The sequence below is a fragment of the Bacillus sp. RAR_M1_44 genome, from assembly GCF_020165935.1.
In the GTDB taxonomy this organism is placed as follows: Bacteria; Bacillota; Bacilli; order Bacillales; family Bacillaceae; genus Bacillus; species Bacillus altitudinis.
Genome location: NZ_JAIUKX010000001.1, coordinates 228,689 through 285,184 on the forward strand (window position 1 = coordinate 228,689; position 56,496 = coordinate 285,184).

At 41.3% G+C, this 56,496-nt stretch carries 66 protein-coding genes and 2 riboswitches (1 of these 68 running past the window's edge); of the genes, 13 read left to right on the top strand and 53 right to left on the bottom strand.

The features are described 5' to 3' along the window. Positions 1 to 83: 83 nt before the first annotated feature. Positions 84 to 216, bottom strand: a riboswitch (FMN riboswitch). Between the two features lie 287 nt (positions 217 to 503). Next, on the top strand, positions 504 to 2,078 hold the full coding sequence (gene serA / locus LCD34_RS01185) for a phosphoglycerate dehydrogenase (RefSeq protein ID WP_008344488.1): 1,575 nt from the start codon (positions 504 to 506) through the stop codon (positions 2,076 to 2,078). Positions 2,079 to 2,111: 33 nt separating this feature from the next. On the opposite strand, the gene LCD34_RS01190 is transcribed toward serA, so the two are convergent. From LCD34_RS01190 to LCD34_RS01260, 15 genes are all read right to left on the bottom strand, one after another. Beyond that, positions 2,112 to 2,759, bottom strand: coding sequence for a M23 family metallopeptidase (locus LCD34_RS01190; protein ID WP_224558428.1), 648 nt, complete (start codon positions 2,757 to 2,759; stop codon positions 2,112 to 2,114). 100 nt (positions 2,760 to 2,859) lie between these two features. Then, on the bottom strand, positions 2,860 to 3,966 hold the full coding sequence (locus tag LCD34_RS01195) for a hypothetical protein (protein ID WP_017359775.1): 1,107 nt from the start codon (positions 3,964 to 3,966) through the stop codon (positions 2,860 to 2,862). Continuing rightward, positions 3,926 to 4,486 (bottom strand): RNA polymerase sigma factor SigX, encoded by a 561-nt coding sequence (gene sigX, locus LCD34_RS01200; RefSeq protein WP_007501006.1) that lies wholly within the window; start codon positions 4,484 to 4,486, stop codon positions 3,926 to 3,928. The genes LCD34_RS01195 and sigX overlap by 41 nt, the downstream gene beginning before the upstream one ends. A gap of 202 nt (positions 4,487 to 4,688) precedes the next feature. After that, positions 4,689 to 6,470, bottom strand: coding sequence for an ATP-binding protein (locus tag LCD34_RS01205; RefSeq protein WP_017359776.1), 1,782 nt, complete (start codon positions 6,468 to 6,470; stop codon positions 4,689 to 4,691). Further along, positions 6,467 to 7,189 carry a response regulator transcription factor gene (locus LCD34_RS01210; RefSeq protein WP_003215596.1) on the bottom strand — a complete coding sequence of 241 codons (723 nt, stop codon included), beginning with the start codon at positions 7,187 to 7,189 and terminating at the stop codon, positions 6,467 to 6,469. The genes LCD34_RS01205 and LCD34_RS01210 overlap by 4 nt, the downstream gene beginning before the upstream one ends. Before the next feature lie 86 nt (positions 7,190 to 7,275). Continuing rightward, entirely contained in the window at positions 7,276 to 8,454 is a 1,179-nt protein-coding gene (gene ccsB / locus LCD34_RS01215; protein WP_017359778.1) for a c-type cytochrome biogenesis protein CcsB, read from the bottom strand. Then, the gene (locus tag LCD34_RS01220; RefSeq protein ID WP_224558429.1) at positions 8,438 to 10,117 is read right to left on the bottom strand and encodes a cytochrome c biogenesis protein ResB; all 1,680 of its coding nucleotides are present in this window, start codon (positions 10,115 to 10,117) and stop codon (positions 8,438 to 8,440) included. The genes ccsB and LCD34_RS01220 overlap by 17 nt, the downstream gene beginning before the upstream one ends. A gap of 1 nt (position 10,118) precedes the next feature. Then, positions 10,119 to 10,649, bottom strand: coding sequence for a thiol-disulfide oxidoreductase ResA (gene resA / locus LCD34_RS01225; RefSeq protein ID WP_008344474.1), 531 nt, complete (start codon positions 10,647 to 10,649; stop codon positions 10,119 to 10,121). A gap of 90 nt (positions 10,650 to 10,739) precedes the next feature. Next, complete coding sequence (gene rluB, locus LCD34_RS01230; RefSeq protein WP_008344472.1) at positions 10,740 to 11,474, bottom strand: 23S rRNA pseudouridine(2605) synthase RluB; 735 nt, start codon at positions 11,472 to 11,474, stop codon at positions 10,740 to 10,742. Positions 11,475 to 11,608: 134 nt separating this feature from the next. Then, positions 11,609 to 12,145, bottom strand: a complete 537-nt coding sequence (locus tag LCD34_RS01235; RefSeq protein ID WP_017359781.1) for a spore maturation protein — start codon at positions 12,143 to 12,145, stop codon at positions 11,609 to 11,611. A 4-nt stretch (positions 12,146 to 12,149) separates the two neighbouring features. After that, on the bottom strand, positions 12,150 to 12,737 hold the full coding sequence (locus LCD34_RS01240) for a nucleoside recognition domain-containing protein (RefSeq protein WP_007501015.1): 588 nt from the start codon (positions 12,735 to 12,737) through the stop codon (positions 12,150 to 12,152). After that, positions 12,725 to 13,876, bottom strand: a complete 1,152-nt coding sequence (locus LCD34_RS01245; protein ID WP_017367523.1) for a D-alanyl-D-alanine carboxypeptidase family protein — start codon at positions 13,874 to 13,876, stop codon at positions 12,725 to 12,727. Before LCD34_RS01245 ends, LCD34_RS01240 begins: the two co-directional genes overlap by 13 nt. A 113-nt stretch (positions 13,877 to 13,989) precedes the next feature. Continuing rightward, complete coding sequence (locus LCD34_RS01250; protein ID WP_019743086.1) at positions 13,990 to 14,469, bottom strand: YpuI family protein; 480 nt, start codon at positions 14,467 to 14,469, stop codon at positions 13,990 to 13,992. Between the two features lie 113 nt (positions 14,470 to 14,582). Beyond that, on the bottom strand, positions 14,583 to 15,176 hold the full coding sequence (gene scpB, locus LCD34_RS01255) for an SMC-Scp complex subunit ScpB (RefSeq protein WP_008344462.1): 594 nt from the start codon (positions 15,174 to 15,176) through the stop codon (positions 14,583 to 14,585). Next, complete coding sequence (locus LCD34_RS01260) at positions 15,166 to 15,924, bottom strand: segregation/condensation protein A (RefSeq protein WP_007501021.1); 759 nt, start codon at positions 15,922 to 15,924, stop codon at positions 15,166 to 15,168. Before LCD34_RS01260 ends, scpB begins: the two co-directional genes overlap by 11 nt. A 210-nt stretch (positions 15,925 to 16,134) precedes the next feature. Between LCD34_RS01260 and LCD34_RS01265 the strand changes: the two genes are divergently transcribed. Further along, positions 16,135 to 16,227 (top strand): YjcZ family sporulation protein, encoded by a 93-nt coding sequence (locus LCD34_RS01265; protein ID WP_008359694.1) that lies wholly within the window; start codon positions 16,135 to 16,137, stop codon positions 16,225 to 16,227. A gap of 88 nt (positions 16,228 to 16,315) precedes the next feature. After that, complete coding sequence (locus LCD34_RS01270; RefSeq protein WP_017359784.1) at positions 16,316 to 16,840, top strand: DUF309 domain-containing protein; 525 nt, start codon at positions 16,316 to 16,318, stop codon at positions 16,838 to 16,840. 228 nt (positions 16,841 to 17,068) lie between these two features. On the opposite strand, the gene LCD34_RS01275 is transcribed toward LCD34_RS01270, so the two are convergent. The 7 genes from LCD34_RS01275 to LCD34_RS01305 all read right to left on the bottom strand — a co-directional run bounded on the left by LCD34_RS01275 (position 17,069) and on the right by LCD34_RS01305 (position 21,414). Then, on the bottom strand, positions 17,069 to 17,422 hold the full coding sequence (locus LCD34_RS01275) for a GNAT family N-acetyltransferase (protein WP_008344455.1): 354 nt from the start codon (positions 17,420 to 17,422) through the stop codon (positions 17,069 to 17,071). Positions 17,423 to 17,535: 113 nt separating this feature from the next. After that, positions 17,536 to 18,000, bottom strand: coding sequence for a 6,7-dimethyl-8-ribityllumazine synthase (gene ribE, locus LCD34_RS01280; RefSeq protein ID WP_007501031.1), 465 nt, complete (start codon positions 17,998 to 18,000; stop codon positions 17,536 to 17,538). Between the two features lie 26 nt (positions 18,001 to 18,026). After that, positions 18,027 to 18,650, bottom strand: a complete 624-nt coding sequence (gene ribB, locus LCD34_RS01285) for a 3,4-dihydroxy-2-butanone-4-phosphate synthase (RefSeq protein WP_318010712.1) — start codon at positions 18,648 to 18,650, stop codon at positions 18,027 to 18,029. Positions 18,651 to 18,661: 11 nt separating this feature from the next. Beyond that, positions 18,662 to 19,312: a riboflavin synthase gene (gene ribE / locus LCD34_RS01290; protein ID WP_026050106.1), complete on the bottom strand. Its 651-nt coding sequence runs from the start codon at positions 19,310 to 19,312 to the stop codon at positions 18,662 to 18,664. A gap of 248 nt (positions 19,313 to 19,560) precedes the next feature. Next, a riboswitch (FMN riboswitch) is annotated at positions 19,561 to 19,702 on the bottom strand. Positions 19,703 to 19,816: 114 nt separating this feature from the next. Further along, entirely contained in the window at positions 19,817 to 20,161 is a 345-nt protein-coding gene (locus LCD34_RS01295; RefSeq protein WP_008344451.1) for a hypothetical protein, read from the bottom strand. Positions 20,162 to 20,395: 234 nt separating this feature from the next. Continuing rightward, complete coding sequence (locus LCD34_RS01300; RefSeq protein WP_017359788.1) at positions 20,396 to 20,632, bottom strand: DUF2164 domain-containing protein; 237 nt, start codon at positions 20,630 to 20,632, stop codon at positions 20,396 to 20,398. A 200-nt stretch (positions 20,633 to 20,832) separates the two neighbouring features. Next, positions 20,833 to 21,414 carry a TetR/AcrR family transcriptional regulator gene (locus LCD34_RS01305; RefSeq protein WP_017359789.1) on the bottom strand — a complete coding sequence of 194 codons (582 nt, stop codon included), beginning with the start codon at positions 21,412 to 21,414 and terminating at the stop codon, positions 20,833 to 20,835. Between the two features lie 239 nt (positions 21,415 to 21,653). On the opposite strand from LCD34_RS01305, the gene LCD34_RS01310 reads away from it, so the two are divergent. Continuing rightward, positions 21,654 to 22,916, top strand: coding sequence for an MFS transporter (locus LCD34_RS01310; RefSeq protein ID WP_224558430.1), 1,263 nt, complete (start codon positions 21,654 to 21,656; stop codon positions 22,914 to 22,916). 30 nt (positions 22,917 to 22,946) lie between these two features. On the opposite strand, the gene LCD34_RS01315 is transcribed toward LCD34_RS01310, so the two are convergent. Beyond that, positions 22,947 to 23,384 carry a peptidylprolyl isomerase gene (locus LCD34_RS01315; RefSeq protein WP_007501040.1) on the bottom strand — a complete coding sequence of 146 codons (438 nt, stop codon included), beginning with the start codon at positions 23,382 to 23,384 and terminating at the stop codon, positions 22,947 to 22,949. A 321-nt stretch (positions 23,385 to 23,705) separates the two neighbouring features. Between LCD34_RS01315 and LCD34_RS01320 the strand changes: the two genes are divergently transcribed. Beyond that, positions 23,706 to 24,590 carry a DUF1002 domain-containing protein gene (locus LCD34_RS01320; protein ID WP_008344446.1) on the top strand — a complete coding sequence of 295 codons (885 nt, stop codon included), beginning with the start codon at positions 23,706 to 23,708 and terminating at the stop codon, positions 24,588 to 24,590. 40 nt (positions 24,591 to 24,630) lie between these two features. Here LCD34_RS01320 and lysA read toward each other — a convergent pair whose 3' ends face one another. The 23 genes from lysA to LCD34_RS01435 all read right to left on the bottom strand — a co-directional run bounded on the left by lysA (position 24,631) and on the right by LCD34_RS01435 (position 42,792). After that, positions 24,631 to 25,956, bottom strand: a complete 1,326-nt coding sequence (lysA, locus tag LCD34_RS01325; protein ID WP_224559315.1) for a diaminopimelate decarboxylase — start codon at positions 25,954 to 25,956, stop codon at positions 24,631 to 24,633. Positions 25,957 to 26,071: 115 nt separating this feature from the next. Further along, positions 26,072 to 27,544, bottom strand: a complete 1,473-nt coding sequence (locus tag LCD34_RS01330) for a spore germination protein (RefSeq protein ID WP_007501043.1) — start codon at positions 27,542 to 27,544, stop codon at positions 26,072 to 26,074. Next, entirely contained in the window at positions 27,498 to 28,106 is a 609-nt protein-coding gene (locus LCD34_RS01335) for a stage V sporulation protein AE (RefSeq protein ID WP_017367529.1), read from the bottom strand. The genes LCD34_RS01330 and LCD34_RS01335 overlap by 47 nt, the downstream gene beginning before the upstream one ends. Before the next feature lie 6 nt (positions 28,107 to 28,112). Next, entirely contained in the window at positions 28,113 to 28,463 is a 351-nt protein-coding gene (gene spoVAE / locus LCD34_RS01340; protein WP_007501045.1) for a stage V sporulation protein AE, read from the bottom strand. Then, positions 28,463 to 29,479 (bottom strand): stage V sporulation protein AD, encoded by a 1,017-nt coding sequence (gene spoVAD, locus LCD34_RS01345; protein WP_008344437.1) that lies wholly within the window; start codon positions 29,477 to 29,479, stop codon positions 28,463 to 28,465. Before spoVAD ends, spoVAE begins: the two co-directional genes overlap by 1 nt. Before the next feature lie 12 nt (positions 29,480 to 29,491). Continuing rightward, positions 29,492 to 29,944 (bottom strand): stage V sporulation protein AC, encoded by a 453-nt coding sequence (gene spoVAC, locus LCD34_RS01350; RefSeq protein WP_008344436.1) that lies wholly within the window; start codon positions 29,942 to 29,944, stop codon positions 29,492 to 29,494. 20 nt (positions 29,945 to 29,964) lie between these two features. Continuing rightward, positions 29,965 to 30,381, bottom strand: coding sequence for a stage V sporulation protein AB (locus LCD34_RS01355; RefSeq protein WP_007501049.1), 417 nt, complete (start codon positions 30,379 to 30,381; stop codon positions 29,965 to 29,967). Then, the gene (locus LCD34_RS01360; RefSeq protein WP_008344433.1) at positions 30,371 to 30,991 is read right to left on the bottom strand and encodes a stage V sporulation protein AA; all 621 of its coding nucleotides are present in this window, start codon (positions 30,989 to 30,991) and stop codon (positions 30,371 to 30,373) included. Before LCD34_RS01360 ends, LCD34_RS01355 begins: the two co-directional genes overlap by 11 nt. Before the next feature lie 114 nt (positions 30,992 to 31,105). Further along, positions 31,106 to 31,873, bottom strand: coding sequence for an RNA polymerase sporulation sigma factor SigF (gene sigF, locus LCD34_RS01365; protein ID WP_007501051.1), 768 nt, complete (start codon positions 31,871 to 31,873; stop codon positions 31,106 to 31,108). A gap of 12 nt (positions 31,874 to 31,885) precedes the next feature. Beyond that, a complete protein-coding gene (gene spoIIAB, locus LCD34_RS01370; protein WP_007501052.1) occupies positions 31,886 to 32,326 on the bottom strand; it encodes an anti-sigma F factor in 441 nt (146 codons plus the stop codon). Then, positions 32,323 to 32,676, bottom strand: coding sequence for an anti-sigma F factor antagonist (gene spoIIAA / locus LCD34_RS01375; protein ID WP_008344431.1), 354 nt, complete (start codon positions 32,674 to 32,676; stop codon positions 32,323 to 32,325). Before spoIIAA ends, spoIIAB begins: the two co-directional genes overlap by 4 nt. A 157-nt stretch (positions 32,677 to 32,833) precedes the next feature. Then, on the bottom strand, positions 32,834 to 33,988 hold the full coding sequence (locus LCD34_RS01380; RefSeq protein WP_224559317.1) for a D-alanyl-D-alanine carboxypeptidase family protein: 1,155 nt from the start codon (positions 33,986 to 33,988) through the stop codon (positions 32,834 to 32,836). Positions 33,989 to 34,148: 160 nt separating this feature from the next. Next, the gene (locus LCD34_RS01385) at positions 34,149 to 34,961 is read right to left on the bottom strand and encodes a purine-nucleoside phosphorylase (protein WP_008344425.1); all 813 of its coding nucleotides are present in this window, start codon (positions 34,959 to 34,961) and stop codon (positions 34,149 to 34,151) included. Between the two features lie 11 nt (positions 34,962 to 34,972). After that, positions 34,973 to 36,157, bottom strand: a complete 1,185-nt coding sequence (gene deoB / locus LCD34_RS01390) for a phosphopentomutase (RefSeq protein WP_224558431.1) — start codon at positions 36,155 to 36,157, stop codon at positions 34,973 to 34,975. A gap of 153 nt (positions 36,158 to 36,310) precedes the next feature. Beyond that, a complete protein-coding gene (gene xerD / locus LCD34_RS01395; protein WP_007501057.1) occupies positions 36,311 to 37,201 on the bottom strand; it encodes a site-specific tyrosine recombinase XerD in 891 nt (296 codons plus the stop codon). A 6-nt stretch (positions 37,202 to 37,207) separates the two neighbouring features. Next, positions 37,208 to 37,435: a YqzK family protein gene (locus LCD34_RS01400; RefSeq protein ID WP_008344420.1), complete on the bottom strand. Its 228-nt coding sequence runs from the start codon at positions 37,433 to 37,435 to the stop codon at positions 37,208 to 37,210. 117 nt (positions 37,436 to 37,552) lie between these two features. Further along, positions 37,553 to 38,005, bottom strand: a complete 453-nt coding sequence (gene fur, locus LCD34_RS01405; protein WP_003215577.1) for a ferric iron uptake transcriptional regulator — start codon at positions 38,003 to 38,005, stop codon at positions 37,553 to 37,555. 121 nt (positions 38,006 to 38,126) lie between these two features. Continuing rightward, entirely contained in the window at positions 38,127 to 38,771 is a 645-nt protein-coding gene (gene spoIIM / locus LCD34_RS01410; protein ID WP_048003384.1) for a stage II sporulation protein M, read from the bottom strand. A 115-nt stretch (positions 38,772 to 38,886) separates the two neighbouring features. Then, entirely contained in the window at positions 38,887 to 40,017 is a 1,131-nt protein-coding gene (locus LCD34_RS01415; RefSeq protein WP_318010714.1) for a S8 family peptidase, read from the bottom strand. Positions 40,018 to 40,128: 111 nt separating this feature from the next. Then, on the bottom strand, positions 40,129 to 40,350 hold the full coding sequence (locus LCD34_RS01420; RefSeq protein ID WP_024718937.1) for a hypothetical protein: 222 nt from the start codon (positions 40,348 to 40,350) through the stop codon (positions 40,129 to 40,131). Positions 40,351 to 40,617: 267 nt separating this feature from the next. Then, positions 40,618 to 41,070, bottom strand: coding sequence for a GNAT family N-acetyltransferase (locus tag LCD34_RS01425; protein WP_099496586.1), 453 nt, complete (start codon positions 41,068 to 41,070; stop codon positions 40,618 to 40,620). After that, the gene (locus LCD34_RS01430; protein ID WP_224558432.1) at positions 41,057 to 42,238 is read right to left on the bottom strand and encodes a TIGR00375 family protein; all 1,182 of its coding nucleotides are present in this window, start codon (positions 42,236 to 42,238) and stop codon (positions 41,057 to 41,059) included. The genes LCD34_RS01425 and LCD34_RS01430 overlap by 14 nt, the downstream gene beginning before the upstream one ends. After that, complete coding sequence (locus tag LCD34_RS01435; protein WP_024718940.1) at positions 42,235 to 42,792, bottom strand: NUDIX hydrolase; 558 nt, start codon at positions 42,790 to 42,792, stop codon at positions 42,235 to 42,237. The genes LCD34_RS01430 and LCD34_RS01435 overlap by 4 nt, the downstream gene beginning before the upstream one ends. Before the next feature lie 168 nt (positions 42,793 to 42,960). Here LCD34_RS01435 and LCD34_RS01440 point away from each other — a divergent pair, with 168 nt between their 5' ends. Beyond that, entirely contained in the window at positions 42,961 to 43,887 is a 927-nt protein-coding gene (locus LCD34_RS01440) for an aldo/keto reductase (RefSeq protein WP_035702855.1), read from the top strand. A 178-nt stretch (positions 43,888 to 44,065) separates the two neighbouring features. Here LCD34_RS01440 and LCD34_RS01445 read toward each other — a convergent pair whose 3' ends face one another. Further along, positions 44,066 to 44,290 (bottom strand): YqkE family protein, encoded by a 225-nt coding sequence (locus LCD34_RS01445; RefSeq protein WP_008343840.1) that lies wholly within the window; start codon positions 44,288 to 44,290, stop codon positions 44,066 to 44,068. A 119-nt stretch (positions 44,291 to 44,409) separates the two neighbouring features. Between LCD34_RS01445 and LCD34_RS01450 the strand changes: the two genes are divergently transcribed. Continuing rightward, positions 44,410 to 45,339, top strand: a complete 930-nt coding sequence (locus LCD34_RS01450) for an alpha/beta hydrolase (protein WP_079919587.1) — start codon at positions 44,410 to 44,412, stop codon at positions 45,337 to 45,339. 24 nt (positions 45,340 to 45,363) lie between these two features. Here LCD34_RS01450 and LCD34_RS01455 read toward each other — a convergent pair whose 3' ends face one another. From LCD34_RS01455 to LCD34_RS01465, 3 genes are all read right to left on the bottom strand, one after another. After that, positions 45,364 to 46,626: a tetratricopeptide repeat protein gene (locus tag LCD34_RS01455; protein WP_024718943.1), complete on the bottom strand. Its 1,263-nt coding sequence runs from the start codon at positions 46,624 to 46,626 to the stop codon at positions 45,364 to 45,366. A 300-nt stretch (positions 46,627 to 46,926) separates the two neighbouring features. Further along, positions 46,927 to 47,166, bottom strand: a complete 240-nt coding sequence (locus LCD34_RS01460) for a YqkC family protein (protein ID WP_008343836.1) — start codon at positions 47,164 to 47,166, stop codon at positions 46,927 to 46,929. A gap of 12 nt (positions 47,167 to 47,178) precedes the next feature. Next, entirely contained in the window at positions 47,179 to 47,505 is a 327-nt protein-coding gene (locus tag LCD34_RS01465) for an iron-sulfur cluster biosynthesis family protein (protein ID WP_017367540.1), read from the bottom strand. A 212-nt stretch (positions 47,506 to 47,717) separates the two neighbouring features. Here LCD34_RS01465 and LCD34_RS01470 point away from each other — a divergent pair, with 212 nt between their 5' ends. After that, positions 47,718 to 48,425 carry an expansin EXLX1 family cellulose-binding protein gene (locus LCD34_RS01470; protein ID WP_017357929.1) on the top strand — a complete coding sequence of 236 codons (708 nt, stop codon included), beginning with the start codon at positions 47,718 to 47,720 and terminating at the stop codon, positions 48,423 to 48,425. A gap of 17 nt (positions 48,426 to 48,442) precedes the next feature. Here the strand turns inward: LCD34_RS01470 and LCD34_RS01475 are convergent, their stop codons facing one another. Further along, positions 48,443 to 49,417 carry a GNAT family N-acetyltransferase gene (locus LCD34_RS01475; RefSeq protein ID WP_017367541.1) on the bottom strand — a complete coding sequence of 325 codons (975 nt, stop codon included), beginning with the start codon at positions 49,415 to 49,417 and terminating at the stop codon, positions 48,443 to 48,445. Next, the gene (locus LCD34_RS01480) at positions 49,414 to 49,893 is read right to left on the bottom strand and encodes a GNAT family N-acetyltransferase (protein WP_017357931.1); all 480 of its coding nucleotides are present in this window, start codon (positions 49,891 to 49,893) and stop codon (positions 49,414 to 49,416) included. The genes LCD34_RS01475 and LCD34_RS01480 overlap by 4 nt, the downstream gene beginning before the upstream one ends. Before the next feature lie 282 nt (positions 49,894 to 50,175). Here LCD34_RS01480 and LCD34_RS01485 point away from each other — a divergent pair, with 282 nt between their 5' ends. From LCD34_RS01485 to LCD34_RS01500, 4 genes are all read left to right on the top strand, one after another. Continuing rightward, positions 50,176 to 50,625, top strand: a complete 450-nt coding sequence (locus LCD34_RS01485; protein ID WP_017367542.1) for a YfmQ family protein — start codon at positions 50,176 to 50,178, stop codon at positions 50,623 to 50,625. A gap of 141 nt (positions 50,626 to 50,766) precedes the next feature. Continuing rightward, positions 50,767 to 51,999: a DNA polymerase IV gene (locus tag LCD34_RS01490; RefSeq protein ID WP_224558433.1), complete on the top strand. Its 1,233-nt coding sequence runs from the start codon at positions 50,767 to 50,769 to the stop codon at positions 51,997 to 51,999. A 15-nt stretch (positions 52,000 to 52,014) separates the two neighbouring features. Continuing rightward, positions 52,015 to 52,359: a YolD-like family protein gene (locus LCD34_RS01495; protein ID WP_017367544.1), complete on the top strand. Its 345-nt coding sequence runs from the start codon at positions 52,015 to 52,017 to the stop codon at positions 52,357 to 52,359. A gap of 232 nt (positions 52,360 to 52,591) precedes the next feature. Beyond that, the gene (locus tag LCD34_RS01500; protein ID WP_008343828.1) at positions 52,592 to 53,827 is read left to right on the top strand and encodes an MDR family MFS transporter; all 1,236 of its coding nucleotides are present in this window, start codon (positions 52,592 to 52,594) and stop codon (positions 53,825 to 53,827) included. Positions 53,828 to 54,055: 228 nt separating this feature from the next. Here the strand turns inward: LCD34_RS01500 and coaA are convergent, their stop codons facing one another. After that, entirely contained in the window at positions 54,056 to 55,015 is a 960-nt protein-coding gene (gene coaA, locus LCD34_RS01505; protein ID WP_008342294.1) for a type I pantothenate kinase, read from the bottom strand. A gap of 188 nt (positions 55,016 to 55,203) precedes the next feature. Here coaA and LCD34_RS01510 point away from each other — a divergent pair, with 188 nt between their 5' ends. After that, positions 55,204 to 56,496, top strand: partial view of a CoA-disulfide reductase gene (locus tag LCD34_RS01510; protein WP_041091957.1) — the 5' portion only. The gene runs 36 nt beyond the window's last position; only the first 1,293 of its 1,329 coding nucleotides appear in the window; it begins with the start codon at positions 55,204 to 55,206; its stop codon lies off the right edge, out of view.

Genomic DNA, 56,496 nt, shown 5'->3' on the forward strand with positions numbered 1-56,496 from the left:
CGCTCTGAATACATACACAGGAGCGGGAAATTTAGGCTACACAAATAAACGTATAAACAGACATGTTTTCAACGTTTACGAACCTCCATCTTCTCCCATCCAGACTATACTGTCGGCTTCGGAATCACACCGAATCCTGCCAAAAAAGGCTCGCGGGCTTAGAGACTATGCCTCATCACCGCCGGTAGGGAATTACACCCTGCCCCGAAGATTGATCATTATTCAATTCGACATCATTATATATGATATATGAGCATTTGTACAGATAAAAATCCTGAGCAAATTCATCAGTTTTAAGAAATCGTAAAAAACCTAAAATTTATAATGACAAATGCGTAAAAATTGGTTATCTTTTGTTTAAAGGTGTCCATTCTTGATCAAGACACTAAAAAATGTTCGTGTTTTCTTTTTCGCTTTACTGCTTTAATTTGATTGACACAGTGAAAAGGAATATGGTAAATTATCAGATATTTATGACGTTTATTTTAGGAGGAAATCTTACGATGTTTCGAGTATTAGTCTCAGATAAGATGAGCAATGATGGTCTTTTACCACTATTAGAATCAGATTTTGTTGAAATTGTTCAAAAAAATGTAACAGAAGCAGAAGATGAATTACACACGTTTGATGCCTTACTTGTCAGAAGTGCCACAAAAGTGACAAAAGAACTTTATGAAAAAATGACTTCATTAAAAATTGTTGGCCGTGCCGGTGTGGGAGTCGACAACATTGACATTGATGAAGCAACAAAACACGGTGTGATTGTCATCAATGCACCAAATGGAAATACGATTTCAACGGCAGAGCATACGTTTGCGATGATCTCATCTCTCATGCGTCATATTCCTCAGGCGAATATTTCTGTTAAATCAAAAGAATGGAACAGAGGCGCATATGTCGGTGCTGAGCTTTACGGAAAATCTCTTGGGATTGTTGGCTTAGGCAGAATTGGAAGTGAAATCGCCCAGCGTGCAAGAGCATTTGGCATGACGGTCAACGTATTTGACCCTTTCCTCACAAAAGAACGTGCCGAAAAAATTGGTGTCAATGCAAAATCACTTGATGAAGTGCTTGAAGTATCAGATATTATTACGGTACATACACCTTTAACAAAAGAAACTAGAGGACTTCTCAATAAAGAAACAATCGCAAAAACGAAAAAAGGTGTTCGTCTAGTGAACTGCGCACGTGGCGGCATCATTGACGAACGAGACCTTCTTGAAGCACTTGAAAATGGTCATGTCGCAGGGGCTGCTCTCGATGTATTTGAAGTAGAACCACCTACTGAGAATCCACTTGTGGATCATCCAAACGTCATTGCCACTCCGCATCTTGGTGCATCTACAAAAGAAGCACAATTAAATGTGGCGGCACAAGTCTCTGAAGAAGTTCTTCAATTTGCAAAAGGACTCCCGGTCATGTCATCTATTAATCTACCAGCGATGACAAAAGACGAGTTCAAAAAAATCCAGCCTTATCATCAATTTGCAGGAAAACTTGGACGTCTTGTTTCTCAATCGATGAGAGAACCTGTAAAAGAAGTCAGCATTTCATATGAAGGATCTATCGCAAAACTCGAAACATCGTTTATTACAAAAAGTCTGCTTTCTGGCTTTTTGAAAGAGCGTGTCGATTCGACTGTAAATGAAGTCAATGCTGGTATGGTGGCAAAAGAACGTGGCATTAGCTTTAGCGAGAAAATTTCTTCAAGCGAATCTGGCTATGAGAACAGCATTTCCATTGAAGTCAAAGGTGACCTTTCCACCTTTACATTAAAAGCAACGTATATCCCGCATCTAGGTGAGCGTGTCGTTTCTATTAATGGTTTCAATATTGACTTTTACCCAGATGGACACCTTGTCTATATTCAGCACACTGACGCACCTGGTGTGATCGGTCAAGTTGGAAAGATTTTAGGCGACCACGATGTGAACATTGCGACAATGCAAGTAGGCCGTAAAGAAAAAGGCGGCGAAGCCATCATGATGCTTTCTTTTGATAAGCACCTTGAAGATGAAATTGTCCAAACGTTAACTAAAGTGAGCGATATTCTTTCTGTACGTCTGATTGACCTATAAAAAAATGGTAAACCTCATGCTTTTGCATGAGGTTTATTTTGTTGAAACGATTAAACGTTCACCTGTACGTATGAGATTCTTTGTCAGTGCATTGATTTTCTTCAATTGATCAACGGTCATTTGATGTGCTTTAGCAATAGACCAGAGCGTGTCCCCTCGTTGTATGACATATGTATGTTTCTCATATCCATCTACATGGAGGGCTGGCTCTTGGAAACGATCTCTTGCAATGATTGTGAGCGGATCTACTGCATCTTCTTTACTAACTGACCAATTACCCCTGTGCACCTCAAAATGCAAATGAGTGCCCCTAGAGGCGCCTGTGTTGCCTATGATGCCGATCGGCTGCCCTGTTTGTACATGGTCACCATTCTTTACAAAACGCGCATTTAAATGCGCATAGACGGTTTCATATCCATTTGGATGCCGAATAAATACAACTTCACCATATGTAGCAGATACATAGGAACGAGTAACCACACCTTCGCTAGCAGCCAAAATGGATTCTCCTTCTGGTGCAGCAATGTCTAACCCCTTATGCGAACCACCTCTTGTCCCAAACAAATCAGTGACTTCACCTTTGATTGGTTCCACCCACTCGGTTGTTTTCTCTGCATGGGCAAACGGTGATAAGGTCAAGAACAAGAAACAGCTAGCACATATGTAGCAATACCTTTTCATCAGTGACTTCCCTTCTTTGAAGTTCTTTTCATGACAGCTTAGTATACCTCAAGGAAGCCCTTTTCTATACATGAAAAAAGAACGCAATAAGTTGCGTCCTTTAGCGTTCTTTGATAACAACTGGGTTTGGCAGTGCCGGTACCTCTAGCGGTTCTTTTAATTCATATGGGCCTACTTGATCTGTTCCTGCATTTTGTATCGTGACATCTGTAAAACCGAAATCTTTCGCTGTGAGCAGCAGTCCTTCAATAAGTAAAATATGATCAATTGAGTCCGTTAATTGTGCTGATGCTCCAAACGTGATGGTTGCATGTTTACCTTTTGATGTCACTTTTTTAATAGGCTCTTCTTTAATGAGTGGATCGAGTCCTGCATCATTCGCCCGCTTCATCGCCTCTACTGCATCTTTATAAGAAGGATAATCATCTTTTGAGGGCACCAAAAATGTCCCGCTCTTATTTTCTAAAACGTAGTAAGCATGCTTTGTTTGTTTATTAATTGAAATGGTACCAAGACGGCCATTCGTCCCTAATTGAAGGTGCGAGCCATTGACAGACTTGACCTGTACTTGTTTATATTGGCTCCATTTTAACGTTTCTTTGACCATGTCTTTAAAACGGTTGGCTTCTTTTAACGTATCAAGAGACAAATCATTTTTCAGCTGAAAAATCAGTGTATCCCCTTTTTCACTCACATCCACCATATCCATATAGGCTTGAAGAGGTTTTGTCATTTCAGGCAGCTCCAGTTTTTCGTATGTATCAAGAAGCGCCTGCACATCATCATGCTTATTTTCTTTTTGAATACTGATTGGGACAACTTGAGAAGTCGATTCATCTATGTATGAAATCGTCATATACTTTTCTTTGTCAGATGCATAAGCAACATGTGAAGGATCATTTGTGTTTTTTACCGCCTCTAATGTAGCATTCACCTGTCCTTTTTCAGCACTCGAGTCCATTTTCACTTTCTTTATATCTTGAGCAGCCGGCTGAAATAAATGAGGAGAAATCAAAAACGCCATAAATAAGACCACAACGGTTGCGACCGCTGGACCGATCCATCTGGCACTTTTCTTTTTCTTCCCGCTTGCCATCAGCATTTGCTGGTAAATCTGCTTAGATGAACGGTTGTCCTCCACCTTTGGAAGCTGACTGAGTAATACTTTAATTCGTTCTTCGCTCCAATTGGACCTGTTCGTTTTCATTCACTAGCTCCTCCTTCAAAAGCTCCATATGTTTTCGGAGCACTTTCAGGCCTCGGTGCTGCGTTGTTTTGACTTTGCTTTCCGAGAACTTTAGCGCCTTGGCCGTCTCCATGATTGAGTAGCCTTGGATAAACCTTAAAATGATGACGGCTCGTTGATCAATGGTGCAATGATCAAGTGCGGCATAAATTTCTTTGATATTTTCATCCTGTACAGCCAATTCATCTGGGAGCAGGTCTGGATCTTTTACATCCTGTTTATCCCAATCAAACGTGCCGAGCACCCGTTGTCTGATGGTTTGCTGTTTGCGAAACCAGTCAATTGCCACATGCCTTGCAATTGAAAACAGCCATGTTTTCTCGCTGCTTCTTCCTTCAAAAGTTTTATATGAGTGAAGTACCCGAATGTAAACCTCCTGCACGAGATCCTCTGCCTGATTTTTATCTTTTACCATATAAAATAAAAATTGGTACAAATCTTGATGGTACGAATCATATATTTTTTGAAAGGTTTCATGCATAGGAAACCCCTCCGTTCACTTATTTTTGTCGAGTGACTCTCACAAAACGTTACATTACAACTTTATGACAAATATATTACAAGATCGACAATTTGGAAAGGGCTTTTTGTTTAACTTCTCCTTAAAAATATGAAAATAGAAAAAACACTTCATTTTCTTTCGAAAAGAAGTGTTTCTCATGTAACAAGATTCTTCGTCAAGATTAGACGAGTTCCTGCTTTTTTTTCGGAATATAGAAAGTGAAGTGAGTACCTGTTCCAGCTTTACTATGTGCATGAATGGAGCCTTGATGCGCTTCTACGATGTTTTTCACAATCGCAAGGCCCAGCCCCGTACCGGAACGTCCTCTTGTTCTTGCTTTATCTGCTTTATAGAACCGTTCAAAAATAAACGGGAGATCCTCTTCAGGAATGCCGCTTCCCGAATCTTTCACATCCATCTTGAGCCCATTTTCCACCGATTGAACTGAGAAGTGAACTTCTCCGCCTTCTGGTGTATGACGAATGGCATTATCGATGAGATTTGTAAAAACCTGTTCTATTTTATCTGGATCAAATACAAAATACGGTTCTTCTACTTGAATTTCATACGTCAGGTTGATTTGTTTTTCTTTCGCAATTCCAAGGAATTTACGGTAAATTTTTTCAGTCAGCTCTTCTGTATCAGTTGATTCAAGATTCAGTGTAATATGACCAGCTTCCATACGTGCGAGATCGAGAAGATCATTCACAAGACGCCCCATTCGAAGTGATTCATCATAGATAATTTGGGCAATCTCTTTCTTTTCCTCTTCAGATCCGGCAATGTCATCGACAATCGCTTCACTATAGCCCTGGAGCATAGCAATAGGTGTGCGGAGTTCATGACTAACATTTGCAATGAAGTCTTTTCTTAGCTTATCCAGTCTTCTCTCTTCTGTCATATCGCGAAGTACCGCTACCGCTCCTCTGACATCTTGCTGATTATAAAGCGGAGACATGAGAAGAACCCAAGTACGCCCTTGCAGCGTGACTTCGATCATTTGCTCTTTTTCCGTACTGACGGCAGTATGAAACAATTCACGCGCTTCTGGCGGCAGTTCATCCCCATCTTTGATCTTCATATTTTGCTCGTAATACCAAGCCTGCAAGAATCTTTCTGCAGGAGGATTTGTCATGAGGATCGTTCCATCAATATTGATCGTGATGACACCGTCTGCCATACTGCTCAGAATGTTGGACAAATGTTCTTTTTCTTGATTTAAAGCGGTTATATGAAATTTAAGCTGCTTACCCATTTGATTAAAGGCGATCGCCAGTTCCCCAATTTCGTCTTGCGTTAAAATAGGAATCTTTGTATCAAATTTCCCTTTCGCCAAATCTTGTGCTCCCTCTCTCATCTTTCTGAGAGGGTAGGTGACACGAGTGGATAAGAAGAAAGCGAAAATTGTCGTCAGCACAATCGCAATTCCGGCTGCGAGGAAGATATAACGCGTCGTATGTTTTGTTGTCTGCTCTACAGCGAGGAGGGATTGAGAAAGAAAGACCATCCCTTTCTTTCCGTTCGCCTCGTAAGGAACACCTACTACAATGCGCTCATCCTTCTGATTGCCTGTATCAGATTCAGCTCGTTTACTGATTTTTTTTCGTTCTGTCAGTGCTTTGTTCAAATCTTTGTCTGCTTCAATTTGTTCTTTTGTGATCGCAGGAAGCTTCCCGCCTTTTTCAGACGAATACCATTCTAGTCCATCCTCTTGAACAATCGCGATACTTGTCAATTTATCAGCTAGTTCTGATGTAATCGATCTTGCTAGTGATTGATCCTCATGGCTTTCTAAAATGACTGCTACTTTGTTGGCCATTTGTGTTAAGTCAGACTTTGCTTCTTCCACATGGTAATTCTCAATGAACTCTAAAAGAAGCACAGTTAAAATCGATAAAACAATGAGCACGAGGAAAAGAATGGTCAACCATAGCTTTCCTACGACACTTTTCCACAGCTTCATTCAGCGCCGACCTCAAATTTGTACCCGACACCCCATACTGTCACGATTTTTTTCGCTGCTTCTGGTGACACTTTATTTAGTTTTTCGCGAAGCCTTTTGACGTGGGTATCCACTGTTCTCAGATCCCCAAAGAATTCATACTGCCACACTTCTTTGAGAAGCTTTTCCCTGTCATAGACCTTATCCGGCGTTTTTGCCAAGAAGTACAAAAGTTCGTATTCCTTCGGCGTGAGGCTGACTTCTTTTCCATCTGCTGTGACCCGGTGTGCATCATGATCAATGGATAGATGAGAAAACACGAGAACATCTTTTGTGGTTGTTCCAGTATTAAGGTATGACGTTTGCGACGATCTTCTTAGCAGTGCTTTCACACGAAGAACCACTTCACGCGGGCTGAAAGGTTTGACGATATAATCATCCGTTCCTGCCTCAAAACCTTGCACACGGTTGGCTTCCTCACCTTTTGCTGTCAGCATAATAATTGGTGTGGCTTTTTTATCTCGAATTTGATTACACACTTCGATCCCATCTGTCCCAGGCATCATTAAATCAAGCAAAATGAGGTCATAATCGGTTTGAAGTCCTTTTTGAATGGCTTCATCCCCATTTTCCGCTTCATCAATTTCATAATTTTCCCGTTCTAAATACATTTTTAAAAGGCGGCGAATTCTTGCCTCGTCATCGACGACTAATATTTTCGTTTGAGTTGTGTGTTCCATTAGACAATCCTCCTGCTTTCTCCGTTGTTACATACATTTTAACAAAAAGCCGAATCGAATCATAAAAGTTGGCCTTTTTCATGCGATTACGCGTAAGAATGAAGCCCCGCAATCACTAGGTTGACAAAGATAAGGTTAAACATAATGATCGCAAATCCGATTACAGCAAGCCAAGCGGACTTTTCACCATGCCAGCCTCGTGATAACCGAAGGTGGAGATAGGCGGCGTAAAATAAAAATGTAATTAAAGCCCATACTTCCTTCGGGTCCCATCCCCAGAATCTCGTCCATGCAATTTGTGCCCAGATCATCGCAAAAATAAGACCGCCTAACGCAAATACAGGGAATCCTATGGAAACAGCCCTGTACCCAATTTCATCGACTAAATCGAGATTCACTTGTCTTACGAGCGGCTGAAGCAGCGCACTTAGACGTTTGCGAATGATCAATCTCAGCAATCCATAAATAATCAGCCCAACGCCAAATGACCACAGCACTGTATTCACCTTTCTACCTGAAAAAACAGGCGGCAGATCAACCACAGGCTCTAAACGATCTTTTGTGATAAGCTCTCCTTTATGAGGTCCTACTAAGGCAGGCAGCTCATAGACCATGACGCTCTCTTCTTTATTTTTATCTACCCAATTAAATTTCGCTTCATACCCTGTCATTCTAAAGATGGACGTGACAGCGATAAATGCAAGGGTGACCACAATCATAAACATGACCAGCTCTAAGCCAAAGGTTTTCTTCCCCGGTTTTGTTTGATCGACATGCTTCAAAAGAAAAATCACACCTGCCACAAAACTGATCGCCAAAATGGCTTGACCAAGCGCTGCTGTCGTGACGTGAATATATAGCCAATTACTTTGAAGCGAAGGAATCAGCGGTGAAATATCCGATGGAAACATGCTTGCATAAGCAATGATTAATAAAGCGATTGGAAGTGTGAATAAACCTAGCACAGACACTTGATAGACAAAATATAAAATAATAAATGCGAGCACCAGCATCATGCCAAAGGCTGTGGTGAATTCAAACAGATTACTGACTGGTGCGTGACCAGACGCGATCCACCTTGAAATAAAATAGCCAAATTGACTCAAAAAACCGATGATGGTGAGCGTTATGCCGATAAGTGCCGCCTTATTTTTGCGCGGACCCTCTTCTTTCTTTTTTCCTTTAATGGCCCCTCCAAAAAAAGGAACTGCCGCTAAATACAATAGAAAAGCTGCAAATAACAGGTTTTCACTGACTGCCGCCATCTAACCCTTCCCCCTTGCTTTTGCTGATACTTGTTGTATCAGGCAGTTCTTTTTGATCCACTGGCTGTTTGATGCCACTGTCGTGCAGCAACACCTTAAGATCAGACTTTAAGCCGAACCAGTTTTTGTTTGTATGTCCTGCCACAAATACTTTTCCATCCTTTGCCGACAGCCAGATTCTTCTATGCTGCCAGTACATCCCTTGTACGACACCGATCATAAAGATGATTCCGCCAACAATAAGTACCCCGAGTGTTAAGTCTTTTCGAACCGTTAAACCTGTCACGTTTTTTGTTTCAACCCGGTCAAATTTCATTTTATAAAGATTGTTATCAGAACCCTCAACTGTCTCTTGAATCGCGACAAAGCTTTTTTCACCTTTTGGTTTTTCAGGAGAGATCATTTCAAATACGAACGCAGGATTATTCGGATTCCTCGTTTTCGTACTAGGTGTGCCATCTTCGTCAAAATAAAAATCAGGCAAATAACTCATCACCTTGACTTTGTAACCGCTACCAAGATCATATTCTGACTTAGGCTCCAGCAGATTAATCTTCACTGTTCCGAAAGATTTCTCAGTATCTTTTCGAATCAGCTGAAAGACCATTTGATCGAGTTCATTTTGTTTAAAATCCACTTGATATAATGAGAAATTGTCAAACTTAAGCGGTTCATTCACTTTAATATCGTGTTCTGTTACCTGCCTCAGCTTTGGCTTTTCACCAAAAACAACTTCCCCTTCACGTTTGTATAAAACGGCATCGGTTTTATAGCTTTTGACGACTTGACCATCGCCAGCCTTTTCAATCGCATTTTCAAAGACTTCTTTTTCTTTTTCAGATTCATAGCGGTCAATTGAGAACGCATTATTCTTTAAGAAGTATTGGCCTCCCGTCCCTGGGATTGGTGCCGTTTCGCCTTCTCTTACCCATAATGTTTCATCCACGTACATTCCCGGGACAAACCGAAGCATGGATCCAATGAGAAATATAATTAATCCAATATGATTGACGTAAGGTCCCCAGCGGGAAAAGCGGCCTTTTTCAGCTAAAATATGTCCATCTTCTTCTCTTATGCGGTAACGCTTTTGTTTCATTTTACTAACGATGCCTTCATATGTATGTTGATCTAATGTTTGATTTGTTTCGCTGAAAAGACGCTGCCTTCTCATAAAGCCTTCTTTTTTGACAACCCCTTGATTTTTGAGTGCGCGATAAAGTGGAATCACTCGATCAAGGCTGCAAATCACAAGGGAAATTCCGATAGATGCGACAAGGGCTAAAAACCACCAAGAATTATAAAGATCATGGAATCCAAGGATGTAATATAACTTGCCAAACGACCCATATTGCTCCTCATAATAAGTGGAAGCTGATGCACCTGGCGGAATAAACCGCTCCTGCGGAAAAATAGTTCCTAGCGAAGAAGCTAACAGTGTGATGACAATGAGCCACACACCCACTTTTACGGAAGAAAAAAAGTTCCATACTTTATCAACAATCGTTTTGTTGTATGTTTGCGAGCGTCTTGCACTGCCGTCATATCTCATATCAAGCAGCTTTGATGAATTTTTCTCTTTTGCTGCAATGGGATTCCCGCATGATTCACATAGAACAGTACCGATTGGATTAATATGTCCACACTCGCACTTTACCTCTTTCATTCTATGACCCCTTTGGTTTAATCAAATTCATATATTCATAGACATTACGTTCTGTCATCGTTCCCTTTATGACTTTGATTACTTTGCCTTCAGGATTAATTAAAAATGTGGTTGGCAGCGGCGTAATATCATATGCCTCTGTCACTTGACGATCTTTGTCCATGGCAACAGGAAAATTCACGCCATAAGCATCCATAAAATTCTTCACAGCAATATTGGATTCTCCCACATTTACGGCAACAATTTCGACACCGCGATCCTTGAACACTTCATACTGATTTGCCATATAAGGGAATTCCTGCTTACATGGACCGCACCATGTACCCCAAAAATTGAGAAAGACGCCTTTGCCTTTTAAGTCCTTTAATTCAATCCGTTCCCCATCTACCGATTGAAGGACAAAGTTAGGCGCAATAGATCCTTCTTTGACTTGATCCTGTTTGGCAAATACTGAGTTATACATCGTATAACATAGTGCAGCAAGCATCACGAGGAGAATGCCCGTCCGTATGAAAAATCGTCTTTTCTTCATCTGAAGTACCCCTTCCCCATAGACATTCAGGTAAATTATAGCATTCTCCTTCTTTTGATGCTTCTTCATTTTTTGAAGTTTATGTGAAAATTAAAAAGCGCTTTTCCCATGATCCGCAATCGCTCTTAGGCGTTTTACTTCATGCGGCGTCAATTCTCTGCGATCTCCTGGTCTCATGCCTTCAATATGAAGGAAAGCATATTGCTCTCTTTTGAGTTTTAAAACGTCGTGGCCGATTGCTTCAAACATGCGACGAACCTGTCTGTTTCTGCCTTCATGGATGGTTAATTGCACAATACATGTTTGCTTTCGTTTATCAATCGAAAGCATTTTGGCACGGGCAGGTGCTGTTTTTTTATGGTCTAACATGATTCCTTTTTCTAACTTTCTAAGCAATTCTTTTGAAGGGATGCCTTTTAGTTTCGCTGCATACGTTTTATCAATTTGATATTTCGGATGCATGAGCTTATGGGCAAACTCACCATCATTTGTAATCAAAATTAAACCGCTCGTATCATAATCCAACCGGCCGATTGGATACAGACGCTGCGGAACATCATCAAAGAAGTCTGTCACGACTTTGCGTCCTTTATCATCCTCGGCAGCTGAAATGACGCCGCGCGGTTTATAAAGCATAAAGTAAACCGGTTCTTCTCTTTCAAGCTTTAAGCCATTGACTTCAATTTTATCTGAAGAGCCCACCTTTACTCCGAGCTCTGTCACTGTTTCACCATTAACGGTAACTCGTCCTTCTTTAATTAATTCTTCAGCCTTTCGTCTAGAAGCGACGCCGGCATGGGCAATTACTTTCTGTAAACGTTCCATTTGTCTTTCACCTCATGTACTATCTTACTTGCTTGGCTTGAAACAAACAAGCATTCGTGGAAAAATAAGCGTTTCATCTGTCTAATTTCAACAAAAAAGCTGTTTTCCATCCACGAAATAAAAAAAGCACCTGATTAGGCGCCGCTAAATAACAAACTGACGATAATAATCGATGCAATGATCCCAATCAGGTCTGCAAGCAGCCCCACTTTCAGTGCATCTCCCATTTTTTTAATACCAACTGCTCCAAAATAGACGGTTAAAATATAAAGGGTCGTATCTGTTGACCCTTGCATAACGGCGGCAAGCTTGCCGATAAAAGAATCTGGACCATAAGTCGCAATTAAGTCTGATGTCATACCAAGCGCCGCTGTTCCTGATATAGGACGAATAAGCGCAAGCGGCACCACTTCTGTAGGAACACCAATCGCTGTAAACACAGGTTTCAATAATTCCATGACAAAATCAAGGGCACCTGATGCTCGGAAAATCGTAATAGCGACAAGCATACCGACTAAATACGGAATGATTGAAAAGGCAATTTGAATGCCTTCTTTCCCACCTTCTACAAATGTTTCGTACGTCGGTACTTTTTTAATCGTCCCTGCAATCAATATTCCTGCGATGATCAGTGGAATCAAAGCAAGTGACAGCCAGTTAATAAATGCCACAAGATCACCCCCGCCTGCTTCTGCGATAGTGGAAATAGCGATCAATCATAATCGCACCGATACCTGAAATAAGTGTCGCCAAAATGGTTGGGCCTACAATATCTGTTGGCTGATCTGCGCCATAGGTCATACGAATGGCAATGACAGTCGTTGGCACAAGTGTGATAGAAGATGTATTGACTGCTAAAAAAGTAATCATAGACCGGCTCGCCTCATTTTTCCCGCCATTTAATGCTTTCATCTGCTCCATCGCCTTAATCCCAAGTGGAGTGGCAGCATTGCCAAGGCCAAAGAAATTTGCCATGAGATTGGACAGAATATACCCCATCGCTGGATGATTCGCAGGAATCTCAGGAAATAGTTTTGAGATAAAGGGCCGGCATAATTTACTAAAGAAATGTAACAACCCCGCTTCTTCTGCGATCTTCATCAATCCTAGCCAGAATACAAGAACACTAATCAGCCCTATTGAAATGGTGACCGCTTCTTTTGATCCTTTAAAGACCGCTTCATTCACTTCATGCATCGTTCCGTTAAACATTGCATAGACAAGACCGATGACCGTGAGGAATACCCAGATCAGATTGACCATGAAGATCCGCCTATCGATGTCTGAAAGACAGACTTAAACATTTCTTGAAAGCTTTTTTGAGGCATTCGGTTGCGTTTGTTTTCATAAAAAATGGGGACTTGCTCAATCACCTGACCATCCAGTAAGAACGTCATTTTCCCTACTACATCTGGGATCGCTTCTTTGTTTTTTTCCCATTTCTTTTCAGGCGTCAGCATTTCCGTTTCGATTTCCACTAGTTTTTTCTCATCCTCATTTAGTAAATAGTCCACATCCCGCTTAATAAACGCTTTTTTTTCGTAAAAAGTCCCTTTTAACGAAGCGAGCCTGCCTTTTTCAGCAAGCACATACGTTTTATAGTGATCAAATGCATACTCAAACATTGAGATATGATCCTTCCAATCATCCGGTGCATTAATCGTCACAGCAATGAGCGCAGCATCTCCTTTTGCAGCTGTGGAGACAAGCGTGCGTTTTGCAAGTTTTGTATATCCTGTCTTCCCTCCAGTCGAATATTGATACAAACCAGTGAGCAGCTTGTTTTTGTTTTTCCAATAACCTTCGATTGTTTTTGCTTTATAAAAGGTGGTACCTGCAATTTTTTGATATTGCTGATGCTTCATGGCGTATTTCGTTAAGATTGCCATATCGTAAGCTGATGAATAATGGTTTTTATGATCATCGAGTCCATGCGGATTTTGAAAATTCGTATTCTCCATGCCTAGTTCAGAGGCCTTTTGGTTCATCATAAAAATAAACCCTTCTAAGCTGCCGCCAACATGTTCTGCAATGGCAACAGCTGCATCATTTCCAGAGCGCAGCATGAGCCCGTATGTCAAGTCTTCTAAACTCACCTTCTGTCCTTCCTTTAAATAAATCGAAGAACCTTCCGCTTGAATCGCACGTTTTGACACTTTGACCATGTCGTTCATTTTTCCTGATTCAATGGCTAATACAGCCGTCATAATTTTTGTGATACTGGCGATTCTTCTTTTTTCGTGCTCGTCCTTTCCAAATAGGACTCTGCCTGACTGTCCATCTATTAAAATGGCGCTTCTCGCACTCACCGATAATGAGACGTCTGCTTGAGCGTGGGAGGAAAAAGGCAGTAAGAGTGTCAATAGAAGAAGGACTGCTGTTCCAATTTTTAAATAGGGCATGTTCATTCACGTCCTTGTCCGTTTTGTACAAGTGTATGCGCGGCTGAAAAAGTTATGATGCCTCGTCCATAAAAAAAAGCGACTCGATGATTAGAGTCGCTTTTCATTCTTCTTTATACCATTTTCATTTGCTGATGAGATGTTGTATATTCCAGCTCTTCTCTCATCGTTAAAAACTCTTTTTCTAATGAAGAAAACAAACGTTTGACTTCAGCCGATACTTCATGATGGAAAACAATGCAGCTTTTTCCTGTGTAGGCTGAACGGCTATCTTCATACCATGTATCCTTTTTTGGTGTAAAAAATTCTTCAATACATTGATGATAAATACGATGAAGCGTCTGCTGTGCGGCTTGCTGCGGGAATGTCTGCTGCTGCCCGATTTTCCTGCAAACCGCCGCGGCATCCTCGCTATAAACTGCAAGCTTCCGCAATGTACTTAATATGTCACAATAATAGGCTTCCGCTTCCGGGTTTAATCGTTTCAAGCTTGATAAGGTAGCTTCGTTCAGAAAATCATTCACTTCAACTGCAACCTTTGATAAAAAAACGCCTGCTTGATCAACTTGAGCCTTTACATTCATATGTGCCATTTGTTTCGTGTTTACCTTCCCCTCATGGCTTTGTCACCATTTTATCTTTCAAACAAAGGTTTTAGACCTAAAATCTTTGTTATATTTTATCATACATTTTTCCTTATTTTGAACTATTTTATCTCTTCAAATGTTTGATTGAAGTTTTCAAAAAAAAGATCAGCCTCTTCTTGCACCCCATCTGCTTCCACATTCTCTGGAAGTGGCGGTAATTCATCTAAGGCTTTTAAACCAAATTGCTCTAAAAAGGTAGGTGTTGTCCCATAAAGAATCGCTCGTCCCGGACCATCGGCACGTCCTACTTCACAGAGCAGTGCTTTGGCAACTAAACTATGCAGCACTCGTTCTGATTTAACGCCTCTGATCTCCTCGACTTCGCTGCGTGTAATCGGTTGTTTATACGAGACAATGGCGAGCACTTCTAGCGCTGCCTGTGACAAACCTTTCGATGGTGTCTCTACTAATTTTTTTAAATATACGCTGTATTCTTTTTTCGTCAGCAGCATATATGAATCTGCATATTCAATAAGTTCAATCCCTCGTTCTTGTTTTTGATATTCTTCCTTTACGGCAGACATAATATCAAGCAACGCTGCCTCATCAACTTCAAGAACAGACATGAGCTGTTTTCTTGTTAAGCCTTCGTCACCTGCTGCATATAGCAGCGCTTCTAAGATGGCTTTCCAATTCACGATATCAAGCGTCATGAATCGTTTCACTCCCTATGATATAAATATCTTCAAAGTTTCCTTCCTGCTCCAGCATGATTTGATGACTCTTCATCAATTCGAGAACAGCAAGAAACGTCACGACAAGGTGTTCCTTTTGATCATGTTGAAATAAAGTCATGAAATTGGTCCGCTTTTTTGTTTTTCTTAAATGGTTCATAATCTCATTCATTTTGTCTTCAATCGGGATTTCTTGTCTTGTAATCTTTGATGGTGCTGGTTTTGTGATTTTTTTGCGGTTCAATACCTTTTGGAAAGCACCTAACATATCATACACCGTGACGTGTAAGTTTGTGTCCTTCGCTTCTGCTTCTTTTGCAAATTCACTTAAATCACTTGGTGGTTTTGTGAAGGCGTTTTGCCGCTCTTCTTCACGTTCCTTCAGTTCTTGCGCTGCATTTTTATACTTGCGGTATTCAATTAATTTGCCAATCAGCTCATCACGAGGGTCCTCTTCTTCTTCCATCAGGTCTTCATCAAACAGCTCTTCCTCTTGTTTTGGGAGAAGCATTCTGCTTTTAATGCTGAGGAGGGTTGCAGCCATCACCAAATACTCACTTGCAACATCCAGTTCAAGCTCCCTCATCGTGTGGACATATAATAAATACTGCTCCGTAATTTTAGCGACGGGAATATCATAAATATCAATTTCCAAACGGTTAATTAAATGTAAAAGCAAGTCCAAAGGACCCTCAAACGAATCTATTTTCACCTGATATTCCAGCATTCTTTTCTCACCATTTCTACTGTCTTCTAAGTACCGTTTTCATCGGCTAACCTTTAGTATAAGACACGATAAAGCTCTCGTCCAATATAATTTCGACCATGAGGCAGCAGGCAAAAAAAGAAAAACAGTGGATTCGCCCATACCAATGAGGGCATTTATACATAGAATACCATTGTAATCAGAACTGATGAAAAAGGAGGCCGTAACATTATGGGAGATGGTTATTACTTCGGCGGAGGATTTGCGCTTATTGTTGTGCTGTTCATCTTGCTGATCATCGTTGGCGCGGCTTGGGTTTATTAAAGAAACAGAGCGTCCTTTCATAAAGGGGCGCTCTTTCTTCTTTTCTTTTCGGTATGTTAGACTGATAGTGGAAAAGGAGATGACCGCTGTGTATCCTAAAGCGTACGTGGCTTTTTTACATGAATTTCATACGACAAGAGATTATTTTGAGTGTCATGAAATTCTTGAAGAATTTTGGAAAGAAGATCCTCCTCATCAGCGCAAAAAGTACTGGGTGGGTCTCATTCAGCTTGCTGTTGCTTTGTATCATCAAAGACGAGGGAATGGAAAAGGAGCAAAACGGCTGATTTCAAACAGCCTTCATATATTAGATTCGGACCGGAACATACTAACAGAATTAGGTCTTGATGAAGAGGCATTTCTTTTGCTGCTGAGAACACTGAAAAAGAAAATCGATGAAGACATGCCCTACGAAAGTGTGATGCTGCCAATCCGAGATGAAACGCTTCTTTCTTTATGCCAAGAGATGGCTCAAAAAGAAGGCTTAACCTTCGGACAGGAGAGCAACTTATCCCATACATTCTTAATTGAAAAGCATAGACTGCGTGATCGGACGGACGTATTGCTTGAACGTGAAAAGCAGATGGAACGTAAAAAAAGCAGAGGCATATAACCTCTGCTTCAGCATGTAGGCAAACCCTCGCATTCGGTGTCAGTCCTGCGTGCCGGTGCTCACGAATATCGAATTCGCTCCGCTCCAGTACTCGTCCTTCCTAGACTGCAAAGGTTTTCTATCACGCTGAAAAAAAAGAAGACAAAGGGCTAAAATCAAGTTCATTTTAGCCCTTTGTCAACAATCTAAAGCAGAGGCATATAACCTCTGCTTTTACATGTGTGATATTTAGTTTGTTTCACTGTGACACTTATGAAAGAAGCCTTGCGTTAATTCATTTGGAATGAGTGTTTTCGTTTTGAATACTTCTTCCACGGCTAATACCATTTCCTTGCCGATGCCTTGGTCACGATGGGACGGATTGACACTAATATGTTCGATTTGTACTTGGTCGTCTGTTTTCAGCACACCAATCGCACCGACGATATCCTCACCATCTTTCCAAAGGAACAGCTGCCGATCTTCATCCATTTCATACGACTTTATCGTCTGCTGAAGCTGTTTGACGTCTTTCTCACCCGGCATAAAGGACAGGAGTCCCATGGCAATTTTTTCAAAAGACCTCTTGTAACGAATTAACATATATACCCCTCAATATTAAAATTATCCTATTTTCCAGCAAATGTCTTATGAATCACTTGCTCATCACACATTATAAACACTTTTAGACGGTTTTTAAACTCTTTTTCATCAAATTAACGAAACGTTCGATTTAGGTTGGCCATTTCAATAGCAGCTGCAGCCGATTCACTGCCTTTATTTCCAGCCTTTGTACCGGCTCTTTCAATGGCTTGTTCAATAGATTCAGTTGTCAGTACACCAAAGATAATCGGCACCCCTGTTGAGATGGCACTTTGTGCGATTCCTTTAGCCGCTTCATTACAAACATAATCGTAATGTGATGTTGCCCCGCGAATCACGGTTCCAAGTGTAATGACTGCATCATATTTTTTTGTTTCTGCTAGTTTTTTTGCCATATACGGAATTTCAAAAGCCCCCGGCACCCACACGACATCAATATCGTCACCGTTTGCTCCGTGTCTGAGCAATGTATCTTCTGCTCCATCTAGCAGTTTGCTTGTAATAAAATCATTAAATCTAGCGACGACGATTCCAAACTTTAATCCTTCTGCTACTACATTACCTTGTATTGTATTCATATGTTCATCATCCTTTTTTGTGATTTTTATTTTGTTTTCATTGTCGTTGTTTGCTTGTTTATATATGCCTGCAATGCTTCAATCGTCAGCATCTTTAAATCGTGTTCTTTTTGAATTTTTTGTAGTTCGGGTACGCGGGCCATGGTGCCATCTGCATTCATAATTTCACATATGACACCCGCTGGCACTGAACCCGCAAGTTTAGCAAGATCAACAGCCGCTTCTGTATGACCTGGTCTTTCTACTACGCCTCCCTCTTTCGCAATAAGAGGGAAAACATGACCTGGGCGGGCAAAATCTTCTGGTTTTGACTCTTTATTTAACATGGCCAAAATGGTCGTTGAGCGCTCAAAAGCACTTATACCAGTTGTCGTTGACGTATGGTCGATGCTCACTGTAAATGCTGTATGATGTGCATCCGTATTTCGCTCGACCATGGGATGCAGATCCAAGTGGTTCGCAATCGAGGCATGAACTGGTGTGCAAATAAGACCTCTTCCATGTAAAGCCATGAAGTTAATGACTTCCGGCGTTGCATGCTCAGCAAGTGCCACAAAATCTCCTTCATTTTCTCTGTCTTCATCATCTACTACGATAATGATTTCTCCTCGTTTCAGGGCATTTACTGCCTCATCAACTGAATGATACATACAATCGCCTCCTAGAATCCGTGCTCTTTTAAAAATGATGGGGTTAATCGTGATGGCTGCTTTTCGTTTTGCTCTTTTGTTAAAAAGCGATAAATGTATTTACCGATCATGTCACATTCAATATTTACTACATCCCCCATAGATTTAGTCGGGAAAATAGTTCCTTCAAGCGTATGTGGAATGATAGAAACTGTCACATGAGCATCTCGCAAATCGAAAATAGTCAAGCTGACGCCGTCTATTGCGATCGATCCCTTTTTTGTGAGCATATCTGTGAGGGTCTTGTCCATTTTCAAATCATAGTAAATGGCATTACTCTTCTTTTCTACACGGGTAATCACAGCCGTTCCATCAACATGGCCTGAAACAAAATGACCGCCGAATCGTCCATTTGATGACATCGCTCGCTCTAAATTCACTTGGCTACCTGGCGCAAGCTGATCAAGTGATGTCGCTTTGACCGTCTCAGGCATCACATCTGCCGCAAACTGTTCTTTTGTGAAGCTTGTGACAGTGAGACAAACGCCATTGATGGCGATACTATCGCCTAGGTGAACATCTTCTAGTACACGACTGCACTTGATGATGATTTCCATGGCATCTGCGGATCTTTTGCTCAATGACTGGACTGTACCCACTTCTTCAATAATCCCCGTAAACATGTGATCCTCCCTTTCTCTTTCTTTTGTATTTCTCACTTTATGAAAAAGCGATGTTTGGGACATGTGATCGATTGAACACCTTCGTCGCTTTTTATGGTCCATACAAGATGAGGGATCACCTAATAAACACTGCATGCGATGACTATATTGACATACAGAAAGCCCCGGAAAAATTCCGGGGCTGTGGTTTTTTTGCATTAGAAATAAAACTATGATCAACACATATTTTTTGTTCATACATAGCTTTCGTTATCCTTCTCCCATCCAGACTTTCACTGTCGGCTTCAGCTTCTCACTGAATCAACCGTTAATAAATTAACGGGTCACGGGCTGTAAAGCATTTGCTTTATTACCGTCGGTCGGGATTTTCACCCTGCCCCGAAGGATACAATCGATATTTAGCTGTCCTTAGGGGCTATTATAGCGATCCTTGTTGTCAAATGCAACAATCAAGATTTATTCACCTGTTCATAAAAAAAGCCTCCCTATAGGAAAGGAGACTTGTTAATTGACGACTTTTACTACTTTTATAAGACCGTCTATTCTTTTTTCATTACTAAAGTACGCTTTAATACGATCGCCTTTTTTCAGATCGGCCACATCATCTTCAAATTTCTTTCCATTAAAAATGATTTTCGTGCCATTTTTGGCTTGACCGTAATACTCATCACCATCAATTTTTGTAATGGTATATTCATAGATGGTGTAATCTTTATCATTATTCGTTAAACTTTCGCCAATGGCTGTTGGCACATCTTCAATTTTCATGCCATTCATGTATAAATAACCTGCGCCTAAACAAAGCAGTAAAACAAATAAGATTGCGATTTTTAATTTGATTTTCCCCATATTTAGAACCTCCATCATCTGCACTTCGCCTATTTGTATGTTCTATTCCTTCTTTTGATGAAATAAAACCAAAAAAGCTGATTTTCATTAATGGTTACTTATATAACGATTCAAATGGACTTTTGGTTCCACCTTTTCATCATTACATATGATACGAATATGCGTTCTTTATTAAGGGGGGCTTTTTTCCTCTTTATCTGTTAGCAGGGTAAACAAGAAAGACGAGCTTTTTGATTATATTCTTTTCTCTAATGCGAATAGATCTTCCTCTAACAATTGAGATCTTTGAACAGCGATATTTCGGCTGTCACGAACCCCTTGATTATAATAGTAGCTTCCAAGATGTTTTGTGATAAATTCTAATATATTGATGGCTGCTAATTCACCAATCTCCTCTTCTCGTTCTTCGGCAAAGTAACGCTGAATGGCAATCATCATCTGGTTTTTTTCTTCTTTTGTTAATGGTTTCAAAGTATCTCCTGCTTTCTTTCAGCATGATCACACGCTTTTTAGATGTGCACTTTCACTTATTTTTAGAGCTACATATGGTGACACTCACAAATACGAATGTTTGTTCTCTTATCATATCACAAAAACGTGTCCATCACACCCTAAAAGAAAAAGCGTGTTTTAATCAATGGATCAAAATACGCTTTCTTTATATAGACTATTTATTTCAATATGGATAGTATCGTCGCTACAGAATGATCTACAAATGAACGCTCAGGGCGAGATTTCATGAGAACTGTAAGTCCAATAAAAGAAACAACCAGCGCCTGCGCTAAGGCTTTGGCATTCAGACTGCTTTCGAGCTCACCCGAGCGAATACCTTGTACAATTTTTTCTTCAAAAATGACCGAAAGATACATCTGATGCTCTCTTGTGAGAATTTCAAATTTCTCTTCGTGTGGGGCAAGCTCGACTATTGTATTGATGCAGAAGCACCCTTTACTCGGCCCATGTCCATATTCCTCTTCTACTAATTCAGCAAATAATGTATGAAATGCTTCCTTTACAGATAGATTGTTTTGAAGTTTTGTTCGAATGTGGGCAGCATGCTGAGTTGTATATTTGCGTAATGCTGCTTCAAACAATTCCTCTTTATCACCGAACGCTGAGTATAAGCTTGGCCGCTGTATTCCCATTTTTGCAGTTAAGTCGCTTAATGTAGTCGCTCTGTACCCCTTCTCCCAAAAAAGCAACAAGGCCTCATCTAACGCTTTTTCCTCATCAAATTCCCGTTGTCGAACCATTATCAACCCTCATTTCTATCATAAAAATCTCTTCACTAAATCAATCATCTATTTCTTATAACGTTTTTTACTCATCGGTATATTATCATTTTATTTTATTGACATATCATTGTCAAATTGACTAGATCTTCACTACATCATCTTGACTTTAAAACGTTTCTCTGGTTATCCTTAACAGGAATCATTTTATACCAATCAGTATATTATACTTTTCAGTACAAAAGGAGCTGCTGACATGCATGAAAAAAGAAAAAATGAATGCCGTTGAACATTCTGATCTGGAAACAACTCATTTACAAATAAACACCCGATCAACGATGACTCGCAATATGGCTCTACTGTTTGCGACAGCCTCCGGGATGGCAGTTGCAAACATATACTTTGCACAGCCATTATTAGACTCTCTCGCATCCGAGTTTGGTATCAGTTATTCATCCATTGGTATGGTCATTACGATTACTCAGCTTTGTTATGCGCTAGGACTGCTACTGATCGTACCACTTGGTGATCTGTTCAACCAACGGCGGCTCATCGTAGCTCAAATGCTAGTTTCCGTGTTATCTCTCATTCTAGTCGGTATCGCCCCTACCGCCACCGTCCTATTCATAGGACTAGCTGCGGTGGGACTGCTTGCTGTAGTCACTCAGGTACTCGTAGCATTCGCAGCGACATGGGCCGCTCCTGAAGAACGTGGCCGCATAGTGGGCTTGGTTCAAAGTGGAATTGTGATTGGTATTCTTCTCGCACGAACGTTTGCTGGTGTACTAACCGATCTCGCCGGCTGGAGATCAGTCTATCTCGTTTCCGGCGTGATGATGCTGATCATTACTGGCGTGTTGTACCGGTATCTTCCGCGTGCTGACAGCAAGAGAGTCTCCATATCCTATGTGAACTTGCTCGCTTCAATGTTTATATTGTTCAGACAAGAACGAATTCTACGTATTCGTGGCGTACTGGGTTTTCTGATCTTTGTTGTGTTTGGCACGCTGTGGACTTCACTTGTGCTGCCTCTCAGCACTACGCCATACAATCTGTCACATACGGCGATTGGTGCATTTGGCCTTGCTGGAGTTGCCGGAGCATTAGGTGCCGCTCGAGCTGGAAGCCTTGCTGATCGAGGCTTAGGACAGTTAACAACGTGCATCGCCCTTGTCCTATTACTCTTTTCATGGTGTTTTATTTTTTTCACTGAATATTCCCTCATTTTATTAATCGTTGGTATCGTCATTCTTGACCTATCTGTGCAGGCCGTTCATGTGACCAATCAAAGTATGATTTTCATGGTCCGGCCTGAGGCGAGAAGCCGGCTGACTGCTGCTTATATGATTTTTTATTCCCTCGGCAGTGCGCTCGGTTCTATTGTATCAACTAACATATACGCAAACGCTGGCTGGAATGGGGTATGTCTATTTGGAGCCTCTATCAGCGCCTTAGCCCTTTTATATTGGATGATCACCTACCGCTTCACGGCACAGATCACAGGAACATCAGATTTAAAATAAAAAAACACCGCAATTAAGCGGTGTTTTGGATTAAGCATCGATCACTTCGACTTTTTCCATGCCTTGTCCTTGTTCCATATCAAGAACAGCTTCGATACCAGATGTTACTTTGCCAAAAACAGTGTGAACACCGTTTAAGTGAGGCTGTGGGTCATGTACGATAAAGAATTGGCTGCCGCCAGTGTCTTTACCAGCGTGTGCCATTGATAATGAACCTCTCTCGTGCTGATGAGGGTTTCCTTCTGTTTCACATTTAATTGTGTAACCAGGTCCTCCAGTTCCATTACCGTTTGGATCGCCGCCTTGGCTTACGAACCCTGGGATCACGCGGTGGAATTTCAATCCGTCGTAGAAGCCTTCATTCGCTAATTTTTCAAAGTTTGCTACTGTACCTGGAGCAGCCTCTGGGTAAAGTTCAAACTCAATTTTCTTTCCATTCGTTAATTGTATGTATCCTTTTTTCGCCATTTTTCACATTCTCCTTTCAGGTTAAACAACGCTCATTATAGCACATTTTCGGTGATGTTAAACATCCCCTGCTTACCTAATGTGATTTACCTCTTTTGCCATCATTGATAAAATAAAAGAGCTTGATCCTTTTCTCCTAAGGAAATGATCACAGACTGAGCAAATCACTTCATCATATTGGAGGTTTCAAACATCTTTAAAAGAAAATTGAAACGTCAGACTGATTTGTTACGTCTATATGATGGAGTACGATTCAAATCATGTACTCAAAAGATGAGTTTCTCACCATCGAGAAACGTTTTCGACTTGAAGGAGGTCAACATGTTTAAAAAAACAATGCTTGGTATGATGGCAGCGCTCCTTTTACTGATTGGTGCGCCTAAAGTCAGCTTAGCGGATGCAGCTGTCGGCGATGTCATCGTCACACTCGGGCAAGACTTAACACCGGCTGATCGCCAGAAGGTGCTTGACGAGTTGAATCCACCTGAAAATGCGACAAAAATTGAAGTAACCAATAAAGAAGAGCACGAATATTTAGGAAAGTATATCCCTCGTTCTTCTATCGGGACGAGAGCATTATCATCTTCATCCATCACCATTGAAAAATCAGGTACGGGTCTGACCGTGGATACACATAACATTAAGACCATTACAGATGAGATGTATTTAAATGCTTTAATGACCGCAGGCGTGAAAGATGCAAAGGTTGTCGTGACGGCGCCGTTTGAAGTATCTGGTACAGCAGCACTGACAGGTCTATTAAAAGCCTATGAAGTGTCAAGCGACAAAGCCATTCCTGAAGATGTGAAACAGGTGGCAAACGAAGAGCTTGTAACAACATCTAAACTGGGAGACTCTATTGGAAAAGACAATGCTTCTGCCCTGATTGCAAAAATCAAAGATGACATTGCCAAAAATGGAGTTCCTAAAACAACAAAAGAAGTGGAAGAAAAAGTAGATCAAGCCGCTTCTGATTTGAACTTAAATCTAACGCAAGACCAAAAAGATCAACTTGTCTCTCTCTTCGATAAAATGAAAAATATCAATATCGATTGGAAACAAGTCGGATCTCAAATTGATAAAGCAAAAGACAAGATTACAAAATTCATAGAATCAGATGAAGGGAAAAACCTTCTACAGAAGATTTGGGATTTCTTTGTCTCCATTTGGAATGCGATCGTCTCTGTATTTACTGGTGGAAAATAAATGTCATAGAAAAAGCTGCCTGATGATCAGGCAGCTTTTTTTAAGTCGATGATTTCACTTTTGATTGATAAGGTAAATCCAATTTGACAATGTCCTCATATGTCTCACGCTCAACGACAAGCTGCGCTTCCCCATCTTCTACAAATACTACAGCCGGGCGCGGGATGCGGTTATAGTTGTTTGACATGCTGTAGCCATAAGCTCCTGTACAAAAGACAGCTAATAAGTCTCCCTGTGATAACTCTGGCAAATCAATATCCCAAATGAGCATATCTCCACTCTCGCAGCATTTCCCTGCAATGGACACCGTTTGATCATGCGTTTGGCTCATTTTATTGGCGCTCACTGCTTCATATTTTGCTTGATATAAAGCAGGTCGAATGTTATCACTCATTCCGCCGTCAATGGCTACATAATCGCGAATGCCAGGTACATGTTTGGATGAGCCGATCGTATAAAGAGTGGTTCCTGCATCTCCAACAAGGGAACGGCCTGGCTCAATCCAAATTTCAGGCATCTCAAATTCATAGCGGGCTACATTTTCTTTCACCGCTTGAATAATTTTCTCCACGTATTCAGTTGCTGGAAGTGGTTCGTCCTCTTCTGTATAACGGATGCCAAAGCCTCCGCCTAAGTTCAGCACTGTGGAAATAAAGCCAAATGATTCTCTCCATTCATCTAGCTTCAAGAAAATTTTATCTGCCGCAAGGACAAAACCAGCTGTATCAAAAATTTGTGAGCCGATATGACAATGAACACCTAAGAGCTCGATCACTTCTGATTTAAGCACTTGTTTGACTGCTTCGTCTGCTTGTCCATTATGAAGATCAAAACCGAATTTTGAATCTTCTTGACCTGTTGTAATGTAGTCATGCGTATGTGCTTCAACGCCCGGCGTGATGCGGAGGAGTACTTTCACCTGTTTTGACAGCTCTTGCCCAAGCTGTTCAATGAGGTTGATTTCATAGAAATTATCAACAACAATACAGCCGATTCCATGCGCTAATGCCATCTTTAATTCTTCTCTACTTTTGTTGTTACCATGGAAATGAATTTTTTCTACTGGAAACCCGGCACAAATGGCTGTGTGCAGCTCCCCGCCTGAAACGACATCAAGTGATAAGCCTTCTTCTTTTGCCAGCTGGAACATGGCAATAGAAGAAAACGCCTTACTCGCATATGCCACCTGAGCTTTTAGTTCTTCTTCAATAAATGCTTTCTGAAAGCTTTTTGCACGCTCCCGTATTAAAGCCACATCATATACATAAAGTGGTGTCCCATACGTTTCAGCTAAAGAAACGGCATCAACACCACCAATTTCTAAATGTCCGAGTTCATTTTGTCTGCAAGTGCCGTGTAAATACAATGTCATTCCCTCTTTCTCCGCCTCGGCTGAAAAAAGACAGCTGCACAAGCTGCCTTTTGCCGTTTCTCAAAGTTAAAAATACAATATCACAATCTTCAGCCACTTTCAACGAGCGTTAAGAATTTGGCGGAATTTTTGATCTGTTCTGAGGGTGAACGATGCTTGGCCTTACTTTTGAGCCAGGAACAGACGTCCGAATGAGCACTTGCCACAAGGCCTTTCCATTAAAAGGAATGAACGGCCACATATAAGGCGTCTGTAAGGAACGAATGGATGTTAAATAAATAAGTAACAGCGTAAAACCGATGATCAATCCATTCAGCTTAAAGATCGCTACTAGTGCTAATATGATCAGTCGGATAATTTTATTAGCGACACTCAGTTCATAACTTGGAGTGGTGAATGTGCCGATGGCTGCAAGCGAGACGTATAATATGACCTCTGGTGTAAATAAACCGACATCAATTGCAATTTGTCCAATCAAAACGGCTGCAATCAAGCCCATGGCAGTCGACAAGGCGGTCGGCGTATGGATGGCCGCCATTCGTAAAAATTCCACCCCAAAATCAGCAAGGAATACTTGGAGAATGACAGGGATATGGGAGGGTTTGTTAAATCCAATATAGCTTAGGTTGTCTGGCAGAAGATTCGGTTCTAGAATAAAAAGAAACCAGATCGGCAAAAGAAAAGTAGAACATAAGATGCCTAAAAAACGCACCCATCTTAAAAAAGTCCCAACCGCTGGCGCCTGGCGGTATTCTTCAGCATGTTGAACGTGATGAAAAATAGTGGTTGGTGTAATGATGACACTAGGGGATGTATCCGTAATGATGATGACATGCCCTTCTAATATATGGTTAGCGGCTACATCTGGGCGCTCGGTGTATCGCACAAGCGGGAAGGGATTATATCCTTGCTTAATGATAAATTCTTCTATTGTTTTATCAGACATCGTCAGTCCGTCAACTTTGATCCCAGACACTTCTTTTTCGATAATATCAACAAGATCAGGGTCAGCAATGTCTTCAATATAACAAACACAGACGTCTGCTTTAGAGCGCTCGCCTACTTTAAGCATTTTGTATCGCAGTTTTTCATCCCGCACTCTTCTGCGAATGAGTGCTGTGTTCACAATAATATTTTCAACAAAGCCGTCTCTTGCACCTCTGACAACCTTTTCTGTATCCGGTTCCTCCGGCATTCTGCCAGGGTAGCTCCTGACATCAATAATAAATGCGTAATTTTCACCTTCGACAACGACTGCCACAAGTCCAGACAGCACTTGATCCACTGCTTCATCAAGCGTTTCAACTTTTGAGACTTGCTGATTGACAAGACGGTTTTCTACCACACGTGCAAGATCATCTGATTCAGGTTCGTTGTCATTGATTTCAATCAGTTCTTTTAATAAATAGATCACATATTGTGTATCACATAATCCATTTACATAGTAAAGCTGGATTTCCTGATCATGGACATAAATTTTCCGAACGCCAAGGTCAAAGCTGAGACCCATCCCGACATTGTCTTTGAAAAAATCTTCATTTTTCTTTGGATCTCGGTACACATGCACCTTGTCTTTCTTCATGGAAACCGCTCCTTTCTAAAATTAATTCGACTGCCTTCATTGTAATGGGGGACCCTTTGCTTAGATCATCTTTCCGTCCCATCTTGCCAATATCTCCAATGCCGACAACAATCGGAAGCTGTAGTGAATCGAGACAATACACTGTATCTCCACTCATTTTGTGTGGTTCCATTTCTGGAAGTCCATGTTTGTCAACGCCGTATTCTGTCAGTTCACCTTCCCGGTCAATGGAGACATGTACCTTTGTCCATTCCGCTTGATGGGTTTTAGATGCGACTGCAATGGCGCCAATCACTTCAATTTCAGGGTGACGTGCTACGTGCTTCATGGCCGTTTCCCCTGTTCCTTCACCTGTTAGACCAGAATCATCAAACATGACAAACACTGGGTCATACGGCGTTTTCAAAATCATCTGGACCAGTTCTGGTCCTGTTCGTTTGCTCGGATTCCCTTTTGAGCTGGAAATACATCTTCCGCCGACTTTCTTTGCGACAAGCTCAATCGTTTTGGCAGCATATATATCTCCGTCTGTCACTAAAATGACTTTGCGTCTTTGCCCCATATTAGGTTATCCTTTCGGTTTAAAGATAAGTGCAATGATAAATGAAAATAAAATCGCAGCTGATATTCCAGCAGAGGTTAACTCAAAAATCCCAATTCCGATTCCAATAAATCCGTGGACATCGGCCTGATGCATCGCCCCATGAAGCAAGCTATGACCAAAGCTTACGATAGGCACGGTAGCACCCGCTCCTGCAAATTCAATAAATTTATCATAAATACCAAACCCGTCTAAAATCGTCCCCGCCACAACAAAGGTGGTCATGACATGTGCCGGTGTGAGTTTCAGTACATCAAGTAAAAGCTGGCCGATCACGCAAATCAGTCCGCCTGCAACAAAAGCAATCAAATAATCCATTAGCTTTCTCCTCCTGCACGCTCAAATACAACTCCATGCGCAATGGTTGGAATGGTCTCTTTTTGCTGAACCATCATTGGGCTGAGAAGCGCCCCGGTTGCCACAACCAATACTCTTTGCAAATTCCCTGCTTTCATTTCTTGAAAGATGTGACTGAATGTCACGACAGCTGAGCAGGCACAGCCGCTGCCTCCAGCGAATACATTTTGATCAGGTGTGTATATGATTAATCCGCAATCATCATGCTTCCGTCCAAGCTGAATGCCATCTTCTTTGAGAAGATCCTTTAAAATAGGCGATCCAATTCCAGATAGATCTCCTGTTAAGATGAGATCATAATCATCTACTGTTCTTCCTAAGTCTTCTAAATGTTGTTTGATTGTGTCTGCCGCTGCAGGCGCCATAGCCGAACCCATATCGAATGGATCTGTAATCCCAAGATCCATCACCCGTCCGACGGTGGCACTTGTAATTTGAATTTGGGAAGGTTCTTGGCTGATGACGACAGCACCGCTCCCTGTCACTGTACTTGTTGCTGTATCGGGTTTTTGCCCGCCATATTCTGTTGGATTACGAAATTGCCGCTCTGCTGTCGCGTTGTGACTGCTTGTGGCAGCAAGCGCTCTATTGGCAAAGCCACCATCTACTAGCGCTGAGGCAATGGCGACTGATTCCATAGATGTGGAGCAGGCACCAAATAAACAAAGAAACGGGATTTTGAGTTCTCTTGCCACATAGTTGGCTGTCACGTTTTGGTTCAGTAAATCTCCTGCCAGCAAAAGGTCAATATCACTTTTTTGCAAATTCGCTTTTGATAAGGCCATTGATATGGCATCATCCATGAGCTGCCTTTCAGCCATTTCCCAGTTCTTTTGATAACAGTGCATTTCATCATAAGTTTTATCAATGAGATGACCGATTGGGCCTTCTTTTTCTTTCGGTCCTGCAGCTGTTCCTTCCGCATTCACATAAAGCTTGTGTTCAAATACCCAAGATTGCTTACCTGTTAGTTTCACGTTTTATTCCTCCTACGAAAACATCTTTTCCAAGACGTATCGAATAATCCCTACGACATATGCCGAGACGACACCAAACACAATGACGTTCCCAGCCAGTTTAAACATGTTGGTCGCTACACCTAACACAAGCCCTTCACTTTTATGCTCAAGAGCCGCACTTGTCATACTGTTTGCAAATCCTGTCACCGGTACAGCTGATCCGGCTCCAGCAAACTGGCCGATTCTATCGTAAATACCAATACCAGTTAAAATAGAAGAAATTAAAATAAGGGTTGCCACCGTTGGATTCCCTGCTGTCTTTTCATTAAAATCAAAAAAGGTAATATAGAAATTTTGCAATCCCTCGCCTATCGCACAAATCAAACCGCCGACAAGAAAAGCCTTGATGCAGTTTAGTACATAAGGAGGTTTCGGCTGATACGTTTTCACTTTAGATGGATAGTTCTCTTTTAAACTTGACACTTGTTGTTCCCTCCACATTTTTAAATATAAATAAGCCAATGAAATAACGAGCCAAACACCTTCCCTAAGACGATGGCCATGAGCAGCAGCACAATTTTCCCGTCCATTCCAATTCTTTTCGTTAAGATAGGAAGTACATTTAACACTTCAGTGAGTGCGGCTGCAAGCATGCCGACAAAAATGCCAGATAAAAGACCGATCGGAAGCGCTAGCCATTTGGATAAATGCAAATGGACTTGACTTAAAGTAGCCCAGCCGCCAACGACCGCTCCACTTATCACGGCAGCCTCATATCCTTGAATGAAACGCTGCGTTTTCGTTAATTGCATTAATCGAGGGATAATACCAAGCACTGTGAGAAACGCCACAAATCCTGCCCCTACCGTTAAACCGCCGCCGAGCCCAACAAGCACCACAAAAAGCCATTTACCGATCATGAATATCTTTCAATGTTTCTTTGTTTTCATTGAGTGCGACATAATGATCAAGATCGAGCTGATATTTAAACATTTCCACTTCAAGCGGACTTGGCTCTTCGTTTAAACGCTTTTTAAACACATGATTGAAAAATAAAATCATGCCAAAACCGAGTCCAAAGCTATATGGAATTTGTAATAAATAAGGATGCTCAACCGTGTTTCCAGTAATCATCTCGTAAAGGCGGATATGAACAAGCCGCATACTAACATCCTCATGGAAATTCATGATGGCAAGGGCCGCTCCGACAAATAAGAGGAGCCATACAAACACGAATAATACGGGGGACAGCTGGCGTTTGCCTGTGTCTATTTCAACAATGGCTTCTGAGCCTCCGACCGTTTGAATGTCGATGTCAGGCCACGCTTTTTTGATCGTTTTGACCACATGCATGATATCTAACACAACGATGTGACGATCCTTTTTGCTGACATGGTATATCGGCATTTTGCTCAACTTTTGCACAGCACTGTCATCTCCAGTGATTTGGGCAATATCCTCTAAATAAATAAGCTGATCATTACCAGTCTTAATCCGATGGCGCAGCCGAATAAAGATTTGTCCGTCCATCCAAGTCACTTCCTATACGATGGGTTAAAAATAGTATGTGGTGAAAAATGGTTCTCATACTGAAAGAACTTGATTTACCGGTAATTACCACACAAAAAAAGCCAGCCGAATTGGCTAGCTGTCTTTTTGATCCATTTGCATTTGGATTTGTTTTAAAATCTTCTTTTCAAGCCGTGAGACTTGCACTTGGGAAATTCCGAGTCTTTCTGCTACTTCTGATTGTGTTTGGTCTTTATAATACCTTAAATAGACAATCAGTTTCTCGCGCTCTTCTAATTCTTTAATCGCCTCTTTCAGCGCAATTTTATCAAACCATCTTTCTTCTGAATGATCGGCAATTTGATCGAGCAACGTAATCGGATCGCCGTCATTTTCATACACGGTTTCATGAATAGATGATGGTGAGCGGACCGCTTCTTGAGCGAGGACGACATCCTCAGGTGTGATGTCCAGATATTCAGCGATTTCCTGAACAGTCGGCATTCGTCCATGAGATTTAGACAATTCGTCCCTTGCCCGCCTAATTTTATTTCCAAGTTCCTTTAAGGACCTGCTGACTTTGACGGTTCCATCATCACGAATGAAACGCTGAATTTCACCAATGATCATTGGAACGGCATAGGTCGAAAACTTCACATCATAAGACAAATCAAATTTATCAACAGATTTCAGCAGGCCAATACAGCCTATTTGGAACAGATCATCTGGTTCATATCCTCTATTTAAAAAGCGCTGAACAACGGACCAAACAAGACGCATGTTTTTTTCTACGAGGAGGTCTCTTGCTTGTTGATCTCCGTCTTGGCTTTTTTTGATGAGCTGTTTCACTTCATCATTAGACAGCTGTGCTTTTTTTGCTTGCTTTTTTACCTCCACATCCATATGAGCAGCTCCTTAATTACAAAGCGCTTTGCTTTTTGATAGATGCTTTGTTAAGCGGATCGTTGTGCCCATTTCTGGAGATGAGTCCACCATGACATCATCCATAAAGTTCTCCATGATCGTAAAACCCATCCCGGAACGCTCTAAGTCTGGTTTCGTCGTAAAAAGCGGCTGTCTTGCTTCCTCAAGATCTGAAATGCCCATGCCTTCGTCTCGAATCGTCAGATACACAATATGGTCATCCAGTGTGACGCTAATGTGCACCTTGCCGTCTGGATTCCCGTCATACCCGTGAATGATCGAGTTCGTGACCGCCTCTGATACAACGGTTTTGATTTCTGTTAGCTCATCTAATGTTGGATCGAGCTGAGCGATGAATGCTGCCACCGTTACTCTTGCAAAAGATTCGTTTTGACTTAAAGCAGAAAAAGTCAAATTCATTTCATTTGTCATGATGCCACCCCCAATGTTTGTAGCGCAGTTTGCTCTGAAGGCTCCATACGAATAATTTTAAACAAGCCGGACATATCAAATAAACGGTTCACTGCTGGCGAGATCGCACAGACGACCATTTCACCGCCAAGCTGTTTAATTTCTTTGTATCTTCCTAAAATCACTCCGAGCCCAGAGCTGTCCATAAACGATAAATCAGCTAAATTCAGTACGATGTGGCGAATGTCCTCTGTTTCCAAATAATTCGTCACCTTTTGTCTCAATGTCTCTGCGGAGTGATGATCAAGCTCCCCTGTCAACCGAATGCAAAGTACGCTCTCTTTTATTTGAAAATCAATACCAAGGCTCATCTTTTCTTCCTCCTTGCTCTATTTTCGGATAAAGAATGTTTCTCTTTCTTCACATGCAAATCCTTCACCATGACAAAACTAGTGATCATTCGTCACATTTAGATGTTCTTTTCGTTCATAGCAAAAAAGACTGCCAGTTGCAGCAGTCTTTCACCTTTTACTTCCATTTAACAAATTCGGCCATAGCCCGTTTGAAGAACGTCCAAACACCGGCTTTTTCCATATCTTCTTTCGCTTCAACAGGACTTTCATGAAGCACTTTTCCATCTTTTTTCAAGATGATGGTGCCAAGTTTCTTTCCTTTTGAAAATGGGGCTGTGACATCTTGAGTTAATTTAATTTCTTTTTTGATCTGATCGACATTTTCGCCTTTTTTCGTTAGAAGAGAAATCGGTTCAGACGTGACAAGCTGAATTTTTTTCTTTTTCCCTTTGCTCACTTTGATCTCTGCTACGTCTTGACCACGCTTGTACAGAGGATGCGTTGTATATTGACTAAAAGCGTAATCCAGCATTTTGACGACTTGGGCATTTCTGTCTTTTGGTGTACTTGCGCCGAATACAACAGCAATCACGCGCATGTTCCCTTTTTTAGCGGATGCAGTTAGACAGTATTTCGCCTCGCCTGTAAACCCTGTTTTCACCCCATCCACACCTGGATAAAATTTAATGAGACGGTTTGTATTCACAAGCCAGAATTTTTTATCTGTGTTCTGACGAAGATAGTCTTCGTATACACCTGTAAACTTGGTGATCTCTTCATATTTCAACAGCTCTTTCGCCATTTTTGCCATATCATGAGCCGTGCTGTAATGATCTTTTTCAGGAAGTCCTGTTGGATTTTGAAAGACCGTTGAGGTGAGCCCAAGCTCTTTTGCCTTTTTGTTCATTTGCTCAACAAACTGTTCTTCAGATCCAGCAATATGTTCTGCCATGGCAACTGAAGCATCGTTTCCTGACGCAATCGCAATGCCTTTTAGCATGTCTTTAACCGTCATTTCTTCTCCCGGTTCAAGGAAAATTTGTGAGCCCCCCATAGATGCTGCATGATCGCTCGTTCTTACTTTATCAGTCATTTTTAATTTTCCTTGATCCATCGCTTCCATGATGAGAAGCATCGTCATGATTTTGGTCATACTTGCAGGGGCAAGCTTTTCATCACTGTTTTTGTTGTAAAGCACTTTTCCCGTGTCACGTTCCATTAAAATCGCTGATTTGGCTTCATGCGCCAATTCTGATGATTGTTTTTCTCCTGGCTTTTCAATCTTTTCTTTTGCCATCGCTGATGGTGAAACCATTGAGATAAGGATCATTAAAGTAAACAATGCACATATATGACGTTTCAAGTGGCAGACCTCCATTATCGTAATCCTTTCTATTTTTTCCTCATAAAGGCTGTTTTATTCAGAGATCGTTTGATTGCCATAAAAAAAAGCCCTCTGTTTCATGAACAGAAGGCTTTTTTCACACGATCTATGAGAGTTGTTTGACAACATCTTTCACTAAATCCAGGAAACTTGCTTTCACTTTTTCCGTCACTTCGATCACTTCATCATGAGAAAGCGGCTGATCTAAAATACCTGAAGCCGCATTAGAGATGCATGAAATACCAAGTACTTTTATGCCTGCATGACGTGCTACAATCACTTCTGGCACAGTCGACATACCGACTGCATCAGCGCCAAGCGTTCTGAGGAAACGAACCTCTGCCGGTGTTTCATATGAAGGGCCTGTCATTCCTGCATAAACCCCTTGCTGCACAGATATGCCTAAATGTTTAGCCGTTTTCTCTGCAAGTGCCAGCAAATCTTTATCATACGGTGCAGACATATCAGGGAAACGAACCCCTTGACTGTCGTTTGGTCCAATTAACGGATTGGTCCCCATCATATTGATATGATCTGTAATCAGCATGAGATCGCCAGGATGGAAGGACGTATTCACACCGCCAGCTGCATTTGTCACAATACATGTCTCAATGCCGATTTCTTTCATCACACGGACAGGAAATGTCACCTGCTTCATATCATACCCTTCATAGTAATGGAAACGTCCTTGCATGGCACAAACGACCGTGCCTTTCAGCGTTCCAATGACGAGCTGGCCTGCATGCCCTTCTACTGTTGAAACAGGGAATCCAGGAATATCTTCATATTTCAATTTGATTGGATTTTCAATCTCATCGGCTAAAATGCCAAGACCTGAACCTAAAATCAATCCAACTGTTGGTACATATGTCGATGCTTGTTTAATGTATGCCGCCGCTTCTGAAAACTGTGCTCCCACGTGATTTCCCCCTATTTGAGTTGAGATAAAAAGCTTGTTCCGTATTTTGGCAGCGTTGATTTAAAATTATCTGCTACCGTTGCCCCAAGATCAGCAAATGTTTTCGCTGTTGGAAGCTCATTCGCTTCTTGATGCTTTTTGCTGTAAGCAATAAGCGGAACGTATTCTCTTGTATGATCTGTTCCGTGATGAACCGGGTCATTTCCGTGATCTGCTGTGATCACAAGCAGATCATCCTCTTTTAATAGATCAAACACTTCAGGTAGACGTGCGTCAAATTCCTCTAGTGCCTTACCGTAGCCTTCTGGATCTCTTCTATGTCCATAAAGCGCGTCAAAATCGACCAGATTTAAGAAGCTAAGCCCAGTAAAGTCTGTTTTCAGCGTATCAACTAGCTTGTCCATTCCATCCATGTTGGATTTCGTTCTGAGTGAAGAGGTGATTCCTTCTCCATCATAAATATCAGAGATTTTTCCGATCGCAATGACATCTAGTCCATCATCTTTCAGTTCATTCATGACGGTACGATCGAATGGTTTTAATGCATAGTCATGACGATTTGGTGTTCTAACAAATGCCCCCGGCTCCCCGACAAATGGACGAGCGATGATGCGCCCTACCATATATTTTTCATCTAAAGTCAGTTCACGTGCGATTTCGCAAATGCGGTAAAGTTCGTCTAATGGCACAACTTCTTCGTGTGCAGCAATTTGCAGCACAGAATCTGCTGAAGTATAAACGATTAAATCGCCTGTTTTCATATGCTCTTCGCCAAGCTCATCAAGAATTTCTGTACCAGACGCTGGTTTATTTCCAATGATGCCGCGCCCTGTTTTTTCTTTTAATTCATTTAACAGTTCATCTGGAAAGCCGTCTGGAAAGACTTTAAATGGTGTGTCGATGTAAAGACCCATGATTTCCCAATGCCCTGTCATTGTGTCTTTCCCGTTGGATGCTTCTTGCATTTTCCCATAATACGCAAGCGGTTTTTCGTCCGCTGGAATTCCTTTAATTTCTTTAATATGACTTAGCCCAAGCTTCGCCATATTCGGCATATGAAGCCCGTTCATTTTTTCAGCAATATGTCCAAGTGTATCTGCACCTACATCATTAAAATCAGCAGCATCAGGTGCTTCCCCGATTCCTACTGAATCCATCACAATGAGGAAAATACGTTTATACTGATAATCAGGCATAAAAAAGCGCCTCCTTCAATATTCTTGTCCTTTCACCTTTCACAACTGGAGAGGTCAGACATCTCAAGTATAAACCGTTTTCAAGTCAATTGACAACCATAAACGGTCCAAACATAAAAAAGCATGATACACGTTCACCGTGCCATGCTTTACTTATGCCCTTGGATGGAATTTGTGATACACGTCTTTTAATCTTGTTTTTGTGACATGTGTGTAAATTTGTGTAGTAGAAATATCGGCATGTCCGAGCATTTCCTGTACGGCTCTAAGATCCGCACCGTTTTCAAGCAAATGTGTCGCAAATGAATGTCTGAGCGTATGAGGCGTCAATTCTTTTTGAATACCTGCTTCTATGGCTCGTTTCTTTAAGTTCTTCCAAAAGCCCTGCCGCGACATTTTTTTTCCGTGATGATTCAGAAATAAGGCATCGGCCGGCTGTTTTTTGAGCAGCTTGTTTCTTCCTTTTTCTATATACACTTCAATCGCACTTGCAGCAGCTTCACCAATAGGCACGATCCGCTCTTTTCTTCCTTTTCCAAAACAGCGGATAAACCCCATGGTCAGATGCACATCTGCAAGAGTCAGATCAAGCATTTCACTTACGCGAATACCTGTTGCATATAAAAGTTCGAGCATGGCTTTGTCACGGTAGTCAAATGGTGTTTGCTGCTTAGGTGTATCGAGCAGCTTTTCTACCTCATCTAATGATAGAACTTTCGGTAATTTCCGCTCTGTTTTTTGTGATTCAATGTTCCATGACGGGTCATCTGTTGTCACTTTTTCACGGAGCAAAAATTGATGAAAGGAGCGTATCGATGATAGATGACGGACGGACGTTTTACTCGATTTCCCCTCGTCTTTTAACTGTTTTAAATAATGAATAATATGAAGGCGTGTGACGTCTTTTACATCTGTCAATTGTTCATGCGTCATTAAAAAAGACAAATAGTTCTGTAAATCTCTTTTATAAGAGACAATGGTATTTTCAGAGAGTCCTCTCTCTACTGTCATAAAATGAATAAAGTCGGATAATTGATCCTTCAATGGTTTCTACTCCCCGTTTTGATAAAAATAAATCAATCGATCCTGCCAGCTGTCTTGTTTCGGCTGATCCATTTCCATCACTTTTATCGCTGCACCTTCTGGTTTATCATAACGATGATAGCTTTCATATTCTGAATTTATCCATATCATAGCATAATAGAACAGGACGGTAAAACCAGTGAACAAGATAAATACTTTCATTACTTCCCCTGTTGTTTTGAGCCATTTTCGCATGTTCTTCATGTCCTTTCTCGTGTTCTCATTACTTCAGCATATGCCAGGTGGGACAAGGAATATACAGCGAACATGCAAAAAACCTTTTCATCTTGAATGAAAAGGTTCCAATTCGGATTATTTGCCGGATTCATCATCATGACACCGGTGGCAAATACCATGGAATGTCAATCTATGATCCTTAATTTTAAATTTCCAGTCGCGTTCAATAATCTCTTCAACATCTTCTAATAAATCATCTTCTATCTCATCGACTGTCCCGCATTCCATGCAGACAAGATGGTGATGGAAGTGAGCGGCTCCTTCTTTGCGAAGATCATATCGCGAAACGCCGTCTCCAAAGTTAATTTTATCAACAACTTTCAGTTCAGTAAGCAATTCTAACGTCCGATAAACAGTAGCAAGACCAATTTCAGGAGACTTCTCTTTTACGAGGAGGTATACATCTTCTGCACTTAAATGGTCTTCTTCATTCTCAAGCAGTACTCTTACTGTTGCTTCACGCTGTGGCGTGAGCTTATAGCTGGAAGAATGAAGCTGTTTCTTAATTCGATCAATCCGATTTTCCATTGACTTTCCCTCCTACGCCACATTACTTGATCATTATATCAAATGATGTGCAGAGAGCCAACTATAATCATTTTAAATTGATAAATAAATTGATTATTATTTAATAACGATTATAAAATCATCAAAACAGAACACCTGCCAGCTTTTTCATCAGCATGAATGATAAGTATGATTCAAAAAAGGACGAAAGAGCAGCGAGGGTTAAAATCATCAGTAGAACAGAAGCATACCGGCCAAACCAATGGATTGGCGCTTGACTGATGGTTTTTTTCATAAAAAGCTGACCAATTAAACGAATGGAGAACGCAATCGCACAAGTTCCGATCACTAAATACGCAGGAATGAGCAAGATATTTTGAGGAAGCACCGAGATAAAAGATAGAAAAAAACCGCTAAGCCCCATTTGATTGACCAAAAAACCAACAGTAAACCCAACTACAATCCCTTTTAAAAAAATCATCAGAAAAATAAGTGGCAGGCCAATGATGGAAATTCCGAGTATCCACATGAGGCCCAAATATTTCATATGATGCAAAAAGCTTTGCAAAAACATGTCTTTTGATTCTGCTGCTTTCTCATTCGTCAGTTGACCAAAAAATTGATTTAAATAGTAGAATAAATCCTCTTTCTGACTCATTGTCATACTATTGACGATAATGGCTCCAAAAATGACGCCCATTAAAAATAGTACAGAAACAAACAAATAAATCGATACATGATCTTTCACGTGCTGAAGAAGATGTTCTTTCCAAGACTTTTTCCGCATGCGCCTTCCTCCCAAATAGTAAAGGTTACTAGATTCTATGAGAGAGCAGACGAAACATGACAGTTTTATAAAAAGAAAAACGAGAAAGCAGCTGTACACCGCTCTCTCGTTTCCTTTATCGTGCAGCTTTTTGTACGTTCACAAGCCCAGCGCCATAATAAAAAGGTTCGCCAAGTTTTGTTGCCGTTTTTGTCAGCCTTTCACGCAATTCATCATTTGTCAGATTCGGATGTTTTGATAGAATGACTGCCGCAGCACCAGCTACATGAGGTGATGCCATAGACGTTCCACTCTTATATCCATATTCGTTATGAGGAATGGTACTTAATGTTGAAACACCTGGTGCTGATACTTCCACTTCTTCCCCAACAGAGGAATCAAAGGCTCTTTGCTTTCGTTGATCCACAGATGCGACTGCCATGACAGAGCTGTATTTGGCCGGGTAATCTATCGTATTAAGTGACCCGTAGCTCCCAGCATTTCCTGCAGATGCGACAATGAGAATCCCGTTGTCATAAGCTCGATCTACCGCTTCTTTCAGCGCCTCCGATTCACTTGCTCCCCCCATACTAATATTGATAACATCCATCTCATTCTCAATCGCCCATTCAATGCCTTTAATGATCCAGCTATAGTAGCCGTCACCATTTTCATCTGCCACTTTCACCGCATAGATCGAAGCTTTTGGTGCCACACCAACGACGCCTACTTTATTATCTAATGCTGCGATCGTGCCTGCAACGTGAGTTCCGTGTTCATGCGGGTCAACGAGCGGATCGGACTCTGTTGGAACAAAGCTGACACCACCAGTTACATGTAAATCTTCATGCTTGCCGTCGATTCCACTGTCAAGAACAGCTACTTTGACATTCTGTCCGGCATATCCTCGTTTATGTACCTTTTGTGCTTTGATGCTTTTGATGCCATAAGGAACGCTTTGACCGCTTGTTTTTGCTTTTTGGTCTTCCTCAATAAAAGTAACTTCTTTTGCTTGATGTAGTTTTTCTTTTGATGCTTCGTTCAACGAAACTTTCATAATATCTATTTTCTCTATTGATTCTTTCACATGACCGCCGGCTTTTTCAACAAGCTGTTTTTGTGTTTTGTCTTGAACGGAAGAAGAAAAACCGATCATATACTCTTTTTTTGCTTGATCCTTTGCAGATACATCTGATGCGCCGAATGTCATCGATGCCAGTAGCATACTTGCCATACAAAGCCCTGCTCCAAATGATTTGACCTTCACGATACCCACTCTCCCTTTCATTTCTTTTTGTCATTTAACTACATTTTTAGACAAAAAGAAACGACCGTTTGTCCTATTTTTTAAAATTCTTCCAATTATTTGATCTACTTGTCACAAAAAAGCAAAATAAAAATGCTTATGATCCTGTTCATAGCGATCATAAGCATTCCTACCTTTATGTTTTTTCATCATATGCTGCAAGGCTTCTTGTTTTGTTTTTGTCTTTCTTTCGTGTGTACTAAAATGCGGTATATTTCCTCTCGATTGTTCTGGATTTCGACTGTGCTGCCTTTGAAGGTGTTCTCTCTTTTTCTTTGCTTTGCTTTTTCCCATTTCTCAAAACCCCTTTCGTTGTCGTTATGATACATGAAAGCACCTAAAAAAGATAGACGTATACACGCCTATCTCAAATTGTTGACAAAAGGCTAAAATGTACTTGATTTTAGCCTTTTGTCTTCTTTTCAGCGTGATAGAAAACCTTTGCAGTCTAGGAAGGACAGCTACTTTCACGGAGCGAATTTGACATTCGTGAGCACCGGAGCGCAGGACTGACAAAGAATGCGAGGGTTTGTCTACACGCTGAGATAGACGTAGACACGCCTATCTTTCTTTTCTCACCATATCAAGATGCGGAATTCCATCCTCATCATAACAATCTGAGACAGCTTCGAAGCCAAACGATTCGTAGAACGATTTCAAATAAGCCTGTGCTTGGATTTTAATCTTTGTTTCGCCTAATTCACTGAGCTTTTTTATCGCCTGATCGAGCAGGATCTTCCCGTAACCTTTTTTCCGGCCGGCCTTCGTCACAAGGACACGACCAATGGATGCCTCTTTGTACATGACCCCGCTTTGGAAAATGCGGCAATAAGCCACAATCGTGCCGTTCTCTTTGGCGATGACATGCAGCGCCTCTTGATCACGATGATCAATTTCAGGATAAGGACATGTTTGTTCTACAACAAACACATTCACTCTTTCCATTAAAATCAGGTAAAGGTCCTCTTTAGACAGTTGTTCAAATGTGTGACATGTCCATTTAAGTTGATTCATGATTGATATCCACCTTACCGTAGACTCCGCCTCCGCCAGCGATCAGTCCAACTTCACCTTTTCTTGCTTTGATGATGTAATCGGCTGTTTTCTCAGGCAGGACCGTTTTTAATTCTTGTTCTGTTGCTTGATGAAGAATATTCATCTCTGTATGAAAGACAGCTTTTAACTTTTCTAACGTTTTGGCTCCAACACCCGGAATAAAATGAAGGGGAAGCTGGTGAACATAAGGAGGCCTTATTCCTTTGTCACTTTCTTGGTCAGCAAGCTCCTTTAACCGCTCACTCACCCCTTTTGTCATTCGGGTATGGCCGCATGCTTGGCACTTTTCTTGCTCTTGACTGTCAGGTCTTACCCCGCATTTCTCACAGGTCGTATGATAATACTTTCCGAGCCGCGGAGCGAGCCCATAATTTCCAGTGATGTTTCTGCCATCTTTTCCTTGAAGCGCTAGCTCAAATTCAGCAAAGGAGGCATGATCCATTCGGATCTTCGTATATTCTCGCGCAATTTTCCCTAAAGAATGGGCATCTGAATTTGTTAAAAAAGGATAGCGGTTTAGCTCACTTAGCTGGGAGGCCATAGATGTATCACAGCTAAGGCCAAGCTCAACAGCATCAATGAGTTCTGGATCGAATACTTCGGTTAAAGACTTATTGACCCCTTTACCGTATAAACTTTTATGCGGCGTAAAAATATGGGCAGGAATAAATAATCCCCCTAGTTCCTTCACCTTATGCTGAAGCGTTCTCCCATCCACATATAACCGCTGTGAACTCAAATGCACATTTTTCATATGAAGAGAAAGCCATGCGGAAAACTCAGACATTTTACGAAGCGTGGGCATAAAGGCAAGCACATGAATCGGACCTTTTGATTGGTCATCATTGATTTCTAGCTCACTGCCTAAAAGCAAAACGGTCTTTCCAAATGATAAACCGCCATCGCTTAGTTCAGTGTACGTGCCTTCCTCTACACCTTCTATCAATTCTTCTAGGACTTCAGGAGATTGTGCATCAATCACACCAATCATCCCCATCCCTTTACTTTGAGACGCTTCAATGAGAATTTGGTCAATGGTCAATGACCTTGCACCTGTAATTTTGACAGCCCTGCCTGTTCTTGTTCGACCAATATGAATATGGATATCTGCAAAGAATTCCCTCATTTTGTAGACTTAAGTACCTCTTGCAATTGTAAGTATTGAATGGCATAGGCTGTTTTCGCATCATAAATATGTTGTTTTTCGATGAGGTGCAGTGCTTCTTCTAGTGAAACTTCCATCACTTCGACAAATTCATCCTCATCCAGCTCTCGTTTCTCTTCAAGTGGGACGAGCTGATCGGCAAGGTAGATATGAACAATTTCATCCGCAAACCCTGGTGATGTATAAAAGGCGGTCAGCTTTTGGAGCGCCTGAGTTGTATAACCTGTTTCTTCTTCTAATTCTCTCAGTGCTGTATGTGCCGGCTCTTCTCCTTTTTCTAATTTTCCAGCCGGAATCTCAACGATGGCTCTCTCCAGTGCTTTACGGTATTGCTTGACCAAAATGATTTTATTTTCGTCTGTACGTGCAATGACTGCTACTGCACCTGGATGTTTAATGATTTCGCGTTTGCCTGGTTTTCCGTTCGGCAATTCTACATCTTCAAGAACCAAGTCAATGATTTTTCCGTTATATAATGTTTTTGACGATAATGTTTTTTCTTCAAAGTCCTTCAATTTTGTCAGCTCCTCGTTCTACTTTCACTTTTTACTTCATTCATTTTAACATAGATGTTTTAGGAGAAGCCAAAATGCGGATGCCTGCTTCAATGCGCCTTTTGAAATCACCTAGCTTGAATTCCAGAATTGTTTCACTTAATGTGAAAGGATAGGAGTGTGATTGAATTGAAAAAAAGACGAATTGGCACCTCTGATCTCTTGGTTAGTGAGGCGGCACTAGGATGTATGTCCCTTGGGACTGAAAAAGAAAAAGCGCTCTCTTTATTAGATGAAGCCATTGATCTTGGGATTAACTATTTGGATACAGCTGATTTATATGATTTTGGAACAAATGAGGAAATCGTCGGGGAAGCCATTAAGAACAGACGCCAAGATCTGATTTTGGCCACAAAAGGTGGCAACCGCTTTGAAAATGGCAAACCTGGCTGGGAATGGGATCCTTCAAAAGCATATATAAAAGAGGCAGTGAAACAAAGCCTGAAACGACTTCAAACAGATTATATTGATTTATATCAATTGCATGGCGGCACAATTGACGATCCAATTGACGAAACCATCGAGGCATTTGAAGAATTGGTTGAAGAAGGTGTCATTCGCTATTACGGCATATCGTCGATCCGTCCAAATGTCATTAAAGAATACGCCAAAAAATCAAACATCGTGAGTGTGATGATGCAATATAGTTTACTCGACCGCCGCCCAGAAGAATGGTTTTCTCTTCTTGAAGAACAAAGCATTAGTGTCGTGGCAAGAGGTCCTTTAGCAAAAGGATTATTAACAGAAAAACCCCTTTCGCAAGCAAGTGCGGCGATTCAAAAGAACGGGTATCTTGACTATTCATTTGAAGAGCTCCAGCAAATCATCCCTTCGTTAAAGAAAGTCGCTTATGACCTATCACTGACAGAGCTGTCCATTCAATACTTGCTCAAGCATTCTGCAGTCAGCTCTGTTGTTTTTGGCGCAAGCTCGGTGAAACAGTTAAAAGAAAATGTGGCAGCGGCAAATGCACGTTCATTAAGCGACCAAGAAGTAAAAGCTTTGTCATATTTCACAAAACAGTCTGTGTATGAGACGCATCGTTTGAATCAATAGAAGACAAATGGAAGAACAGCTTGCCACTTATGTTTTGTTTTAATGTACAACCCTATTGATGGTGCGATTCTGAAATGAAGTGATACGAGGGAGTTAGACGTGTTTTCTCTCAGGCTCATGTAGTATGTATTCATCTCAATGATATAACATAAAAAAGGGAGCATCGTAGCTCCCTTTTTTAACTTTTATACTTTCTCCAGTCTAAATGACTTTCATCTAGCAGCTCTGAGAAGCTTTTATTTTTTTCTTTTTCTTTCTGTTGCCGAAGGAGGTCTTGTCGTTTTTGTTCTTCTCTTTTTTCTGTCTCAGCGGCCAGGTTCTGCTTCATTTGAAGGAGCTGCTGTTTCACATCATCCTTTATGCCGTCCTTTAGCTTTGCTTGATCTTGATTGGTCTTTTTCACTTTGCCTCTCTCCTTTTGCTTTAGTGTATCATCCGTTTTATTTGCTCAGCAAGAGTCACGCCAAACTCCCAACATGTGGTATGATCTTCATAGAAACCCTTCGGAAAGGAAGAATCAGCTTGAAGAAGAAATGGCTCGCTATACTCGCCTTGGTATTATTTCCACTCGCTGCCATCGGCATTTTTTTTACCAATAAAATGATGTATATACGAAAATTAACGGATGAAGAGCTCATCAAACGAGAATCAGATGAAGGGCACTATCATCACGAGGAGTTTCAACAGCTGCAAAAAGAGAAAGTTTGTATTCCTTCAGCATTTGGTTACGATCTTCATGGCTATTTTGTACCGCTCCCTCATACAACACGCACCATCGTTCTTTGTCACGGGGTTACCGTCAGTTTGATCAATTCCGTGAAGTATATGAAATTATTCCAAAAGCTTGGATGGAATGTGCTGCTCTATGATCATAGAAGACATGGGATGAGCGGCGGAAAAACAACGAGCTATGGATATTATGAAAAAGAGGATTTGGCTCAAGTCGTCAAGTGGCTGAGAAAAAAGCTTGGGGAAAAAGCAATCATTGGGATACACGGAGAATCGATGGGCGCAGTCACAACTTTATTATATGCTGCTAAACCGGATGCAAACGCCAATTTTTACATCGCTGATTGTCCTTTTGCTTCTTTTGAGGATCAGCTTCTGTATCGATTAAAAACGGATTTTCGTCTTTCAGGACAGTGGATTCTTCCACTAAGTGATCAAGTGTTGAAATGGCGGGACGGATACAGCATTCGACAAGTTTCTCCACTTGATGTAATCGATCAGGTGAAAGAACCTATCCTTTTTATTCATAGTCTCCATGATGACTATATCCCTTGTGAGCAAAGCGAGCAGTTATACGCACGCAAAAAAGGTGATAAACGGCTATTTATTGCGCCACATGGTGCGCATGCGATGTCTTATAGTGACAATAAGGAAGTCTATGAACAAGAGGTCGAAGCATTTCTGGAAGCATTTCAATTCAATCAAAATGAAAGAGGAGAATGAACAGCCGTTCGTCTCCTCTTTTTGCTAACTTATACGATAGTCACCACTGTTGTATGGTGTCTGCCCGCCAGCTCCATATGGCTCTCTTCCGATTGCTGCTGACTCATGACCGATAACCCTGCAGTTGCTGCCAATAAAAGAACTATCAAACTCATTTTCATATAAATGACCTCCATTTTGAATTTTTGATATGGCTTGAATTTTCCTTTCGTAATACCGGGTAGAAACTTCAAATAATCCAAGCTCATTATAATAATGAGCCGCATCAAGTGCCAGTTCCTCAATATCTGGGTATAAGCGCTTGTCCTCCAACAAATCTAATGTATCGTCTATGATTTTTATTTCTGCATCAACGTATAATGCTTTTAAAAACTGAAACTTGCAGATGTAAATTTCATCTTCTAATTCACAGGCTTTCATAATACCTTGTTGATAGAGGGTTAACGACTCTTCTATTTGTTTTTGTTTAAACAGGATTTGGGTCAGCATAAATAGTGGGTCTAGAGAGCGATTTAGATGGGTTAAATTCTCCTTTTCAAACACTTCAAGAGAGTCTTTGAGATAGCGACTTGCTGTAGCAAGATCGTTCATTTGGTAATAGCAGTTACCTAAGTTGAAAAGGGCCGAACCTATGACTCGAGGGTTTCCAATTGAGCGTGCTCGCTTTAGAGCATTTTTAAAGTAGGGCAATGCATGTTCATAGCATTTCAAATCATCATAGTTTGCACCGATGACAAATTCACAGTGGATGATTCTCAGCGTGTACGTTCTGTAGGCAGAGTACGTATCTAACGCTTGCAAAGCATAGTGCATCGAAAAGTGGGTTTGTTTCATGTGGTAGTATATTTCTGCTAATTTAAAATAAAATTCTGCTCTTTCTATATCATCTGATATGAGATTGAGCTTTTTTTCTGCGGAACGGTAATAAGCAATGGCGCTCAAATAGTTTCTCTGTTCAAATTCAAACATTCCTGTAAAAAAATGAACATAGTATTCAAGCATATCCGTTAATTTGGTCTGCGAATGTTCAATCGTTTCTAGAAGCTTCTTAATCTCCTCATCATTCGAGGCTTTTTTTGCCGGTTCAAAATATTCAAGCATGACCTTATGTCGAAAATCCATCAGCTGGTAAAAAAGCAGCAAGTTCTGATCTTGCTCCATCTCAAGGATTTCCTGCTCGATCTCGGCCTTTAGCTTCTCTGCTTTCATGACATGAAATCCGCAAATCTGCCTATACCATTCGTTTATTTTGATTCCAACCTGAGGCGATGACAGCTTGAGCTTCAATTCACCTTAGCACCTCCCTCCTCATGTACGATACATGTTGTATTCTATCATATTTCCTCGAATGGAAGAAATATGAAATGTCGTTTTTCGTAAAGTTTTCGGTATCCCGCAATAACCGCTTCCATTGCCGATTTTTCGGCATTTACAGTCTCTATTTTTCTCTTTCTACTTTTCTCATTTTGTCGAAATGTTTGTTAAAAATGACTTTTTATCGTTGAAAAATCTCATTTTTCAAATTAGACAGTTCTCCTGTTTGATGAGATGATGATGGCACAAAAAAAGCCCTCTTCAGCAAAGGGCTTATAACACGTCTGTTACGTGTTCCATATTCTCTTTTATCCAACTGACTGCTAATTCAAGCGTTGGAAATTCTTCCGTTTCAAATGTGACTTCATCTTGGAGAAGCCAGACGTCCTTTTTTACTGAATCCATTCCACCGATTGACCAGTGCAAAAGGCTATATGGATGATTATTATTTAAAAACGACACCCACGTTTTATTTTGTGCCGTGTTTTGTATCACTTTCAGCTTTTGATCCACTACGTTTCCACCTTACTTTACAAGTATACCCATTCTCGGGCTGAGTATTTGTTGAGGACTTTTCAACATAAGTGTATTGGCTTTTTCATTAAAATCAATCGTCATTTCCTCGTCAAAAAACACCTTTTGTGCTGTGTGTATATATAGTTTTAAATCTTGGCTATTATTAAGTGGTTCCCATTCACCTGTTCTTTCACTTGTTAACCAAAGCATTGGTACGCCACTCACTGCACAGCCACAACCTTCTGAATCGTAGCGAAGCAGTAATTCTTTCGTTTCGTTTCCTGTTTGCTGTTTTTCTATATATGTTTTAGCCAGTTCTGTGATGTGAATATACATGGCGAACATCCTTTTTAAATTGATGCTTACATTGTAACACATAAAACACCATAAAACATGACACACGACTAAATCCGAAAGTCATACTCTTTGAAATACACGCTCTTCTCACTAGGATTATATCTATCTATTGGCTCTTTCTGCATCCTGTTTTTTAGAATTATACTGATGACGCTATCAATTTTAAAAGAAGAAACAGGAGGTTTTAGATCGTGAAAAAAAGATTATCTCTCTGCTTCATCGGGGCGCTGATATTGATGTTGAGTTTCACTATGCCAAACATGAAAGCGGCATCTATCCTTGATGAAGTACGAGAAAGCTATGCGACTTATACGGGATCTGGTTACTCAGGGGGCGCCGCTTTATTAGATCCTATTCCATCTGACATGAAAATTACGGCTTTAAATCCCCATGACTATAACTATAAAGGGGTAAATGCGGCACTTGCAGGGGCTTACCTTGAAGTAACGGGACCAAAAGGAAAAACCGTTGTGTATGTAACCGATAAATATCCAGAAGGAGCAAAAGGAGCTCTTGATCTTTCACCTAATGCCTTTGCCAAAATCGGAAATATGGCAGATGGGAAAATCCCAATTAGTTGGAAAATTATAAAAGCACCGATTAGCGGAAATGTAGCTTACAGAATAAAAGAAGGTAGCAGTGAGTGGTGGGCTGCGATTCAAGTACGCAATCATAAATATCCGATTATGAAAATGGAATATTACAAAGATGGAAAATGGGTGAACATGGAAAAGACAGACTACAACCATTTCCTTGGCTTTCATATGGGGTCTACATCTCTTCCTGTTCGAATCACAGATATCCGCGGGGTCATAGTAAAGGATCAATTACCCGCTCTTCCGTCTACTGCTGCTTCACAGGCCTATATTGTAAAAGGCAATGTTCAGCTTCCTAATTAACGAGGAGAAGAGGCAGCTTATTTAAGAGCTTCCTCTCTTCCTTCTCTATCCCAGCGATATGCCTCATTTTCTATTTCTTTTATGATTTCATTCTTTCCTGCCATATAGCTTTGTATATCTTCCGGATACTGATTTGCTAATTGTTCCTTGACAGACGCATACGCTACAGCTCGTTCTGGGTGGACTCTTAAGTAATCTCGAAACAATAAATGTCTTTTCACATCAGGATGATTTCTTTCATAAACATGGACATGATGCGTACGATTCAAGCCACCCTTTTGAAAAAAACGTCTCCCTTTTATACCATTTTCACCAAGCACTTCGTATCCAAGGTGTTCAAATCTCTCTTTTTTCCTATCAATCTCTTCTATATCGCTTACTTCTATTAATATATCTATAATTGGTTTGGCAACAAGTCCTGTAACTGACGTGCTGCCAATATGGTATCCTTCTATCCAGCTCTTTTGAATGATTTGCTTGAGTCGCTGCTTTTCTTGACGGAATTCTTCATGCCATTCTTTTTTGAATTCGACAACCTCAACCTTGCGTCGCGGTGTCCATTTCATTTTTGATAGGGTGAGCTCTTTTGCCACATGAATCACATTTGTTTCAAAAAACCCTAATTTTTCATATAGCCTTTTTGCAGGGGTGTTTTCTTGCCCTGTGGTCAGTTCTATCGGGACATTCTTCTCCATAATTGTCGACATAAGTCTTGTTCCAATCCCCTGCTTTAGCGCTTTTGGATGCACAGCCAATCGACTAATGATCAAACAATCTTTCAGCTCTTCATAAGAGGCTACACCTAATAAGATATCATGTTGCTGAAAACCAATAAATTGCTCTTTTGCTCTCATAACATCTTGAATGGTCTCTTTTAATGGCGGAAGATCAGCATAACCAATTTGTTCAGCTTCTTGTTGGTATGCAGCTAGTTGAATATGTAAGATCTGCTTTGCTACATCACTTATTGTGTGATCTAAATGAACAATCATTTCATCGCCTCCAGCTTCTTCACAAATAACACACGGTCTTCATGAATGCCATCGTAATCTGAAAAGACTGAGATGCCATCTACTGTTTTATCTCCCTTTTCTATCTGAAACCCGAGTTTTGTATGATAAGCAATGGAGACTTTATTGATAGGAGCTGTGACAGCTTTAATTGTTGTTCTTCCTTCCTTTTCAGCCGCTTCATAAAAAGCTTGATAGAGAATTTTACCTATCTTTAATTTACGGTGATCTGGGTGGACGCCAACAAAGTGAATATAGGCTTCATCCGAATGAGATTGTGATAAAAAACCAACCAAAAAGCCGATCAGCTCTCCCTTTTCAACGATAACAAAACTTGTTTGCTGGAAATGTTCAAAAAAGAGCTTTGGCAATTTTGCACGCAAATCTCTGCCTCCCCACCAGCTTTGAATGACGGATGTGACTGCGTAAAAATCTGATGGTTTCACTTGACGTATCATGATGGCCTCGCCCCTTTTCCATTTTGGCTTTCCTTTGATTCATTTTTTCTCAAAAATGCGATTGTTTCAATAGTCTACCTATCTGATCAAATGATTGTAAAGACAGTATGCCCGTCTTTTTTCATGTTCACTTGTTGGTTCTTCGTCTTTCAGCCGCCATCTCCTTTTAAATCTTCACACTTATTTCAAAAAGTTCACTTTTTGTGCGAAAGTTTCATTCATTTGTTATGTTAAGATGGTTCATATAGGAAATGGTACAAATGTTTATTGGAGATGATGAGATTGGTTTGGGTTGTTATTTCACTTGTTGTGTTTAGTCTTTTAAAGCTGCTTGTCACCTCTTTGCCTTCTGGTGTTGTTGAGCGCCTTTTTAGCCGCTACGCCGTACATGCTAAAGTAACAAGTGAGCAAACAAATATTACTTTTCAAGGTCGTTCGCTTGATAAGCAGCGAGCAGCTGAAGTCATTCAACATTTTAATGATGCGATCTTTATTGAACGCTATTATATTTACCCAGGTGATGAAGAACGTTTTCTTCATCCGAATGAAGGGCCAACGCCGCTTACTATGCAAACAAAGCATGGGAAACATGATGTCACCCTTTATCTGTTCCATTATGATGACCATGTGGATGTGGTTCGGCAGTTTACACATAAGCCAAAGAAAAAGCTGATGGCTTATCGTCTGCGTTCTGAACCGCTCCAAACATTCCACAACATGGTACATGCCTAACAATCGTTGCAGCAGACGAGACGAAGTGTTCACCACTTCGTCTTTTTTGTATGGACAGCTTTTGAATGATTTACCAGTATGAATTTCACCTCATGTTGTTTACAATAGGTATAGAACATATGTTCTAAGAGGTGAAGTACAATGAATGAACGAGCCATTCTGCTTGTGGATATGCAGTCATTTTATGCATCAGTTGAGAAGGTGGAGGCGCCTCATTTGGAGAATGTGCCGCTCATTGTCTCTGGAGATCCAGAACGAAGAAGCGGAGTCGTTCTTGCAGCCTGCCCTCTCGCTAAGAAATGTGGCGTACAAAATGCATCAAGGTTATGGGAAGCACAGGAGAAATGTCCTGAAGCAGTGGTCGTACGTCCACGTATGCAGCGCTATCTCGATGTCTCTGTCATGATTACAGAACTGCTTGAACAATACACAGACCTTGTCGAGCCATATTCCATTGATGAACAGTTTCTTGATATTACAGGCAGTCTTACACTATTCGGCTCTCCACATGAGATCGCCCAACATATACAAACAACGATTATGAACCAGACTGGCATTTACGCACGTGTGGGCATCGGCCCTAATAAAGTGCTCGCTAAAATGGCCTGTGACCATTTTGCCAAAAAAAACAGATCCGGCATCTATGAACTGAGTGCCGACCGGGTTGCCGCTGATTTATGGCCGCTTCCAATTGGAAAATTATTTGGCGTCGGCAAACGAATGGAGCATCATTTGAAACGAATGGGCATCAGTACCATTGGCACACTTGCTGCTTATCCGTTAGACCAATTAAAAAAACGCTGGGGAATCAATGGGGAGCTTCTGCAGCGAACAGCTTTAGGACACGATCCCTCCCCAGTCACTATTCACACACATGATCAGCAAAAAGCCGTTGGGCATCATATGACCCTTCCCCGTGATTACGCATCTTTTGAGGAGATCAAAGTCGCTCTTCTTGAATTGAGTGAGGAAGTCGCTAGGCGGGCACGTTTTAAGCATTATCTCGGTCAAACGGTGTCTGTTGGTGTAAGAGGGGCTGATTTTTCACATCCAACAGGCTTTCATCGACAAATGAAGCTTCATTCACCGACACAGTATGGCTCAGATATTGCAGAGGCAGCGATTCAGCTATGCCAGCAGCACTGGGATGGCCAGCCCATTCGCAGTGTAGGCATTACCCTCTCACAGCTGCAGCCTGACAGCCACTATCAGCTGACTTTATTTGATCATCATTTGAAGAAAGATCAACTCAGCAAAGTATTTGATGAAATCCACCTGAAATATGGACCTGCGGCATTGCTGCATGCTTCGTCACTGACAAGCGCAGGGCAGGCATATCACCGCGCCGAAAAAATTGGCGGGCATTACAAATAACGGAGGCGAACAAGCATGAATCCCAATAAATTAACACCTGGATACAACATCATGTGGGAATCAAGCCGAATGATGCTACCAGAGCACCGGGAGCAGCTTCTTGCTCAAAAACGAAAGAAAAAAGAATATACACCTCTACCGCTCAGCTCCGATCAGCTAGAGGAAATGAATGTTTTGATCACACAGTCGATTACCGAGGATCAAGCGATTTGCGTGACATATGTCTCATCCGGCATGAAAGCACAGTTTTGGGGCTGGGTGAAAGCCATTCATTATGAAACACGCCAAATGAAAATCGTGAATGACGAAGATGTTCTAAACCTTTCCTTACATCAAATTATTGCCATCGATCTCAATTGATTTTCACAAAACGAAAACATGATCATTGAAAAAACCCGCTTCGTTTTTCTGAAAAAATCATGACCCATCAAGGCTTAAAACCTTGAAAACGAGGCATATGCTCTTCGAATGAACGGAACGGTTCAAGCTTCTCTGTCATTTGACGGATGACTCCTCCATCAAATTGTGTATTTAATTTGCACAATTTTTCATGTATGATTGGAACATCTTACAAACTCAGGGGAGACACAGCATGAAAAATAACTTACGCACTTTACATCCACTTAGTTGGACGATCATCATCGGCACGATATTCGGCCGAATGGCGACATCCATGAGCATTCCCTTTCTAGCCGTTTATTTGACACAAGTCAAAGGCGCCTCAGCCTCTTCAGCTGGATTGATCATTGCCGTCAGCTCTCTTATTGGGATTGTTGCGAGTTTTTACGGCGGCTATGTTTCCGACCGAATCGGCAGAAAAAAGGTCATGCTTTTATCCATCTTTGGCTGGACACTTGTCTTTGTTGGCTTTGCGTTTGCAGATGCCATTTGGGTCTTCTTTTTTATGAATGCTTTAAATGGACTGTGCCGGGCGCTGTTTGAACCAACGTCTAAAGCACTCTTATCCGATGTCACCCCATCGAGCATTCGGTTGTTTGTCTTTAACTTACGGTATACGGCCATTAACATTGGTGTCATTTTCGGCCCGCTGCTTGGCTTATATCTCGGGTCATCAAAAACGACTTTTCCATTTCTCGTCGCTGCCCTCATTTACTTGTTGTACGGGTTAACGCTGGCATGGCAATTTCAAAAGCATCCAGTGGCTGCTCCAGAAAGCACCAAACAAATCGGCGTCAAAAAAGCTCTTTCCATTATTCAGAAAGATACGGTCTTTAGCATCATCCTCATTGGCGTTACTTTATGTTCATTTGGCTATTCACACCTAAGCTCAACACTGCCTCAATATTTATCGGCATCCCCTATGATTGAGGATGGCCCTAAACTGTTTGGGTATCTTTTATCCTTAAACGCAGTGGTTGTCATTGTCGTTCAGTACCCGCTAATTATGATCGCTAAGCGCTATTCAACGATTTTGTCGTTAACGACTGGGAACGTGCTTCTAGCAGGCAGTTTGTTTGCCATTGCTTTTTCACAAAGTCTCGGTACGCTTGCTTTCATCATTGTCGTGTTTACGATTGGTGAAGTGCTGCTCTTTGCGATGATGGATCTGTTTGTAGACAATATTGCAAAACCTGAAGTGAAAGGGTCATACTTCGGCGCAATGGGGTTTTCTCAGCTCGGCAGCGTCGTCGGACCGTTTGTCGGAGGATTGTGTATTGACTTATTTGGCGCAGCCCATCCCCTTTCTATTTTTTCAGTCTTGGCAATTGTCACCGCTGCAGGCGTTCCGTTTTTACTCATCGGATACTACCGCCTAAAAAAACGAACGGCGGCTGCCGTGGCTGTGAAAGTAAGTGGAGGTCATTAAAAAAACCGCTCTCAATTGAGCGGTTTCAGCGTGTAGACAAACCCTCGCATTCTTTGTCAGTCCTGCGCGCTGGTACTCACGAATGTCAAATTCGCTCCGTAAAAGTAGCTGTCCTTCCTAGACTTCAAAGGTTTTCTATCACGCTGAAAAGAAGACAAAGGGCTAAAATAAAGTTCATTTTAGCCCTTTGTCAACAATCTAAAACCGCTCTCAATTGAGCGGTTTTCTTTATACCCTGCGGATGGCGATCTCTTCCACCTTATGCTGATCGCCTTTTTTTAAAATCAAATCGGCTCTATATTTTGTCGGCAAAATATTTTCATATAAATTTGGCCGGTTCACTGTATTCCAAATCGTGCTTGCCATCTGATCTGCTTCTTCATCCGTCAAATCTTTGTATTGATGAAAGAAGGATTCAGGGTCTTGGAAGGCTGTTTCCCGCAGCAAACGGAACCGTTCTTTATACCAGCATTGAATTTGCGTCTCAGCGGCATCTACATAAATCGAAAAATCGAAGTAATCTGATACAAACACGCGCGGCTCATCCTTCAGATCATCCAGTGCCGGTGATTGCAACACATTGATCCCTTCAATGATGACAATATCTGCATCTTCTACTGTTTCATACACCCCTTCAAGACGGTCATAGGTCAGATGTGAATATACAGGTGCATGCACAGTTTGTTTCCCTGATTTTAATTCATTTAAAAACGAAAGTAGCGCTTTAACATCATAGCTTTCCGGGAAGCCTTTCTTTTCCATCAGCCCCCGATCTTTTAACTCTTTTTGAGGATACAAAAAGCCGTCCGTTGTTACGAGACTCACCTTCAGCCCATCTCCAAGCCTAGATAAAAGCGTTTCAATAATACGTGCTGTCGTGCTTTTTCCGACGGCCACACTTCCTGCAATCCCGATTAAAAAGGGGATTTTCGCATGATGCGGGTAGTTTAAAAAAGCATTGACATGCTGATTTTTTTGTTTTTCTGCAAAGACATGTAATGTCAGAAACCGAATAAGCGGTATGTAAATATCTCGAACTTCTTCTAGCGATAAGTAGTCGTTTAATCCTTGAAGTGCTCTCACTTCTTCTTCTGAAACAGATACCGGCATATATTCTCCAAGAGCGGCCCATGCCTCTCTCGTATGGCGTGTATATAATGTATTAAAATCTAGTCGTTCGTCACCCAAAGTCTTTCCCACCAATCTAAACTAAACTCATAACCAAAAAGACGATAATCCGATTGTAGCTTAAAATGAAGGCGCTGTCTTTATTTTTCAACGAAAGTTTGCTTCTTTTGCGAAAAAAAAGCATTAAATAAAGGAAAATGAGGGTAAATAAGAGTATTCAGTTTGATAGATAGAAGGGAGCACACCAAATGAAATATGTGATGATTGGCGGAGATGCAGCAGGAATGAGCTGCGCTATGCAAATATATAGAGAGGATCCAGACGCGCAAATTGTAGCTTTTGAAAAAGGAGAGATTTTCTCATATGGACAGTGCGGACTCCCCTACTTGATCGGCGGTCTCATTGATCATCACAGAAAACTCATCGCACGCAGCGCTGAAACTTTTCGTGACAAATACGGAATTGATGCCAGATGCTTACACGAAGTGATCTCAATTGACCCGGAGCAAAAAACAGTATCGGGTATTCATTCTAAAACAAAAGAACCCTTTACAGAAACGTATGACCGCCTGTTAATTGCGACAGGAGCAAGCCCCGTCACACTTGATCTAGACAGCCATTCATTAGAAGGTGTCCACGTATTAAAAACAATCCCGCATGCGCTGTCTATTTTAGACAATCTAAAAAAAGACGTCACACATATCACGATTATCGGCGGAGGATATATCGGTTTAGAAATGGCAGAAAATTTAAAAGGGCTAGGCAAAGACGTTCATATCATTCAGCGGGGTGCAACACTTGGCCCAGGCTTTGATCCCGATATGGCAAAATATCTGAAAGAAGAAGCGGACAATCAAGGCATTCAAGTAGTACTTGGTGAAACAGTGCAAAAGTTAAAGGGCAAGAGACATGTAACAGCTGTTCAAACAGACAAACAGACCATTGAAACAGATATGGTCATCATTGCCGTTGGCGTCACTCCGCAAACATCCTTTTTAGACAGCACAGGAATTCAGCGACTTCAAAATGGTGCAATTGTTGTGAATGAATACATGCAGACCAATGTACAAGATATCTATGCGGCGGGTGACTGCGCAGCAACCTACCACCGTATCAAAAAGGAACTGGACTATATTCCGCTCGGTACGACAGCAAATAAACAAGGAAGAATCGCAGGCTTTCATATGACAGGAACAAACCGTGCGTTTCAAGGTGTAACCGGCACAGCGGTGATGAAATTTATGGACGTGACAGCAGGGCGAACAGGTTTATCAGAGAAAGAAGCAAAAGACGCGGGCCTTCCTTTCTCCACCATCACCATCGACAGCACTGACCACGCTGGATATTACCCAAATGCAGAGAAGATGAAAGTGAAACTGATTTACAGAAGCGATGATCACACCTTGCTTGGCGCACAAATCATCGGTAAAGAAGGTGTTGATAAACGAATTGATGTCATGGCAACTGCTCTTTATCAAGGGCTGACTGTGACAGACCTTGAAGATTTAGATATTAGCTATGCCCCTCCTTTTAACAGTGTA

What these genes read in the sequence shown, in the direction of transcription:
- LCD34_RS01425 (WP_099496586.1), bottom strand. Translation starts at nt 41,070, where the DNA reads ATGAATCAACTTAAATGGACATGTCACACATTTGAACAACTGTCTAAA.
- LCD34_RS01495 (WP_017367544.1), top strand. Translation starts at nt 52,015, where the DNA reads ATGAATCCCAATAAATTAACACCTGGATACAACATCATGTGGGAATCA.
- LCD34_RS01305 (WP_017359789.1), bottom strand. Translation starts at nt 21,414, where the DNA reads ATGGTTCGACAACGGGAATTTGATGAGGAAAAAGCGTTAGATGAGGCC.
- ribE (WP_026050106.1), bottom strand. Translation starts at nt 19,312, where the DNA reads ATGTTTACGGGGATTATTGAAGAAGTGGGTACAGTCCAGTCATTGAGC.
- LCD34_RS01490 (WP_224558433.1), top strand. Translation starts at nt 50,767, where the DNA reads ATGAATGAACGAGCCATTCTGCTTGTGGATATGCAGTCATTTTATGCA.
- LCD34_RS01430 (WP_224558432.1), bottom strand. Translation starts at nt 42,238, where the DNA reads ATGAGGGAATTCTTTGCAGATATCCATATTCATATTGGTCGAACAAGA.
- LCD34_RS01220 (WP_224558429.1), bottom strand. Translation starts at nt 10,117, where the DNA reads ATGAAAGAGGTAAAGTGCGAGTGTGGACATATTAATCCAATCGGTACT.
- LCD34_RS01475 (WP_017367541.1), bottom strand. Translation starts at nt 49,417, where the DNA reads ATGATTGTTCATTTAGATCACACAATAAGTGATGTAGCAAAGCAGATC.
- LCD34_RS01315 (WP_007501040.1), bottom strand. Translation starts at nt 23,384, where the DNA reads ATGGCGAAAAAAGGATACATACAATTAACGAATGGAAAGAAAATTGAG.
- LCD34_RS01335 (WP_017367529.1), bottom strand. Translation starts at nt 28,106, where the DNA reads ATGGGGCAAAGACGCAAAGTCATTTTAGTGACAGACGGAGATATATAT.
- LCD34_RS01240 (WP_007501015.1), bottom strand. Translation starts at nt 12,737, where the DNA reads ATGGTCAATCTGATCTGGGTATTCCTCACGGTCATCGGTCTTGTCTAT.
- LCD34_RS01360 (WP_008344433.1), bottom strand. Translation starts at nt 30,991, where the DNA reads ATGGACGGACAAATCTTTATTCGGCTGCGCCATCGGATTAAGACTGGT.
- LCD34_RS01355 (WP_007501049.1), bottom strand. Translation starts at nt 30,381, where the DNA reads ATGATCGGTAAATGGCTTTTTGTGGTGCTTGTTGGGCTCGGCGGCGGT.
- ribE (WP_007501031.1), bottom strand. Translation starts at nt 18,000, where the DNA reads ATGAATACAATACAAGGTAATGTAGTAGCAGAAGGATTAAAGTTTGGA.
- spoIIAA (WP_008344431.1), bottom strand. Translation starts at nt 32,676, where the DNA reads ATGAGCCTTGGTATTGATTTTCAAATAAAAGAGAGCGTACTTTGCATT.
- serA (WP_008344488.1), top strand. Translation starts at nt 504, where the DNA reads ATGTTTCGAGTATTAGTCTCAGATAAGATGAGCAATGATGGTCTTTTA.
- sigF (WP_007501051.1), bottom strand. Translation starts at nt 31,873, where the DNA reads ATGGATGTGGAGGTAAAAAAGCAAGCAAAAAAAGCACAGCTGTCTAAT.
- ribB (WP_318010712.1), bottom strand. Translation starts at nt 18,650, where the DNA reads ATGTATCATTCAGTTGATGAGGCAGTAAATGCCCTGAAACGAGGAGAA.
- LCD34_RS01420 (WP_024718937.1), bottom strand. Translation starts at nt 40,350, where the DNA reads ATGGGAAAAAGCAAAGCAAAGAAAAAGAGAGAACACCTTCAAAGGCAG.
- LCD34_RS01465 (WP_017367540.1), bottom strand. Translation starts at nt 47,505, where the DNA reads ATGTATATTCACATCACAGAACTGGCTAAAACATATATAGAAAAACAG.
- LCD34_RS01500 (WP_008343828.1), top strand. Translation starts at nt 52,592, where the DNA reads ATGAAAAATAACTTACGCACTTTACATCCACTTAGTTGGACGATCATC.
- LCD34_RS01190 (WP_224558428.1), bottom strand. Translation starts at nt 2,759, where the DNA reads ATGAAAAGGTATTGCTACATATGTGCTAGCTGTTTCTTGTTCTTGACC.
- scpB (WP_008344462.1), bottom strand. Translation starts at nt 15,176, where the DNA reads ATGACGCTTGATATCGTGAATTGGAAAGCCATCTTAGAAGCGCTGCTA.
- LCD34_RS01480 (WP_017357931.1), bottom strand. Translation starts at nt 49,893, where the DNA reads ATGATACGTCAAGTGAAACCATCAGATTTTTACGCAGTCACATCCGTC.
- resA (WP_008344474.1), bottom strand. Translation starts at nt 10,649, where the DNA reads ATGAAGAAAAGACGATTTTTCATACGGACGGGCATTCTCCTCGTGATG.
- LCD34_RS01295 (WP_008344451.1), bottom strand. Translation starts at nt 20,161, where the DNA reads ATGGGGAAAATCAAATTAAAAATCGCAATCTTATTTGTTTTACTGCTT.
- rluB (WP_008344472.1), bottom strand. Translation starts at nt 11,474, where the DNA reads ATGGAACGTTTACAGAAAGTAATTGCCCATGCCGGCGTCGCTTCTAGA.
- ccsB (WP_017359778.1), bottom strand. Translation starts at nt 8,454, where the DNA reads ATGGCGGCAGTCAGTGAAAACCTGTTATTTGCAGCTTTTCTATTGTAT.
- LCD34_RS01265 (WP_008359694.1), top strand. Translation starts at nt 16,135, where the DNA reads ATGGGAGATGGTTATTACTTCGGCGGAGGATTTGCGCTTATTGTTGTG.
- sigX (WP_007501006.1), bottom strand. Translation starts at nt 4,486, where the DNA reads ATGCATGAAACCTTTCAAAAAATATATGATTCGTACCATCAAGATTTG.
- LCD34_RS01210 (WP_003215596.1), bottom strand. Translation starts at nt 7,189, where the DNA reads ATGGAACACACAACTCAAACGAAAATATTAGTCGTCGATGACGAGGCA.
- LCD34_RS01260 (WP_007501021.1), bottom strand. Translation starts at nt 15,924, where the DNA reads ATGCTGGAATATCAGGTGAAAATAGATTCGTTTGAGGGTCCTTTGGAC.
- LCD34_RS01250 (WP_019743086.1), bottom strand. Translation starts at nt 14,469, where the DNA reads ATGGCACATATGAATGTAAAGGCTCAAGTTGATCAAGCAGGCGTTTTT.
- LCD34_RS01195 (WP_017359775.1), bottom strand. Translation starts at nt 3,966, where the DNA reads ATGAAAACGAACAGGTCCAATTGGAGCGAAGAACGAATTAAAGTATTA.
- LCD34_RS01245 (WP_017367523.1), bottom strand. Translation starts at nt 13,876, where the DNA reads ATGCCCTATTTAAAAATTGGAACAGCAGTCCTTCTTCTATTGACACTC.
- LCD34_RS01380 (WP_224559317.1), bottom strand. Translation starts at nt 33,988, where the DNA reads ATGATCCTTATCTCAATGGTTTCACCATCAGCGATGGCAAAAGAAAAG.
- fur (WP_003215577.1), bottom strand. Translation starts at nt 38,005, where the DNA reads ATGGAAAATCGGATTGATCGAATTAAGAAACAGCTTCATTCTTCCAGC.
- spoVAE (WP_007501045.1), bottom strand. Translation starts at nt 28,463, where the DNA reads ATGGATTATTTGATTGCTTTTGTTGCAGGCGGACTGATTTGCGTGATC.
- LCD34_RS01275 (WP_008344455.1), bottom strand. Translation starts at nt 17,422, where the DNA reads ATGTTAATTCGTTACAAGAGGTCTTTTGAAAAAATTGCCATGGGACTC.
- deoB (WP_224558431.1), bottom strand. Translation starts at nt 36,157, where the DNA reads ATGCCTGATTATCAGTATAAACGTATTTTCCTCATTGTGATGGATTCA.
- LCD34_RS01205 (WP_017359776.1), bottom strand. Translation starts at nt 6,470, where the DNA reads ATGAAGCTGTGGAAAAGTGTCGTAGGAAAGCTATGGTTGACCATTCTT.
- LCD34_RS01310 (WP_224558430.1), top strand. Translation starts at nt 21,654, where the DNA reads ATGAAAAAAGAAAAAATGAATGCCGTTGAACATTCTGATCTGGAAACA.
- spoIIM (WP_048003384.1), bottom strand. Translation starts at nt 38,771, where the DNA reads ATGCGGAAAAAGTCTTGGAAAGAACATCTTCTTCAGCACGTGAAAGAT.
- LCD34_RS01400 (WP_008344420.1), bottom strand. Translation starts at nt 37,435, where the DNA reads ATGCGAAAATGGCTCAAAACAACAGGGGAAGTAATGAAAGTATTTATC.
- LCD34_RS01320 (WP_008344446.1), top strand. Translation starts at nt 23,706, where the DNA reads ATGTTTAAAAAAACAATGCTTGGTATGATGGCAGCGCTCCTTTTACTG.
- spoIIAB (WP_007501052.1), bottom strand. Translation starts at nt 32,326, where the DNA reads ATGACAAATGAAATGAATTTGACTTTTTCTGCTTTAAGTCAAAACGAA.
- LCD34_RS01330 (WP_007501043.1), bottom strand. Translation starts at nt 27,544, where the DNA reads ATGAAGAAAGACAAGGTGCATGTGTACCGAGATCCAAAGAAAAATGAA.